Origin of the sequence: Homoserinibacter sp. YIM 151385 (assembly GCF_027912415.1) — a bacterium.
In the GTDB taxonomy this organism is placed as follows: domain Bacteria; phylum Actinomycetota; class Actinomycetes; order Actinomycetales; family Microbacteriaceae; genus Schumannella.
This window is the reverse complement of sequence record NZ_CP115175.1, coordinates 1,518,899-1,574,850: the sequence shown is the minus strand read 5'-3', so window position 1 is coordinate 1,574,850 and position 55,952 is coordinate 1,518,899. Positions and strand designations below refer to the sequence as shown.

General features: G+C 73.4%; 52 protein-coding genes (2 of these 52 running past the window's edge). 34 read left to right on the top strand and 18 right to left on the bottom strand.

Annotated features, from left to right (window positions below):
• Both OF852_RS07665 and OF852_RS07660 read left to right on the top strand, forming a co-directional pair.
• A protein-coding gene (locus OF852_RS07665; protein ID WP_271121136.1) for a cytidine deaminase crosses the window boundary here: on the top strand, window positions 1–302 show its 3' portion. Its footprint begins 52 nt before the window's first position; only the last 302 of its 354 coding nucleotides appear in the window; the start codon falls outside the window, past its left edge; its stop codon occupies window positions 300–302.
• Window positions 299–1,594, top strand: coding sequence for a thymidine phosphorylase (locus tag OF852_RS07660; protein WP_271118586.1), 1,296 nt, complete (start codon window positions 299–301; stop codon window positions 1,592–1,594). The genes OF852_RS07665 and OF852_RS07660 overlap by 4 nt, the downstream gene beginning before the upstream one ends.
• Here the strand turns inward: OF852_RS07660 and OF852_RS07655 are convergent.
• The gene (locus tag OF852_RS07655; RefSeq protein WP_271118585.1) at window positions 1,525–2,325 is read right to left on the bottom strand and encodes an SDR family oxidoreductase; all 801 of its coding nucleotides are present in this window, start codon (window positions 2,323–2,325) and stop codon (window positions 1,525–1,527) included. The genes OF852_RS07660 and OF852_RS07655 overlap by 70 nt on opposite strands.
• Window positions 2,326–2,414: 89 nt before the next feature.
• On the opposite strand from OF852_RS07655, the gene OF852_RS07650 reads away from it, so the two are divergent.
• The 4 genes from OF852_RS07650 to OF852_RS07635 all read left to right on the top strand — a co-directional run bounded on the left by OF852_RS07650 (window position 2,415) and on the right by OF852_RS07635 (window position 4,737).
• Window positions 2,415–2,798, top strand: coding sequence for a MerR family transcriptional regulator (locus tag OF852_RS07650; RefSeq protein WP_271118584.1), 384 nt, complete (start codon window positions 2,415–2,417; stop codon window positions 2,796–2,798).
• 96 nt (window positions 2,799–2,894) lie between these two features.
• Complete coding sequence (locus OF852_RS07645; RefSeq protein WP_271118583.1) at window positions 2,895–4,022, top strand: adenosine deaminase; 1,128 nt, start codon at window positions 2,895–2,897, stop codon at window positions 4,020–4,022.
• Entirely contained in the window at window positions 4,019–4,468 is a 450-nt protein-coding gene (locus OF852_RS07640; RefSeq protein WP_271118582.1) for a PTS sugar transporter subunit IIA, read from the top strand. The genes OF852_RS07645 and OF852_RS07640 overlap by 4 nt, the downstream gene beginning before the upstream one ends.
• Complete coding sequence (locus OF852_RS07635) at window positions 4,465–4,737, top strand: PTS sugar transporter subunit IIB (RefSeq protein WP_271118581.1); 273 nt, start codon at window positions 4,465–4,467, stop codon at window positions 4,735–4,737. The genes OF852_RS07640 and OF852_RS07635 overlap by 4 nt, the downstream gene beginning before the upstream one ends.
• Window positions 4,738–5,181: 444 nt before the next feature.
• On the opposite strand, the gene OF852_RS07630 is transcribed toward OF852_RS07635, so the two are convergent.
• Window positions 5,182–6,861 (bottom strand): phospho-sugar mutase, encoded by a 1,680-nt coding sequence (locus OF852_RS07630; RefSeq protein WP_271118580.1) that lies wholly within the window; start codon window positions 6,859–6,861, stop codon window positions 5,182–5,184.
• A complete protein-coding gene (locus OF852_RS07625) occupies window positions 6,858–7,691 on the bottom strand; it encodes a purine-nucleoside phosphorylase (protein ID WP_271118579.1) in 834 nt (277 codons plus the stop codon). Before OF852_RS07625 ends, OF852_RS07630 begins: the two co-directional genes overlap by 4 nt.
• A 60-nt stretch (window positions 7,692–7,751) precedes the next feature.
• Between OF852_RS07625 and OF852_RS07620 the strand changes: the two genes are divergently transcribed.
• The 3 genes from OF852_RS07620 (at window position 7,752) to OF852_RS07610 (ending at window position 10,980) form a co-directional block, all read left to right on the top strand.
• A complete protein-coding gene (locus OF852_RS07620; RefSeq protein ID WP_271118578.1) occupies window positions 7,752–9,188 on the top strand; it encodes an NAD(P)H-quinone dehydrogenase in 1,437 nt (478 codons plus the stop codon).
• Window positions 9,189–9,202: 14 nt separating this feature from the next.
• Window positions 9,203–9,847 carry a DedA family protein gene (locus tag OF852_RS07615; protein WP_271118577.1) on the top strand — a complete coding sequence of 215 codons (645 nt, stop codon included), beginning with the start codon at window positions 9,203–9,205 and terminating at the stop codon, window positions 9,845–9,847.
• Between the two features lie 182 nt (window positions 9,848–10,029).
• Window positions 10,030–10,980 carry a hypothetical protein gene (locus tag OF852_RS07610; protein WP_271118576.1) on the top strand — a complete coding sequence of 317 codons (951 nt, stop codon included), beginning with the start codon at window positions 10,030–10,032 and terminating at the stop codon, window positions 10,978–10,980.
• Between the two features lie 104 nt (window positions 10,981–11,084).
• On the opposite strand, the gene OF852_RS07605 is transcribed toward OF852_RS07610, so the two are convergent.
• A complete protein-coding gene (locus OF852_RS07605) occupies window positions 11,085–12,851 on the bottom strand; it encodes an acetyl/propionyl/methylcrotonyl-CoA carboxylase subunit alpha (RefSeq protein WP_271118575.1) in 1,767 nt (588 codons plus the stop codon).
• 121 nt (window positions 12,852–12,972) lie between these two features.
• The gene (locus OF852_RS07600; RefSeq protein WP_271118574.1) at window positions 12,973–13,617 is read right to left on the bottom strand and encodes a Maf family protein; all 645 of its coding nucleotides are present in this window, start codon (window positions 13,615–13,617) and stop codon (window positions 12,973–12,975) included.
• Window positions 13,618–13,640: 23 nt separating this feature from the next.
• Between OF852_RS07600 and OF852_RS07595 the strand changes: the two genes are divergently transcribed.
• From OF852_RS07595 to OF852_RS07580, 4 genes are read left to right on the top strand one after another with little or no spacing between them, the layout of a single operon-like run.
• Window positions 13,641–14,864: a class I SAM-dependent RNA methyltransferase gene (locus tag OF852_RS07595; RefSeq protein WP_271118573.1), complete on the top strand. Its 1,224-nt coding sequence runs from the start codon at window positions 13,641–13,643 to the stop codon at window positions 14,862–14,864.
• A gap of 59 nt (window positions 14,865–14,923) precedes the next feature.
• The gene (locus OF852_RS07590) at window positions 14,924–15,646 is read left to right on the top strand and encodes a response regulator transcription factor (protein WP_271118572.1); all 723 of its coding nucleotides are present in this window, start codon (window positions 14,924–14,926) and stop codon (window positions 15,644–15,646) included.
• A complete protein-coding gene (locus tag OF852_RS07585) occupies window positions 15,636–16,880 on the top strand; it encodes a sensor histidine kinase (RefSeq protein ID WP_271118571.1) in 1,245 nt (414 codons plus the stop codon). Before OF852_RS07590 ends, OF852_RS07585 begins: the two co-directional genes overlap by 11 nt.
• Window positions 16,877–17,911, top strand: a complete 1,035-nt coding sequence (locus OF852_RS07580) for a hypothetical protein (RefSeq protein WP_271118570.1) — start codon at window positions 16,877–16,879, stop codon at window positions 17,909–17,911. The genes OF852_RS07585 and OF852_RS07580 overlap by 4 nt, the downstream gene beginning before the upstream one ends.
• A 602-nt stretch (window positions 17,912–18,513) precedes the next feature.
• Here the strand turns inward: OF852_RS07580 and OF852_RS07575 are convergent.
• Both OF852_RS07575 and OF852_RS07570 read right to left on the bottom strand, forming a co-directional pair.
• Window positions 18,514–18,741, bottom strand: a complete 228-nt coding sequence (locus OF852_RS07575; RefSeq protein ID WP_271118569.1) for an acyl-CoA carboxylase epsilon subunit — start codon at window positions 18,739–18,741, stop codon at window positions 18,514–18,516.
• Window positions 18,738–20,309, bottom strand: coding sequence for an acyl-CoA carboxylase subunit beta (locus tag OF852_RS07570; RefSeq protein WP_271121135.1), 1,572 nt, complete (start codon window positions 20,307–20,309; stop codon window positions 18,738–18,740). Before OF852_RS07570 ends, OF852_RS07575 begins: the two co-directional genes overlap by 4 nt.
• A 151-nt stretch (window positions 20,310–20,460) precedes the next feature.
• Between OF852_RS07570 and OF852_RS07565 the strand changes: the two genes are divergently transcribed.
• Window positions 20,461–21,372 carry a hypothetical protein gene (locus OF852_RS07565; RefSeq protein WP_271118568.1) on the top strand — a complete coding sequence of 304 codons (912 nt, stop codon included), beginning with the start codon at window positions 20,461–20,463 and terminating at the stop codon, window positions 21,370–21,372.
• A gap of 29 nt (window positions 21,373–21,401) precedes the next feature.
• On the opposite strand, the gene OF852_RS07560 is transcribed toward OF852_RS07565, so the two are convergent.
• Window positions 21,402–22,127: a polyprenol monophosphomannose synthase gene (locus OF852_RS07560; protein WP_271118567.1), complete on the bottom strand. Its 726-nt coding sequence runs from the start codon at window positions 22,125–22,127 to the stop codon at window positions 21,402–21,404.
• Between the two features lie 74 nt (window positions 22,128–22,201).
• Between OF852_RS07560 and OF852_RS07555 the strand changes: the two genes are divergently transcribed.
• From OF852_RS07555 to OF852_RS07545, 3 genes are read left to right on the top strand one after another with little or no spacing between them, the layout of a single operon-like run.
• Complete coding sequence (locus OF852_RS07555; protein WP_271118566.1) at window positions 22,202–22,996, top strand: biotin--[acetyl-CoA-carboxylase] ligase; 795 nt, start codon at window positions 22,202–22,204, stop codon at window positions 22,994–22,996.
• Between the two features lie 4 nt (window positions 22,997–23,000).
• Window positions 23,001–23,543, top strand: coding sequence for a PH domain-containing protein (locus tag OF852_RS07550; protein WP_271118565.1), 543 nt, complete (start codon window positions 23,001–23,003; stop codon window positions 23,541–23,543).
• A gap of 31 nt (window positions 23,544–23,574) precedes the next feature.
• Window positions 23,575–24,876: a UDP-glucose dehydrogenase family protein gene (locus OF852_RS07545; protein WP_271118564.1), complete on the top strand. Its 1,302-nt coding sequence runs from the start codon at window positions 23,575–23,577 to the stop codon at window positions 24,874–24,876.
• Here OF852_RS07545 and OF852_RS07540 read toward each other — a convergent pair.
• Window positions 24,775–25,377 (bottom strand): GtrA family protein, encoded by a 603-nt coding sequence (locus OF852_RS07540; protein WP_271118563.1) that lies wholly within the window; start codon window positions 25,375–25,377, stop codon window positions 24,775–24,777. The genes OF852_RS07545 and OF852_RS07540 overlap by 102 nt on opposite strands.
• Window positions 25,378–25,495: 118 nt before the next feature.
• On the opposite strand from OF852_RS07540, the gene OF852_RS07535 reads away from it, so the two are divergent.
• Genes OF852_RS07535 through OF852_RS07525 form a run of 3 tightly spaced genes read left to right on the top strand, consistent with a single transcriptional unit; the run spans window position 25,496 to window position 28,472 of the window.
• The gene (locus tag OF852_RS07535) at window positions 25,496–26,584 is read left to right on the top strand and encodes a 5-(carboxyamino)imidazole ribonucleotide synthase (RefSeq protein ID WP_271121134.1); all 1,089 of its coding nucleotides are present in this window, start codon (window positions 25,496–25,498) and stop codon (window positions 26,582–26,584) included.
• Between the two features lie 8 nt (window positions 26,585–26,592).
• Window positions 26,593–27,126, top strand: a complete 534-nt coding sequence (gene purE / locus OF852_RS07530; protein WP_271118562.1) for a 5-(carboxyamino)imidazole ribonucleotide mutase — start codon at window positions 26,593–26,595, stop codon at window positions 27,124–27,126.
• Window positions 27,123–28,472, top strand: a complete 1,350-nt coding sequence (locus tag OF852_RS07525) for an LCP family protein (protein WP_271118561.1) — start codon at window positions 27,123–27,125, stop codon at window positions 28,470–28,472. The genes purE and OF852_RS07525 overlap by 4 nt, the downstream gene beginning before the upstream one ends.
• 165 nt (window positions 28,473–28,637) lie before the next feature.
• On the opposite strand, the gene OF852_RS07520 is transcribed toward OF852_RS07525, so the two are convergent.
• Together OF852_RS07520 and OF852_RS07515 are read right to left on the bottom strand one after the other, a co-directional pair.
• The gene (locus OF852_RS07520; protein ID WP_271118560.1) at window positions 28,638–29,612 is read right to left on the bottom strand and encodes a hypothetical protein; all 975 of its coding nucleotides are present in this window, start codon (window positions 29,610–29,612) and stop codon (window positions 28,638–28,640) included.
• A complete protein-coding gene (locus tag OF852_RS07515; RefSeq protein ID WP_271118559.1) occupies window positions 29,609–29,794 on the bottom strand; it encodes a hypothetical protein in 186 nt (61 codons plus the stop codon). The genes OF852_RS07520 and OF852_RS07515 overlap by 4 nt, the downstream gene beginning before the upstream one ends.
• 109 nt (window positions 29,795–29,903) lie before the next feature.
• On the opposite strand from OF852_RS07515, the gene OF852_RS07510 reads away from it, so the two are divergent.
• From OF852_RS07510 to OF852_RS07495, 4 genes are all read left to right on the top strand, one after another.
• Window positions 29,904–30,596: a response regulator transcription factor gene (locus tag OF852_RS07510; protein ID WP_271118558.1), complete on the top strand. Its 693-nt coding sequence runs from the start codon at window positions 29,904–29,906 to the stop codon at window positions 30,594–30,596.
• Window positions 30,593–32,428, top strand: a complete 1,836-nt coding sequence (locus tag OF852_RS07505; protein ID WP_271118557.1) for a sensor histidine kinase — start codon at window positions 30,593–30,595, stop codon at window positions 32,426–32,428. Before OF852_RS07510 ends, OF852_RS07505 begins: the two co-directional genes overlap by 4 nt.
• 257 nt (window positions 32,429–32,685) lie before the next feature.
• A complete protein-coding gene (locus OF852_RS07500; protein WP_271118556.1) occupies window positions 32,686–34,611 on the top strand; it encodes an ABC transporter ATP-binding protein in 1,926 nt (641 codons plus the stop codon).
• Entirely contained in the window at window positions 34,608–36,416 is a 1,809-nt protein-coding gene (locus OF852_RS07495) for an ABC transporter ATP-binding protein (RefSeq protein ID WP_271118555.1), read from the top strand. The genes OF852_RS07500 and OF852_RS07495 overlap by 4 nt, the downstream gene beginning before the upstream one ends.
• Window positions 36,417–36,497: 81 nt before the next feature.
• Here the strand turns inward: OF852_RS07495 and OF852_RS07490 are convergent, their stop codons facing one another.
• The 3 genes from OF852_RS07490 to OF852_RS07480 form a co-directional block, all read right to left on the bottom strand.
• The gene (locus OF852_RS07490; protein WP_271118554.1) at window positions 36,498–36,953 is read right to left on the bottom strand and encodes a hypothetical protein; all 456 of its coding nucleotides are present in this window, start codon (window positions 36,951–36,953) and stop codon (window positions 36,498–36,500) included.
• Between the two features lie 99 nt (window positions 36,954–37,052).
• Window positions 37,053–37,364 (bottom strand): MGMT family protein, encoded by a 312-nt coding sequence (locus tag OF852_RS07485; RefSeq protein WP_271118553.1) that lies wholly within the window; start codon window positions 37,362–37,364, stop codon window positions 37,053–37,055.
• 18 nt (window positions 37,365–37,382) lie between these two features.
• Window positions 37,383–37,835, bottom strand: a complete 453-nt coding sequence (locus OF852_RS07480) for a GNAT family N-acetyltransferase (protein ID WP_271118552.1) — start codon at window positions 37,833–37,835, stop codon at window positions 37,383–37,385.
• 199 nt (window positions 37,836–38,034) lie between these two features.
• On the opposite strand from OF852_RS07480, the gene OF852_RS07475 reads away from it, so the two are divergent.
• On the top strand, window positions 38,035–39,198 hold the full coding sequence (locus OF852_RS07475) for an NADP-dependent isocitrate dehydrogenase (protein ID WP_271121133.1): 1,164 nt from the start codon (window positions 38,035–38,037) through the stop codon (window positions 39,196–39,198).
• Between the two features lie 65 nt (window positions 39,199–39,263).
• On the opposite strand, the gene OF852_RS07470 is transcribed toward OF852_RS07475, so the two are convergent.
• Window positions 39,264–39,743 carry a hypothetical protein gene (locus OF852_RS07470; protein ID WP_271118551.1) on the bottom strand — a complete coding sequence of 160 codons (480 nt, stop codon included), beginning with the start codon at window positions 39,741–39,743 and terminating at the stop codon, window positions 39,264–39,266.
• 330 nt (window positions 39,744–40,073) lie between these two features.
• Here OF852_RS07470 and OF852_RS07465 point away from each other — a divergent pair, with 330 nt between their 5' ends.
• Window positions 40,074–40,757, top strand: a complete 684-nt coding sequence (locus tag OF852_RS07465; protein ID WP_271118550.1) for an NYN domain-containing protein — start codon at window positions 40,074–40,076, stop codon at window positions 40,755–40,757.
• Between the two features lie 132 nt (window positions 40,758–40,889).
• Here the strand turns inward: OF852_RS07465 and OF852_RS07460 are convergent, their stop codons facing one another.
• The 3 genes from OF852_RS07460 to OF852_RS07450 are packed head-to-tail and all read right to left on the bottom strand — an operon-like array spanning window position 40,890 to window position 43,824.
• Window positions 40,890–42,446, bottom strand: coding sequence for an FAD-dependent oxidoreductase (locus OF852_RS07460; protein WP_271118549.1), 1,557 nt, complete (start codon window positions 42,444–42,446; stop codon window positions 40,890–40,892).
• Window positions 42,443–43,333 carry an FAD:protein FMN transferase gene (locus tag OF852_RS07455; RefSeq protein ID WP_271118548.1) on the bottom strand — a complete coding sequence of 297 codons (891 nt, stop codon included), beginning with the start codon at window positions 43,331–43,333 and terminating at the stop codon, window positions 42,443–42,445. The genes OF852_RS07460 and OF852_RS07455 overlap by 4 nt, the downstream gene beginning before the upstream one ends.
• Window positions 43,334–43,335: 2 nt before the next feature.
• Complete coding sequence (locus OF852_RS07450) at window positions 43,336–43,824, bottom strand: FMN-binding protein (RefSeq protein ID WP_271118547.1); 489 nt, start codon at window positions 43,822–43,824, stop codon at window positions 43,336–43,338.
• Window positions 43,825–44,055: 231 nt separating this feature from the next.
• Here OF852_RS07450 and OF852_RS07445 point away from each other — a divergent pair, with 231 nt between their 5' ends.
• The 8 genes from OF852_RS07445 to OF852_RS07410 form a co-directional block, all read left to right on the top strand.
• Window positions 44,056–47,670, top strand: coding sequence for a S8 family serine peptidase (locus OF852_RS07445; RefSeq protein WP_271118546.1), 3,615 nt, complete (start codon window positions 44,056–44,058; stop codon window positions 47,668–47,670).
• A gap of 101 nt (window positions 47,671–47,771) precedes the next feature.
• Entirely contained in the window at window positions 47,772–49,394 is a 1,623-nt protein-coding gene (locus tag OF852_RS07440) for a beta-N-acetylhexosaminidase (protein ID WP_271118545.1), read from the top strand.
• Between the two features lie 150 nt (window positions 49,395–49,544).
• Complete coding sequence (locus tag OF852_RS07435; protein ID WP_271118544.1) at window positions 49,545–50,723, top strand: ROK family transcriptional regulator; 1,179 nt, start codon at window positions 49,545–49,547, stop codon at window positions 50,721–50,723.
• A gap of 71 nt (window positions 50,724–50,794) precedes the next feature.
• A complete protein-coding gene (locus OF852_RS07430) occupies window positions 50,795–52,063 on the top strand; it encodes an extracellular solute-binding protein (protein ID WP_271118543.1) in 1,269 nt (422 codons plus the stop codon).
• 169 nt (window positions 52,064–52,232) lie between these two features.
• The gene (locus OF852_RS07425; RefSeq protein ID WP_271118542.1) at window positions 52,233–53,213 is read left to right on the top strand and encodes a carbohydrate ABC transporter permease; all 981 of its coding nucleotides are present in this window, start codon (window positions 52,233–52,235) and stop codon (window positions 53,211–53,213) included.
• Complete coding sequence (locus OF852_RS07420; RefSeq protein ID WP_271118541.1) at window positions 53,210–54,133, top strand: carbohydrate ABC transporter permease; 924 nt, start codon at window positions 53,210–53,212, stop codon at window positions 54,131–54,133. The genes OF852_RS07425 and OF852_RS07420 overlap by 4 nt, the downstream gene beginning before the upstream one ends.
• Window positions 54,134–54,165: 32 nt before the next feature.
• A complete protein-coding gene (locus OF852_RS07415; RefSeq protein WP_271118540.1) occupies window positions 54,166–55,680 on the top strand; it encodes a glycoside hydrolase family 3 protein in 1,515 nt (504 codons plus the stop codon).
• On the top strand, window positions 55,677–55,952 hold the 5' end (the start) of the coding sequence (locus OF852_RS07410) for an ROK family protein (RefSeq protein ID WP_271118539.1). Its footprint extends 627 nt past the window's final position; 276 of the gene's 903 nt are visible here — the first part of the coding sequence; the start codon lies at window positions 55,677–55,679; the stop codon falls past the right edge of the window. Before OF852_RS07415 ends, OF852_RS07410 begins: the two co-directional genes overlap by 4 nt.

Below are 55,952 nucleotides of genomic sequence, written 5' to 3'. Positions count from 1 at the left end.
TCGTCGACGACGGGCGCGTCGTCTCGGGCTGCAACGTCGAGAACGCGAGCTACGGCGTCGGCCTCTGCGCCGAGTGCTCGCTCGTCTCGGCGCTGCAGATGTCGGGCGGCGGGAAGCTCGTCGCCTTCAGCTGCGTCGACGGGAAGGGCCAGACGCTCATGCCCTGCGGCCGCTGCCGCCAGCTGCTCTTCGAGCACTCGGCGCCCGGGATGCTGCTCGACACCGTGAGCGGCATCCGCACCATCGACGAGGTGCTGCCCGACGCGTTCGGCCCGCGCACCCTGGAGGAGTTCCGAGCATGAGCCCCGAGGCCTTCGACGTCGTCGATCTCATCCGCACGAAGCGCGACGGCGGGGTCCTCGCGACGCCCGAGATCGACTGGCTCGTGGACGCCTACACGCGCGGCTACGTCGCCGACGAGCAGATGTCGGCCATGACGATGGCGATCTTCCTCAACGGGATGGAGCGCCGGGAGATCCGCGACCTCACCCTCGCGATGATCGCCTCAGGCGAGCGGCTCGACTTCTCGGGCCTCTCGAAGCGCACGACCGACAAGCACTCGACGGGCGGGGTCGGCGACAAGATCACCCTCCCGCTCGCGCCGCTCGTCGCCTCCTTCGGGGTCGCCGTGCCGCAGCTCTCGGGTCGCGGGCTCGGGCACACGGGCGGCACGCTCGACAAGCTCGAGTCGATCCCCGGCTGGCGCGCGACGCTCTCGAACGAGGAGTTCATGGCGCAGCTCGAGGACTCGGGCGCCGTCATCTGCGCCGCGGGCTCCGGCCTCGCGCCCGCCGACGGCAAGCTCTACGCACTGCGCGACATCACGGGCACCGTCGAGGCGATCCCGCTCATCGCCTCCTCGATCATGTCGAAGAAGATCGCGGAGGGCACGGCCGCGCTCGTGCTCGACGTGAAGTTCGGCTCGGGCGCCTTCATGCAGGATCCGGCCCGCTCGCGCGAGCTCGCGGAGACGATGGTCGCGCTCGGCCGGGATGCCGGGGTCGCGACGCGCGCGCTGCTGACGAACATGAACGTGCCGCTCGGCCTCGCGATCGGCAACGCGAACGAGGTCCGGGAGTCGGTCGAGGTGCTCGCCGGCGGCGGCCCCGCCGACGTCCGCGAGCTGACCGTCGCGCTCGCGCGCGAGATGCTCGAGCTCGCCGGCGTCGCGGACGCGGACGTCGAGGGCGCGCTCGACGACGGCCGCGCCATGGACGCCTGGAACACGATGATCCGCGCGCAGGGCGGCGACCCCGAGGCGGCGCTGCCGACGCCGCGCGAGACGCACGCCGTGCTCGCGGAGCGGGACGGCATCCTCGTCGCGCAGGCGGCGCTGCCCTTCGGCATCGCCGCCTGGCGGCTCGGCGCCGGCCGCGCCCGCAAGGAGGACCCGGTCGTGCACTCGGCCGGCATCGACCTCCACAAGAAGCCCGGGGATGCGGTGCGGGCCGGCGAGCCCCTCTTCACCCTGGGCGCGGAGGACGCCGCCCGCTTCGACCGCGCGCTCGAGGCGCTCGAGGGCGCCTACCGCATCGGCGACGAGGGCGAGCCGGTCGAGACGGGCGGCCCGCTCATCGCCGGTCGCATCGGCTGATCCGGCTCGGAGCCCTCGCCACGCAGCCCCGCCAGTGCCGCCATGGCGAAGGCCGTCGCATCCCCCGGGAGCGCGGCCTTGATCTGCCGCGACCACTCGTCGACGAGCACCTCCGGCGCGCCGGCCTCGACGCCGTCGAGCACGGCGGTCGCGACCTCGGCGGGGGCGAGGAGCGGCCCCTCGTAGCCGGCCATCATGTCGGTGTCGGCGGCGCCGAGGTGCACCGAGGTGACGCTCGTGCCCTGCTCCGCGAGCTCGAGGCGGATGCCGTTCGACATCGCCCACTGGGCGGCCTTCCCGACGTGATAGCCGGTCGCGCCGGGCACCGCGAACCAGCTGAGCGCCGAGGCGAGGTTCGCGATCGCGCCGCCGCCGTTCGCGGCGAGCACCGGGGCGAGCGCGCGGACCATCGCCAGGGTGCCCCAGAGATGGGTGTCGACCTCGCGGCGGATGTCGGCGAGCTCGCCCGAGACGAGGTTCGTCGGCAGCGAGATGCCGGCGTTGTTGACGAGCAGCGTCAGGTCGGGCGCGGCGGCGGCCGCGGCCGCGACCTGCTCGGGGTCGGTGATGTCGAGCCGCAGCGGCTCGACGCCGGGGAGGTCGACGGACTCGGGGCGGCGCGCGGCCGCGTAGACCTTCGCGGCGCCGCGCTCGAGCAGCTGCTCGGCGATGGCGCGGCCGATGCCGCGGTTGGCGCCGGTGACGAGCGCGACGGATCCGGTGATCTGCATGAGGTTCTCCTGTCTTCGGGTGGACTCCGGCTACGCTAGGACCTCACACTGACGTCAGGTGCAAGTCCTGCGCGGGAGGAGACGACGGGATGCGGATCGGCGAGCTCGCGGAGCGGGCGGGCGTCAGCGTCCGCGCCCTCCGCTACTACGAGGAGCAGGGCCTCCTCGCCCCCGAGCGCACCCCCGCCGGCCAGCGCCGCTACGTCGAGGGCGACATCGAGCGGGTGCGCTTCGTGCAGCTCCTCTACGCGGCCGGCCTCACCAGCCGCGGCGCCCACGCCCTCATGCCCTGCTTCGACACCGGCGGCACCGACGACGAGCAGCGCAGCATGCTCGTCCGCGAGCTCGGCCGGATCCGCGCGCAGATCGCCGAGCTCCGCGAGGTCGAGACCCGGCTCGAGCACCTCGTCGAGGTCGCCCACGTCGGGCCCGCCGTCGGCGCGGCCGCGGCGGCACCGGGCACCGCCGCGTGACCGGGGGCTCGAGCGGGCGCCGCGCACCTGTTCGCCCTCCGCGCATCCCGCGACATCTCACCGCGCGCCCAGACCGCACGCAGTAGATTCGATTCCATGACGACCCCCGCCGATGACGTCGCGACGGTCGTCGACGGCATCCCGCTCGCCGGGCTGCCGAAGATCTCGCTCCACGACCACCTCGACGGCGGACTCCGGCCCTCGACCATCGTCGAGCTGGCCGAACGGCAGGGCGTCGAGCTCCCCGCCGCCGACCCCGCCGCGCTCACCGAGTGGTTCGCCCAGCAGACCGCCGCCGGGAAGTCGCTCGTCGAGTACCTCGAGACCTTCCGCGTCACCCTCAGCGTCATGCAGACCCGCGACGGCCTCGTCCGCACCGCACACGATTTCGCCCTGGACCTCGCCGCCGACGGCATCATCTACGGCGAGGTGCGCTGGGCGCCCGAACAGCACCAGCAGGGCGGCCTCAGCCTCGACGAGGCCGTCGAGGCCGTGCAGGAAGGGCTCGACGCGGGAGCCGCGGCCGCCCGCGCTGCCGGGCACGACCTCCGCACCGGCCAGCTCCTCATCGCCATGCGCCAGGCCGACCGCGGGCTCGAGATCGCCGAGCTCGCCATCCGCCACCGCCACGACGGCGTCGTCGGCTACGACATCGCCGGCCCCGAGGCCGGCTACCCCGCCGGCCGCCTCGCCGACGCCTTCGCCGCCCTCGACCGCGCCTTCCTGCCGCGCACGGTGCACGCGGGGGAGGCCGACGGCATCGAGAGCATCCGCGGCGCCCTCCTCGACGGCCGCGCCAACCGGCTCGGCCACGGCGTCCGCCTCGCCGAGGACATCCGCATCGTCGACGCCGACGAGCGGACCACCACCGTCGAGCTCGGCGAGATCGCCCAGTGGGTCAAGGACCGCGAGATCGTCCTCGAGACCAGCCCCACCTCGAACCTCCAGACCGGCGCCTTCGCCCAGTGGGGCGACGACATCCGGCAGCACCCCGTCGACCTCCTCCACCAGCTCGGCTACCGCGTCACCGTCAACACCGACAACCGCCTCATGAGCCGCACCACCCTCACCCGCGAGCTCGGCCTCCTCGCCGACGCCTTCGGCTACGGGCTCGACGACCTCCACGCCCTCCAGGTGAACGCCGCCATCGGCGCCTTCCTCCCCCTTGAAGACCGCGAGGAGCTCATCGCCCGTCTCGACGACGGCTGGGGGGTCGCCCGATGACGCTGCCCGGCCTCGCCGACGACGGCATCCTCCTCGGCGCGCGCGCCCGCGACTGGCGGGAGGCCGTCCGCCTCGCCGGCGCCGGCCTCGAGCGCAGCGGCCTCGCCCGGCGCCAGTACGCCGACGAGATGGTCCGCATGATCGAGGAGCACGGCCCCTACGTCGTCATCTCGCCCGGCCTCGCCCTCGCGCACGCCCGACCCGGCCCCAGCGTCCTCGGCGACGGCCTCTCCGTCGTCGTCCTCGACGAGCCCGTCGCCTTCGGCCACCCCTACAACGACCCGGTGCGGGTCGTCCTCGGCCTCGCCGTCGCCACCCCCGAACGGCACCTGCAGCTCGTCGCCGACATCGCCAACGTCTTCAACGACAGCACCGCCACCCAGCACCTCGCCGAGGCGGCCGACGCGGATGCGGTGCGCGCCATCCTGGGGGCGCCCGCCGCATGAAGATCGTCGCCATCTGCGGGGCCGGCATCGGCACCAGCGGGATCCTCAAGGTCAACGCCGAGCGGGTGCTCGGCCGGCTGGGGATCGAGGCGACCGTCGTCGCCACCGACCTCGACTCCCTCCACGCGGAGGCGGACGACGCGCAGGTGATCCTGACGAGCCCCGAGTTCGTCGAGGCGATCGGGACGACCTACGCGGACGTCATCGTGGTCGAGAACTTCTTCGACACCGACGAGCTCAGCCGCAAGCTCGACGCGGCGCTCGGCTAGGTCTGCCGGGGTATCCCGGCACCGCTTCGCGACGGGCACCCTCGCTCGGCGACGCATCCCGCGGCGCTCCTTCGTCGCGTCGCCCGCCAGGCCCGGCCAGCGTCGCCGAGCGAGGGTGCCCGTCGCTGCGCTCGGGATCCCCTCCGGCCTCCCGAGGAAAGGGGATGCCCAGGGTTGCTCGCGGGTGCGGGGTGCTCGGGGGATCACTCCGCCGTGCGCGCACCGCGGAGTGCCCTGGGTATCCCGAGCCGGGGGCGTGCGGGGTGTGCGCGTGCGGCATGCGGGCTGAGCGCTCGCGACACGGGATGACGTGAGCGCGGCGGCGGCGGGGTCTCCCCGGGCCGCTGGCCGGGCCTGGCGGGCGCCGCGACGGAGGAGCAGCGCGGGATGCGGACCGGGGAGACCCCGCCGCCACCGCGCGCCCCCGCAGACGGACGCGAGCGCTCAGCCCGCGAGGAGCGCGCGGACCCCCGTCTCGAGGGCGGCGACCGTCGACTGGGCGGCGGCGAGGCGCTCCGCGCCCGTGCCCTCCGAGGCCATGGCGTCGAGGTAGACCTTCACCTTCGGCTCCGTCCCGCTCGGGCGCACGATGATGCGCGAGCCGCCCTCGAGTCGGAACCGGAGGAGGTCGCTCGGCGGGAACTGCTGGAACCCGTCCCGGAAGTCCTCGATCGCCTCGACGCGGACGCCGCCGACCTCGGCGGGCGGCGCCTGGCGGATCCGCGCCATGGTGCGCGGGATCTCCTCGAGGTCGGTGACCCGCACCGACACCTGGCCGGAGGCGTAGCCGCCGAAGCGCTCGGCGAACTCCAGGAGCGCATCCGCGATGGTGCGGCCGTCGGCGTGGAGCTCGGCGGCGAGGTCGAGGACGGCGACGGCGGCCGAGATCCCGTCCTTGTCGCGCACCTTCTCGGGGTCGACGAGGTATCCCAGCGCCTCTTCGTAGCCGTAGCGGAGGCCGCCGGCGCGGGAGATCCACTTGAAGCCGGTGAGGGTCTCCACGTAGTCGAGGCCGTGCGCCCGGGCGACGCTCTCGAGGGCGGGGGAGGAGACGAGCGAGCAGGCGAGGGTGCCGTCGATGCCGGCGGCGTCGGCGGCGCGGGCGGCGCGCCAGCCGAGGAGCCAGCCGAGCTGGTTGCCGCTGAGCCGCTGCCAGCCGTCCTCCGCGTCCGCCGCATCCGTGGGGATGCCGACGGCGAGGCGGTCGGCGTCGGGGTCGTTGGCGAGCGCCAGGTCGGCGCCGAGCTCGCGGGCGAGCGCGAAGACCCGGTCCATCGCGCCGGGCTCCTCGGGGTTGGGGAAGTCGACGGTGGGGAAGGCGCCGTCGGGGTCGCGCTGCGACGCCACCGGGGTGACGTGCTCGAAGCCGGCGGCGCGGAAGGCGGCGCTCGCGGTCTCCCATCCGACGCCGTGCATGGCCGTGTAGGCGACGGTCAGCGGGGCGGTGTGCGTCGCGAGCGCGGCGGTCTCGCGGATGTAGCCCTCGACGACGGCCTCGGGCGCGGTCTCGATGTCGTCGGAGCGCGGCAGCTCGCGGATGTCGCCGGCGGCGACGGCGGCGATGTGCGCCGCGATCTCGCCGTCGACGGGCGGGACGATCTGGGAGCCGTGGTCGAGGCCGCCGAGGTACACCTTGTAGCCGTTGTCGCGCGGCGGGTTGTGGCTGGCGGTGACCATGACGCCGGCGCTCGCGTCGAGGGCGCGGACGGCGTAGGCGAGCACGGGGGTGGGGAGGAGGCGGGGGAGGAGGATGGCGCGGATGCCGGCGCCGGCCATGATCCGGGCGGTGTCGTGTGCGAAGACGTCGGAGTTGCGGCGACCGTCCCAGCCGATGACGATGCTGGGGCTCGTGCCCTGCTCGGCCCGCTCGAGGAGGTGGGCGGCGAGGCCGCCGGCGGCCTGGGTGACGAGCACCCGGTTCATGCGGGTGGGGCCGGCGCCGAGCTCCCCGCGGAGGCCGGCGGTGCCGAAGGCGAGGCGCTCGGCGAAGCGGGCCTCGAGTGCCGCGGCCGCCTCCGCATCCCCCCGGTCCGCCCCGGCGAGGAGCTGCTCGAGCTCGGCACGGGTCTCGGGGTCGGGGTCCTGCGCCAGCCAGCTGCGGGCGGTGTCCGCGGTGCCGCTCACAGGGCCGCCACGACGCGCGCGAGGAGGTCGCTGATGACGGGTTCGGCGTCCTTGCCCGCCTGCAGCACCTCCTGGTGGCTGAGCGGCTCGGGCGAGATCCCGGCCGCGAGGTTGGTGATGAGCGAGAAGCCGAGGACCTCCATGCCGGCCTGGCGGGCGGCGATCGCCTCGAGCGCGGTCGACATCCCGACGATGTGGCCGCCCATGGCCTTCGCCATCTGCACCTCGGCGGGCGTCTCGTAGTGGGGTCCGCGGAACTGCACGTAGACGCCCTCGTCGAGCTCGGCGCTGACGCCGCGGGCGAGCTCGCGGAGCCGGGCCGAGTAGAGGTCGGTGAGGTCGATGAAGGTGGCGCCCTCGAGCGGGGAGGCGGCCGTGAGGTTGAGGTGGTCGCTGATGAGCACGGGGGTGCCGGGGGTCCAGTGGTCCTTGATCCCGCCGGCGCCGTTGGTGAGGACCATGATCTCGGCGCCCGCGGCGGCGGCGGTGCGCACCGAGTGGACGACGCGGCGCACGCCGTGGTCCTCGTAGAAGTGGGTTCGCGCGCCGATGACGAGCGCGTGGCGGCCGTCGGCGAGGCGGATGCTGCGGAGCGAGCCGACGTGCCCGACGACCGCGGGGGCGCTGAAGCCGGGGATCTCGGTCGCGGGGATGTCAGCGACGGTCTCGCCGAGGAGGTCGGCGGCTTTCGCCCAGCCGCTGCCGAGCGTGAGGGCCACGTCGTGCGTCTCGATGCCGCTCAGCTCGCGGAGCCGGGAGGCCGCGAGGGCCGCGATCTCGAACGGATCCGCCGCACGGTCGTCGAGGGGGTTCTGCTGCGTCGTCGCCATCCCTGAAGCCTATGCCGCCGCGGTCCGCGAAACCCTGCCGGACCTGGAAGAATCGTGGTCATGACCTTCACCTTCGAGCGCAGCCAGCGGATCGCGGTCCTGGGCGGCGGTCCGGGCGGCTACGAGGCGGCGCTCGCGGGCGCCCAGCTCGGCGCGGAGGTGACGCTCGTGGAGCGCATCGGCGTCGGCGGCTCGGCCGTCCTCACCGACGTCGTCCCCTCGAAGACCCTCATCGCGACGGCGGAGGCCTCGAACGCGATCGGCGAGGCCGGCGATCTGGGCGTCCAATTCTTCACGCGCACCGAGTCGGGCCGGGCCTCGCGCCCGAGCGTCACCGTGAACCTGGAGGCGGTGAACCGCCGCCTCCTCATGCTCGCCCGCCAGCAGTCGGAGGACATGAAGTCGCAGCTCATCAAGGCGGGCGTGCGGATCGTGCAGGGCGACGGCCGACTGGACGGCCCGAACCGGCTGGTCGTCTCGACCGGCAAGGGGAAGGCGCGCACCGACTTCGACGAGATCGACGCGGACACGCTGGTCGTGTCGGTGGGGGCCAGCCCCCGCATCCTGCCGTCCGCGAAGCCGGACGGCGAGCGCATCCTCACCTGGACCCAGCTCTACATGCTCGACGAGGTGCCCGAGCACATCATCGTCGTCGGCTCGGGCGTGACCGGTGCCGAGTTCGCCTCCGCCTACCGCGCGCTGGGCGCCGAGGTCACGCTCGTCTCGAGCCGAGACCAGGTCCTCCCCGGCGAGGACGCGGATGCGGCCCGCGTCATCGAGAACGTCTTCAAGCGCAACGGCCTCCAGGTGCTGTCGAAGAGCCGTGCCGAGAAGGTGGAGCGCGACGGCGACGAGGTCGTGGTGACGCTCTCCGACGGTCGCGAGGTCCGCGGCTCCCACTGCCTCATGGCGGTCGGCTCCATCCCGAACACCGCCGGCATCGGGCTCGAGGAGGCGGGGGTCCAGCTCGCCGAGTCGGGCCACATCCGCGTCAACCGCGTGGCGCGCACCTCGGTCCCGTCGATCTACGCGGCGGGCGACTGCAGCGACCTGCTGCCCCTCGCCTCCGTCGCCTCCATGCAGGGGCGCACCGCCGTGTACCACGCGATGGGGGATGCGGTGTCGCCGACCGAGCTCCGCAACGTGACCTCGAACATCTTCACGCAGCCCGAGATCGCGACGGTCGGCTGGTCGCAGAAGCAGATCGAGGAGGGCATCGCGCAGGGCGACATCTACAAGCTGCCGCTCGCCTCGAACCCGCGCGCGAAGATGATGGGCATCAAGGACGGCTTCGTGAAGCTGTTCGCCCGCACCGGCTCCGGCACGGTGATCGGCGGCGTCGTCGTCGCGCCGAAGGCCTCGGAGCTCGTGCTGCCGATCGCGCTCGCGGTCGAGCACCGCCTGACGGTGGACCAGCTCGCCCGCGCCTTCAGCGTGTACCCCTCGCTGTCGGGCAGCATCACGGATGCCGCTCGGGCGATGCACATCGTGGGCTGAGAGGATCGTCTCCCGTGGGAGAAGACCTGATCCGGGAGCTCGACGGCCTCGTCGGCATCGCGGCGCGCGTGATCGACGCGCTGGGGGAGCTCGGGGTCGCCGTCCTCACCTTCGTCGAGACGGTGTTCCCGCCGATCCCCAGCGAGGTCGTGCTCCCGCTCGCGGGATTCCTCGCCGCGCTCGGCGCGATGGATCTCGCGCTCGTCCTCGTCGCCGCGACCGCGGGCGCCTATCTCGGCGCGCTCGTCCTCTACGGCCTCGGGCGCGGGCTCGGGCACGAGCGCTCGGTGCGGCTGCTCTCGAAGCTGCCGCTCGTCGACCGGGAGGACTTCGAGAAGAGCTCCGCGTGGTTCCGGCGCCACGGGCGCAAGTCGGTGTTCTTCGGGCGCCTGGTGCCCGGCATCCGCTCGCTCGTGTCGCTGCCGGCGGGGGCGGAGCGCATGCCGCTGTGGTCGTTCAGCCTCTTCACGATCCTCGGCTCGGGGCTCTGGAACGGCCTCCTCGTCGGGCTCGGCTTCGCGCTGGGCCCGCACTACGAGCTCATCGATCGGTACTCGGGGTATCTCGACTACGTCGTCTACGCGGCGATCCTCGGCGTCCTCGCCTGGCTGATCGTCCGCCGCGTCCGCCGCCGCCGCGCCGCCGCCCCCGCCGAGTAACCCTGGCCTCCCCGTGGGGTGAGTTTTTCCGCGTTCGCCGTGCGGATCCTCGCGGCGAGTGCGGAGAAACTCACATCTGGCGGGGGCGGGGGCCGTCCTCCACAGGCGGCGGACGGCGGCGGCTGTCCCCAGGGACCCGCTCGCGTGGTCGTCGGTCCGGCCCCGTCGGACAGCATGGCCCGATGGACGGACTCCCGCTCGACCACATCCTCCTCACCCGCGAGGATCTCGCCCGTCGCGACCGCGCCGCGATGTCGAGGGATGCCGCAGCCGGCAGGATCGTGCGGGTCGCGGTCGGCGCCTACCTCGACGCCGACACCTGGTCCTCGCTCGATTCCGACGGACGCTTCCGATGTCGGATCGCGGCCGAGGTGGCGCGTCGCCCCGACGACCAGCCGGTCACCCACCTCTCGGCTGCGGCGATGTGGCGGCTGCCCATCATCGGCCCCTGGCCGGATCGGGTCGAGACGACGATCCCGAACGACAGCTCGGCGCGATCTCGGACGGGGCTCATCCGGCACCGCGGCTCCCCGGTGCGACACGGCCAGCGGATCGACGGCATCCGGGCGAGCGGGCTCGCTCGGACCATCGTGGATGTCGCCGCGACGCGTCCGCTCGACGTGTCGCTCGCGATGGCGGACGCCGCGCTCGCGGGGCGAACGGCGACCGGACGCTCGGTCGATCTCGCCGACCTCGAGCGGGCACGCGATGAGGCCGGGCATGTCCGCGGGGCGAGCCGGATCGACAGGATGCTCGAACTGGCCGACGGGCGCGCCGAGTCACCCGGGGAGTCGCTGAGCCGGTGCCGCATCCGCTCCCTCGGCTTCCCGGCCCCCGTGCTCCAGCAGGAGTTCCACGACGCGCAGGGGCTGATCGGGGCGGTCGACTTCTGGTGGCCCGAGGTGGGCCTCGTCGGCGAGTTCGACGGCGTCGCGAAGTACGTCCGCCACGAGCTCACCGGCGGTCGGAGCGTCGCCGAGGTCGTGCTCGCGGAGAAGCGTCGAGAATCCCGGCTGCGCGCGCTGGTCGACGACATCGTCCGCTGGGAGTGGGCGGACGCGAGGTCCCCGCGAGCGCTCGACGGCATCCTCCGCTCGGGCGGCCTCCGCCCGACTCGGGCCCGCGCGAGGTGAGTTTCTCCGCGTTCGCCGCGCGGATCCTCGCGGCGAACGCGGAGAAACCACCTCGTGAGGCGGGCGCAGCGGGCGGGCGCAGCGGCGCGCGGGCGGGCGCGCGCTCAGCCGACGATCGTGAGGAGCTGCGTGCCCGAGGAGACGGTCGCGCCGAGCTCCGCCGTGATCGCGCCGACCGTGCCGTCCTTGTGGGCGGCGATCGGCTGCTCCATCTTCATCGCCTCCAGGACGAGCACGAGGTCGCCCTTGACGACCTGATCGCCCTCCGCGACCGCGACCTTGACGATCGTCGCCTGCATGGGCGCCTTGACGGCATCCCCCGAGGCGCCGACCGCGCCCGAGCCGCCGCCGGAGCGCCGCTTCGGGGCGGGCGCCGCGGAGACGCTGCCGCCCGAGGAGGGCAGGAGCTGCGTCGGCAGGGAGACGGCGACGCGCTTGCCGTCGACCTCCACCACGACCTCGTGCCGGCGCTCGGCGGGCGCCGGGTCGTCGAGCTGGCCGCCCCAGGGCTCGAGGTCGTTGTCGAACTCGGTCTCGATCCAGCGGGTGTAGACGCCGAAGACGCCGTCCGGCGCCGTGAAGGCCGGGTCGCGCACGATCTTCCGGTGGAATGGGAGGACGGTCGGGAGGCCGGCGACCTCGAACTCGTCGAGGGCGCGGCGGGCGCGCTCGAGTGCGTCCTCGCGGTCGGAGCCGGTGACGATGAGCTTCGCGAGCAGCGAGTCGAAGGCGCCCGAGATGACATCGCCCGTGGTGACGCCCGAGTCGACGCGAACGCCGGGCCCGCCGGGGAAGCGGAGCACCTGCACGGGGCCCGGCATGGGCAGGAAGCCGCGGCCCGGGTCCTCGCCGTTGATGCGGAACTCGATCGAGTGCCCGTGGACCTCGGGGTCGCCGTAGCCGAGCTCCTCGCCCTCCGCGAGGCGGAACTGCTCGCGGACCAGGTCGATGCCGGTGACCTCCTCGGAGACCGGGTGCTCGACCTGGAGGCGGGTGTTCACCTCGAGGAAGGAGACCGTGCCGTCCTTGCCGATGAGGAACTCGCAGGTGCCGGCGCCGAGGTAGCCGACCTCCTTGAGGATCGCCTTCGAGGAGGTGGAGAGGAGCTCGCGCTGCTCGTCGGTGATGTATGGCGCGGGCGCCTCCTCGACGAGCTTCTGGTGGCGGCGCTGCAGCGAGCAGTCGCGGGTCGAGATGACGACGACGTTGCCGTGCGCGTCCGCGAGGCACTGGGTCTCGACGTGTCGCGGCTCGTCGAGGTACTTCTCGACGAAGCACTCGCCGCGGCCGAAGGCGGCGACGGCCTCGCGGGTGGCGGACTCGAAGAGCTCCGGCACCTCCTCGCGGGTGCGGGCGACCTTGAGACCGCGGCCGCCGCCGCCGAAGGCCGCCTTGATGGCGACGGGCAGGCCGACCTCGTCGGCGAAGGCGAGGACCTCGGAGGCGTCCGCGACCGGGTTGAGCGTGCCGGGTGCGAGCGGGGCGCCGACCTTCTCGGCCACGTGGCGGGCGGACACCTTGTCGCCGAGGCGCTCGATGGCCTCCGGCGACGGCCCGATCCAGGTGATCCCGGCGCCGATGACGGCGCGCGCGAACTCGGCGTTCTCGGCCAGGAAGCCGTAGCCGGGGTGGATCGCGTCGGCGCCGGAGCGGCGGGCGATCGAGAGGAGCTTGTCGATGACGAGGTACGTCTGGGCGCTCGTCGTGCCGTCGAGGGCATAGGCCTCGTCCGCGAGCTTGACGTGACGGGCGTCGCGATCCTGGTCGGAGTAGACCGCGACGGAGCCGAGGCCCGCATCCCGTGCAGCCCGGATGACCCGGACGGCGATCTCTCCACGATTCGCGACGAGGACCTTCGTGATGCGCGCCATAGTCATCCAGCCTAGGCGCACCGGGAGACCCCCCGGTTGTCGCACTCCGACAAAACGGGGGGATGCGGCTCGGCGGAAACCGACAGAGGCGGTCGCGCAGGCGGTCGGCCGGCCGCGCGGCTCAGCGCCCCGACCAGAACTCCGGCCAGGCGACGCCGAGCTCGCCCGCGAGCTGCCGCAGCAGCGGCAGGCTCAGCCCGACGACCGTCGAGGGTGCGCCCTCGATGCGGCTGATGAAGGGGCCGCCGAGGCTGTCGATCGTGAAGGCGCCCGCGACGAGGAGGGGCTCGCCGGTCGCGATGTACGCCTCGATCTCGGCCTCCGCGAGGTCCTCGGCGAAGCTCACGGTCGCCGCATCCGCTCGGCCTGCGGCGCCGACGACCTCGCCGTCCCGCACCCGGATCAGCCAGTGGCCGGAATGCAGGACGCCCGTGCGCCCGCGCTGCCGCATCCACCGCTCGCGCGCGACCGCGGGAAGGTGCGGCTTGCCGTGGATCGCGCCGTCGAGCTCGAAGGCGGAGTCGCCGCCGAGCACCAGGCCGTCGAGCGGGCGGCCGTCGAGGCGCGCGCCGAGCACGGCCTCCGCCTTCGCGCGGGCGAGCAGCTGCACCATCTCGGCCGCGGCGAGCGGCGCGCCGCGCTCGGCCTCCGCCTCCCGCACCGCCGCCGCCTCGTCGACGCCGGGGGAGACGAGCGCGGGCTCGATCCCGGCGGAGCGGAGGAGCGCGAGCCGGGCGGGGGAGGTCGAGGCGAGGATGAGGCGCACGGCGCGATCCTATGCTCGGTGTCATGGGTGAGATGCAGGGCCGCGAGGTCGAGCTCGAGATCGGCAACATGGCGCACGGCGGGGTCGCGGTCGCGCGGCACGAGGGGCGCGTGATCTTCGTGCCCGACGTGATCCCCGGCGAGCGGGTGCTCGCCCGGATCGTCGACGACCGCAAGAAGTCGTTCTGGCGCGCGGAGGCGCTCCGGGTCGTCGAGGCGAGCCCGCACCGCCGCGAGCACGTCTGGGCGGAGGCCGCCGTCGAGCGCGAGCCCGGCCGCCGTGCGGGCGGCGCCGACTACGGGCACATCGAGATCGGCCACCAGCGCGAGCTCAAGGCGGCGGTCCTCCGCGACGCCCTCCAGCGCTTCGGGGGCCTCGAGCGCGACATCGAGGTGGAGGCGCTCGCCGGCCCCGCGGACGGCACGGGATGGCGGACCCGCGTCCGCCTCCAGGTCTCCGACAACGGCACGGTCGGCCCGTATGCGGCCCGCAGCCACCGCGTCATCCACGTCCGCGACCTCCCGCTCGCGGTCGAGGCGCTCCGCGAGGTCGCCCCGCTCGACGAGGCGTTCCCCGGCGAGCAGACCGTCGACGTGCTCGCGCCGAGCCAGGGGGGCGCGCGTCTCGTGATCGGCCGGCAGAGCCCGAGCCTCGTCGTCGAGACGGTCGGCGAGCGCGAGTTCCGCGTCGACGACACCGGCTTCTGGCAGGTGCACCGCGAGGCGCCGGCCGCCCTCACCGCCGCCGTGCAGGAGGCGATCGACCCGGAGCGCTTCGACCCGAAGGCCGCGAACCTCGACCTCTACGGCGGCGTCGGCCTGCTCGCCGCCGCGGTCGGCGACCGCTTCGGCCCAGGGGTCCGCATCACGAGCGTCGAGAGCTCGGAGCGCGCCACCGAGCACGCCGCCGAGAACCTCGCCGACTGGCTCGGCGCGCAGGCGATCACCTCGAAGGTCGAGCACCACGTGCGCGGCCTGCGGGAGGCCTCCCCGACGGAGCGCGCCCGCCTCGCCGCCGCGACCGTCGTCCTCGACCCGCCGCGCTCGGGCGCCGGGCGCGAGGTGCTCGAGGGTCTCGCCGCCGTGTCGCCCGCCCAGCTCGTCTACGTCGCCTGCGACCCGGTCGCCCTGGGACGCGACGTCGGCATCCTCCGCGAGCTCGGCTACGAGCCGGGCGCCGTCCGCGCGCTCGACCTCTTCCCCTCGACACATCACGTCGAGGCCGTGGCGACCTTCACCCGGGCCTGAGCCCGGCGCTAGGATCGCAGCACCGGCGGGATCGCCGGGACGACCACGAGGGGGCCGGGATGGCGGACACCATCGCAGACAGGGCGGCCGTCGAGAGCGAGACGGGCTTCCAGACGCCTGCGCGCCCGATCCGGGTCGGCATCGTCGACGACCACGAGTCGGTCCGGCTCGGCCTCAAGGCCGCGTTCGCGGACGAGGGCGCGGATGTCATGATGGCCGCCTCCGACGTCGGCTCGCTCATCGAGGGGCTCGCCGGCCGCGAGGTCGACGTCGTCGTCCTCGACCTGTCGCTCGGCGACGGCTCCAGCGTCACCGACAACGTGAAGCGGGTGCAGGCGCTCGGCGCCGCCGTCCTCATCCACTCGATCGCCGACCGCGTCGCGCTCGTCCGCGAGGCGCTCGCCGCCGGGGCCGCCGGCGTCATCCCGAAGGCCTCCGCGACGAGCACCGTGCTCGCCGCCGCCGCGACGGTCGCGCGAGGCGAGGTGCTCAACAACCTCGAGTGGGCGACCGCGATCGACGCCGACCGCGACTTCGCGAAAGCGCAGCTCGGCCGTCGCGAGCGCGAGATCCTCCACCTGTACGCCTCCGGCCTCCCGCTCAAGCTCGCCGCCGAGCAGCTCGGGATCGGCTACTCGACCGCCCGCGAGTACCTCGACCGGATCCGGGTGAAGTACGTGGAGGTCGGCCGCCCCGCCCCGACGAAGGTGGACCTGCTGCGCCGTGCGGTCGAGGACGGCATCCTGCCGGGCCTCGACCCCGACGCGCCCGATGGCCGGTAGCGACCGGGCGACCCTCGAGCTCCCGCGGGAGCGGGTGGTCCCGAACCCGCTGAGCCTCACCCGCGTCGACTCCGCGATCGCGCGCTCCGCCGCCGGCTTCGGCGTCGCGTTCTTCGCCCAGTCGGTGCCGCTCATGGTCGAGCAGCTGCCGAACCTGCACCCGGCCTGGTCCATCGTCCTCGTCGCGGCGCTCGTCGCGAGCCTCGTGTTCGCGATCGCGGCGAGCGTCGTCGGCCGGCTCGTGCGGATCGCGCAGGGCGCCTTCGCGATCGTCTACGTCGCCGCGCTCATCTCCTGGCCGTTCGCGGTCCTCGACCTCGGCTCGGCGCCGGCCACCAGCTTCTGGCTCTACTTCCTCCTCACCATCGCGACCGCGACCGCGACGATCGCCTTCGACGTCCGCATCGCCACCCTGTACGTCATCGCCGTGCCCGCCATCTACGCCGTGATCCGCATCACCCCCGAGGGCGGCGGCGTCTCGCCGACGCAGGCGACCCTCGACTCCGTCTACTCGATCATCCTCGGCGGGGTCATCACCATCATCGTCACCATGCTCCGCACGGCGGCCTCCGCCGTCGACCGCGCGCAGCAGACCGCGCTCACCCGCTACTCGCACGCGGTGCGCCAGCACGCCATCGAGGCGGAGCGCGTCCAGGTCGACGCCATCGTCCACGACAGCGTCCTCACCACGCTCCTCTCGGCGGCCCGCGCCCTCACGCCCGACGCGAAGCAGCTCGCCGCGACCATGGCGGGGAACGCGATCGGCCACCTCCGCGACGCCTCCGGCTCCGCTCCCGACTCGGATGCCGTGGTCGGCGTCGGCGTCGTCGCGAGCCGCATCGGGGATGCGGCCTCCACGATGTCGCAGCCGTTCGAGGTCCGCACGAGCGGGGTCGGGCAGGGGTCCGTGCCGATCGCCGTCGCCGAGGCGGTCTACTCGGCGGCCGTGCAGGCCATGGTGAACAGCCTCCAGCATGCGGGGTCCGGGGTCCGCCGCTGGGCGGCGGTGCGCGGCGAGGACGGCGGGATCGTCGTCGAGATCGGCGACGAGGGCCGCGGCTTCGACCCCGAGGAGGTGCCGACGGAGCGCCTCGGCGTCCGCGTCTCCATCCTCGAGCGCGTCGCGAGCGCGGGCGGCGAGGCCACCCTCGACTCGGCGCCCGGCGAGGGCACCCGCGTGACGCTCGCCTGGCCGGCGCCCGCCGCCGCGGCCCCGGGGGAGGGGGCGTCATGAGGATCGGCGTCCCGCGGTACATCGTCGTCGGCCTCGCGGCCCTGTTCTCGAGCTACCACATCGTGCTTGCCGTGTACTCGCTGCAGTTCGGCTACGCCGACCGGCCCGGGCCGGTCATCGCCGCGATCGTCCTCTACGCGGCGGCGACCGTCGTCGCGCTCCTCCCCGTCGGCGGCAGCCGGATGCCCGTCTGGATGGCCGGCTTCGCCGTCGCCGCCACGCTCGCGCTCCCGCTCCTCGTCTCCTCCGTGCTCGACCCGCAGCGCTTCGGCGGCAACGGCTACGCCACCTGGTACGTCGCCGCGGTCGGCACCCTCCTCACGATCGTCGCCACGCGCGGCCGCGCCGGCTTCGCCTGGACCGGGATCGCGTTCCTCGGCGTCCAGACGATCCTCTGGGGCGGACCCGCCGCGCTGGGCCCGCTCGGCGTCATCGGCTCGGCATCCTGGGTCGGCGTCTCGCACATCATCACGAACGCGCTCTCGAAGGCGCTCCGCGACTCGCGCCGCTTCGCCGTCGCCGAGCGGGAGGCCACCGAATGGCAGGCCGCGCAGGAGGCGCACCTCAACGAGCGGCAGTTCCGCCTCGGCCAGACGAGCATCATGGCGCTGCCGATGCTGCAGCGCATCCGCCAGTCCGCCGGCGAGCTCACCGCGGCGGAGCGCGCCGAATGCCTCCACCTCGAGGGGGCGATCCGCGACGAGATCCGCGGCCGCAAGCTCCTCGATGACGGGGTGCGGCGCCAGGTGATGCTCGCGCGGCGGCGCGGCACCATCGTCACCCTCCTCGACGAGGGCGGCATCGACGACCTGGAGGAGGTCGAGCTGGCGCGCGTGCTCGAGCAGCTCGCCGAGGCGCTGCGCACCAGCCGGGCCGACAAGCTCATCGCGCGGACCGTGCCGGAGGGCTCCGATGTCGCGGTCACCGTGGTCGGGCTGCGCAGCGGCGACGAGCGCGCGGCGATGCTCGGGCAGGAGGAGGGGGAGGACGAGGTCGAGCTGTGGCTCGAGATCCCTCGTCAGGTCCTCTAGTTCTGCCGGGGTGGGTTCGCCCGCTGCGCGACGCCCGTCCCCGCGGCGCCGCATCCCGCGGTGCTCCTGCGTCGCGCCGCCCGCCAGGCCCGAGCCAGCGCCGCCGCGGGGACGGGCGTCGCTTCGCTCGCCCAGACGACGTGGGTGCGGGACGCTGTCCGGCATCGGTCGAGGGGATGCCGGGGAGGGGTCTGGTGCAGCGACAGGGGCGCGTGGGTTAACGACCGAAGGGCCGGACGTCCCGTCCGGCCCTTCGTACGTTTCGAGTCAGGGCGACAACCCGAATATCGCCCTGACTCGCCCCCACATCATCGGCTTGCTTACCCTAGTCAGCCGATGAGCAGTGCCGAGGTGTTGCACCTCGGCGATGCATCAAGAATGCCCGGTCTGCCCCAATCGGAACAGTCATCATTTCGGGGGACTCCTGGGGGACATTTCGCAACACAAACGGGCAGCGAGGCCCGAAAACAAGCCGATTCGGATCCGCGAGCGCGGGATGACGGGGTACATTCTGCCCGTTTCCGCGACATCCGCCGGGGTGCGGGGTCGAGATCGACGGAATCCGTCGTGCGGGCGACGGGATCCGCAGGATCCCGCCGTGATCACCCGCGCAGGTGGCCCCAGGCTCCCGGCGCCGGACGCCGTCGCGGCGCACGCCGGCTCAGCTCCCACTGGCTCGGGCCGCGGACGGGCTCCCGGCGCGACTCGCTCGCGATCCCGTCGAGCGCGACCGCGAGCACCGCCGTGAGGGCCGCGAGCTCCTCGGTCGTCGGCGCCCCGGCGACGATGCGGATGTCGGGCGCCGCGGCGCCCTCGCCCTCCGCGCTCACAGCGGGATGTTCCCGTGCTTCTTGGGGGGCAGCTCGGCCCGCTTCGTGCGGAGCGCGCGCAGCGCCTTGATGATCGCGACGCGCGTCGCCGCCGGCTCGATGACCCCGTCGAGCTCGCCGCGCTCCGCCGCGAGGAACGGCGAGGCGACGTTGTAGGTGTACTCGTTGGCGAGGCGGGTCCGGACGGCCGCGACGTCCTCGCCGGCCTCCTCCGCCTTCCTGATCTCGCCGCGGTAGAGGATGTTGACGGCGCCCTGGCCGCCCATCACGGCGATCTCGGCGGTCGGCCAGGCGAAGTTGAGGTCGGCGCCGAGCTGCTTCGAGCCCATGACGATGTAGGCGCCGCCGTAGGCCTTGCGGGTGATGACGGTCACGAGCGGCACCGTCGCCTCGGCGTAGGCGTAGAGCAGCTTCGCGCCGCGGCGGATGACGCCCGTCCACTCCTGGTCGGTGCCGGGCAGGTAGCCGGGCACGTCGACGAGGGTGATGATCGGGATGTTGAAGGCGTCGCAGAAGCGGACGAAGCGCGCCGCCTTCTCGCCGGCCTCGATGTTGAGGGTGCCGGCCATCTGGTTCGGCTGGTTCGCGATGATGCCGACGCTGCGGCCCTCGACGCGGGCGAAGCCGACGACGATGTTCGGCGCGAAGAGCGGCTGCACCTCGAGGAAGTCGCCGTTGTCGACCACGTGCTCGATGATCTCGTGCACGTCGTAGGGCTGGTTGGGCGAGTCCGGGATGATCGTGTTGAGGCGCCGGTCGGCGTCCGTCGTCTCGAGCTCGACCTCGCTCTCGTACACGACCGGGTCGGCCATGTTGTTGTCCGGCAGGAAGCTGACGAGCCCGCGAGCGTAGTCGAGCGCGTCGTCCTCGTCGTCCGCCATGTAGTGCGAGACGCCCGTGCGCGTGCTGTGGGTGAGCGCCCCGCCGAGCTCCTCCATGCCGACGTCCTCGCCGGTGACGGTCTTGATGACATCCGGGCCTGTGACGAACATCTGGCTCGTCTTGTCGACCATGATCACGAAGTCGGTGAGCGCGGGCGAGTAGACGGCGCCGCCCGCCGCCGGCCCCATGATGATCGAGATCTGGGGGATGACGCCCGAGGCGGCCGTGTTGAGCTTGAAGATCTCGCCGTACTTGCCGAGGGCGACGACGCCCTCCTGGATGCGCGCCCCGCCCGAGTCGAGCATGCCGATGATGGGCACGCCCGTGCGGAGGGCCAGCTGCATGACCTTGATGATCTTCTCGCCCGCGACCTCGCCGAGCGAGCCGCCGAAGATCGTGAAGTCCTGCGCGTAGACGGCCACCTGGCGGCCGTGGATGGTGCCGGTGCCGGTGACGACCGCATCCCCGTACGGCCGGTTGCGGTCCATGCCGAAGGCGTGCGTGCGGTGGCGGACGAACTCGTCGAGCTCGACGAAGCTGCCCTGGTCGAGGAGCTGCTCGATGCGCTCGCGGGCCGTCTTCTTGCCCTTCGCGTGCTGCTTCTGGATCGCGGCCTCGCCCGAGGCGGTCACGGCCTCGTGGTAGCGGTGCTTGAGGTCGGCGATCCGCCCCGCGGTCGTCATCATGTCGGGCGTGGCTGCGTCGTCGGTCACCCGCCCAGACTACCGATCCCCCTCCGGCGCGCGTCTGTCGCCTCCCCACGAGGAACGCGCCGGGATCTTGCAGTGTTCGACGACGCGGCACCGGCTGTTCACCGGGGCGGGGGATGCTGGCCGGATGCACGGCGAGTCGGCGCACGCGGTCTGGGCGGAGTCCCCGCTCCAGCTCCTGGGGGCGGCCGAGTGGGCGGCGGCGACGGGGACGCGGCCAGACGTCGCCTACCGCGTGACCGGACCGGAGATGGCGGCGACCGTGTCCCGGCTCGAGCGGGAGGGCGCGCCGTTCGCGAGCTGCGTGCCGTACCTCGGGATCCCGTGGTCGCTGCTCGCAGGAGCCCGGACCTGGGCGGTCGGGGATGCGCTCTCGGGCCAGTTCCGGCTGGCCTCGGCGGTGCTGCGGCCCCGCGAACTGGTGCTGCTCGACGACGGCGCGCAGGCGCTGCACCTCGCCGCGGCGATCACGGGCGCGGCGCCCTACGCGCGCCCGGGCGTGCCGGAGTCGCGGCTCGCGCGCGACCTCGGCGCGCTCGCGGGCGCCCGGCTCGAGCGGCTCATGGCCCGCGGTCGGCTGCACGCGTTCACGATGTACGCCGACCGGGCGCCGGTCGCGGAGCTCGCGCGCCGCGGCGCGGGCGTGACGGGCCACCGCTTCGCGTGGCTGCGCTCGGTGCGCGATGCGCCCATCCTCGAGCTCCCCGGCGCGCGCGTGCTGCTCGGCAGCGCGCTCAGCGTCGACGGGCGGCTCGCGCAGGAGGCGTATCTCGGCTGGATCGGCCTGCTCGCCTCGGAGGGGGAGCTCGCGTACCTCCCGCACCGCCGCGAGCCGCGCGCCCTGCGGGAGGCCGTCGCCGGCATCCCCGGCGTCATCCGGCTCGCCTCGGAGCTGCCGGTCGAGCTCGCGCTCGCGGGCGCGCGCGAGCCGCTCGAGGTGCACGCGCTGCCGACGAGCGCGCTCTCGAGCCTCGCGCTCGTGCTCGAGGGCTCGGGCTCGCGCCTGCGGCCGACGCCGCTCGAGGCGCTGCGCGCCTGACCGGCCCGCGCGCGGGGCGCGGGGGCGGGTCAGCGCGGGCGGCGGAGGCGGCGGCGCAGCGCCCAGACGGTCACGCGCAGCATCGCCTCGGCGATGATCGCGCCGCTCATCTTGGAGCGGCCGGCGACGCGCTCCGTGAAGGCGATCGGCACCTCGGCGATGCGGAGGCCCGCGTCGTGGGCGCGGAGCGTCATGTCGATCTGGAAGCAGTAGCCGCGCGAGTGCACGCCGTCGAGATCGAGGCCGGCGAGGCGCTCCGCGCGGTAGGCGCGGAAGCCGGCCGTCGCATCCCGCACCGGGATCCCGAGCGCGATGCGCGCGTAGGCGTTGCCGCCGCGGCTGAGCGCACGGCGCAGCCACGGCCAGTCGACGACCCGCCCGCCGGGGACCCAGCGCGAGCCGATCGCGAGATCGGCGCCGGCGTCGAGCGCGTCGAGGAGGGCGGGGAGGCGGTCGGCGGGATGCGAGCCGTCGGCGTCCATCTCGATGACGACCGTCGCGCCATGCTCGATCGCGAGCCGGAAGCCCTCCAGGTAGGCGCGCCCGAGCCCGTCGCGGCGACGTCGGTGGAGGACGCGGATGCGGGGCTCGGCGGCGGCGAGCCGGTCGGCGATCGCGCCCGTGCCGTCGGGGCTGTCGTCGTCGACGACGAGGAGGTCGACGCGGGGGTCCGCCGCGAGGACGAGCGCGGCGGTGCGCTCGAGGTTGTCGGCCTCGTCGAAGGTCGGCATCACGACGAGCGGGCGGGCGGACATCGTCACGACTCTAGGCGATCCCGGGTGCCGCGCCGTGCCCGGGCGGCGACCGCCGGCGCACCTATGCTCGACGCATGAGCGCGAGCGACGGCACCGGGGCGGGCGCCGGCGCGGTCCGCTGGCTGGCGCGCTCGCCCTCCACGAACTCGGCGCTCGCCGCCCTCGCCACGGCCGATCCCGGCCTCCCGCACCTCACGGCGGTCGCGACGCTCGAGCAGACCGCGGGCCGCGGCCGCCTCGACCGCGTCTGGACCGCGCCCGCGGGCGCCTCCCTCGCGGCCTCCGTCCTCATCCGGCTCGAGGCCGGGCGCCTCGCCCCGGAGCAGGCGGGCTGGCTGCCCATCGCGGCGGGCGTCGCGATGACCGCGGCGGTGCGCGCCGCCCTCCCGGCCGCGCGACGCGACGCCGTGCAGCTGAAGTGGCCGAACGACGTGCTCGTGGGGGAGCGGAAGATCTGCGGGATCCTCGCCGAGCTCCTCGTCGACCGCTCGGGCGCCGTCGTCGGCTCGGGGGTCAACACCGCCATGACGGCGGCGCAGCTCCCCGTCGAGACGGCGACCTCGCTCGCGATCGAGGGCGGACGGGTGGACGCGGCGGCGCTCCTCGACGACTACCTCGGCCGCCTGGACGAGCTCGTGCGGGCGCTCGCCGCCCATGACGGCGACGCCGAGCGCTCCGGCCTCCGCGCCTCGGCGAGAGCCGCCTGCGGCACCCTCGGACGCCGGGTGCGTGTCGAGCTGCCCGGGCGGGAGCCCGCGACGGGCCTCGCGACCGACCTGGACGCCGCCGGCCGCCTCCACGTCGTCCTCGACGACGGCACCCCGCTGGATGTCGCGGCGGGCGATGTCGTGCACCTGCGGCACCGGTGATCGCATGAGTCTCGACGATCCGGCGCCGCCCCGACCGCGCGAGGTCGTCGTCGCGAGGCTGCACCCGCACGGCCGCGCGCTGTTCTGGCCGAGCGTGCTGCTCGTGGCCGTCCTCGGCGGGGCGGGCTGGGCGCTCGGCGCGCTCGCGGAGGACTGGCAGCGCATCGCGGTGCTCGGGGCGGCTGCGCTGCTCGTCGTCCTCGGCGTCCTCGGCCCGCTCCTGCGCTGGCTCTCGACATCGGCGACGATCACGAGCCGCCGCGTCGTGCTACGCCACGGCATCCTGGTCCGCACCCGGCAGGAGCTGCTCCACAGCCGCGGCTACGACGTGACGGTGCGCCGACGCGGCCTGCAGGGCCTGTTCGGGAGCGGCGACGTGCTCGTGAACTCGGGTCTCGAGCAGCCGATCCGCCTCCGAGACGTGCCGAGCGCGATCCTCGTGCAGGCCTCCCTCTCGGAGCTGATGGAGGCCGCCTCGACGACCGTCTCCGGCCGCCGCCAGCAGGAGCAGGCGCGCCGTGCGACGGGCGATCTCGGGCCCCGGTGACGCGCCGTCACGAGCGTGTAACGTTCTCCGGGTGAAGATCTCGGTCATCGGATGCGGCTATCTCGGCGCGGTCCACGCGGCCTGCATGGCCGAACTCGGGCACGACGTCATCGGCATCGATGTGGACCCCGGCAAGGTCGCCACCCTCGCCGCCGGCTCGGCCCCCTTCTTCGAGCCGGGGCTCCCCGAGCTGCTCGCCTCCGGCCGCGATTCCGGACGCCTCCGCTTCAGCACGGACATGGCGGAGGCCGCCGGCGCCGAGGTGCACTTCGTCGCCGTCGGGACCCCGCAGCAGGCGGGCAGCGAGGCCGCCGACCTCCGCTTCGTCGACGCCGCGATCGACGCCCTCCTCCCGCACCTGGGCGCGGGCGCCCTCGTGGTCGGCAAGTCGACCGTCCCCGTCGGCACGGCCGCCCGCCTCGCGGAGAAGGTCGCCGCGACGGGCGCGACGCTCGCCTGGAACCCCGAGTTCCTGCGCGAGGGCTTCGCCGTCCAGGACACCCTCCACCCCGACCGCCTCGTGTACGGCGTCGCCGACGGCGACGAGCGCGCGGCCGCCCAGCTCGACGCGATCTACGCGAGCGCCCTCGCCGACGAGACCCCGCGGCTCGTCGCCGACTTCGCGACCGCCGAGCTCGTCAAGGTGAGCGCGAACGCCTTCCTCGCGACGAAGATCTCCTTCATCAACGCGATGGCGGAGGTCGCGGAGGCCACCGGTGCCGACGTCACCGTCCTCGCGGACGCGATCGGGCACGACGCGCGCATCGGCCGCCGCTTCCTCAACTCCGGCATCGGCTTCGGCGGCGGCTGCCTCCCGAAGGACATCCGCGCCTTCATGGCCCGCGCCGAGGAGCTCGGCGTCGGGCACTCGGTCGGCTTCCTCAAGGAGGTCGACGCGATCAACCTGCGCCGCCGCGATCGCGTCGTCGAGCTCGCCGTCGAGGCGCTCGGCGGGGATGCCGCGGGGCGCCGCGTCGCCGTGCTCGGCCTCGCCTTCAAGCCCGACTCGGACGACGTCCGCGACTCGCCCGCCCTCGATGTCGCGGCCCGCCTCCGTGCGCTCGGCGTCGAGGTGCGCGCCTTCGACCCGGAGGCGATCGAGACGGCGCGCCGCATCCACCCCGAGCTCGGCTACGCGGCGAGCGCCGAGGAGGCGCTCGAGGGTGCCGAGGCGGTGCTCGTCCTCACGGAGTGGAAGGCCTTCCGCGCCCTCGACCCCGAGACGGTCGGCTCAGCGGTCGCGCAGCGAGCCGTCGTCGACGGCCGCAACTGCCTCGACCCCGCCGTCTGGCGCGAGGCCGGCTGGACGTACCGCGCTCCCGGCCGCCCCTGAGCCCTCGGACCCTGAGCCCCCGGCGTCGGCCGCCCGGGCCGCCGCGGCATCCCGCTCCGCCTCGGTGAGGCGCTCGCCGCGCCGCGGCGCGAACACCCAGCTGCGGTAGAGCGCGAAGCGGAACGCCGTGCCGAGGCCGAGGCCGACGACGTTCGCGGCCACGTTGTCGGCGAGCACCGACTCGAAGCCGAGCAGATAGCGCGACACCCAGAGGCAGAGCAGGCCGATGCCCATGCCGCCGACGCTCACGATCCCGAACTCGACCCCCTCCCGCACGACCCGGCGGCCGCGGTGCTCGCGGAAGGTCCAGAAGCGGTTGCCGACCCAGTTCGCGCCGATCGCCACCGAGGTCGAGACGGCCTTCGCGATGACCGGCCCCTCGTGGAGCCGGTCCGGGTGCAGGACGGTCGCGATGAGCAGGTTGAAGATGCCGAGATCGATGAGGAAGCCGACCCCGCCGACCACGCCGAAGCGGGCGAACTGCGTGAGCAGGGCGCGCATCCAGGGGCCCTCTCGTCGGGGATAGGCTCGAGCGTGCGGCAGTCTAGCCGCCCGCCCTGCGACAGATTCGGAGCCCCTCGTGATCATCGGCGTCATCGGCGGCGGGCAGCTCGCCCGCATGATGATCCCCCCGGCCGTCGGCCTGGGGCTCGAGCTCCGCGTCCTCGCGGAGGAGCCGGGGATGTCGGCCGCGCTCGCGGCGACGCAGGTCGGCGACTACCGGGATGCGGCGACGGTCCTCGACTTCGCCCGCGGCGTCGACGTGGTCACCTTCGATCACGAGCACGTGCCGCAGGCGGTGCTGCGCGAGCTCGTCGAGGCGGGCGTGCGCGTGCACCCGGGCCCCGGTGCGCTCGCCGTCGCCCAGGACAAGATCACGATGCGCGAGCGGCTCGCCGAGCTCGGCGCGCCCGTCCCCGCCTGGGCGAGGGTCCGGGACGCCGCCGAGCTCGCCGACTTCCTCGAGGCGCACGGCGGCGCGGCCGTCGTGAAGACCCCGCGCGGCGGCTACGACGGCAAGGGCGTGCGCGTGGTCCGCGCCGCCGATCAGGCCGACGACTGGTTCCTCGCGGTCGCCGAGCACGGCGCGGATGCCGCCCTCCTCGTCGAGGAGCTCGTCGACTTCCGCCGCGAGCTCGCGCAGTCCGTCGCCCGCCGCCCCTCCGGCGAGCTGCGCGCCTGGCCGCTCGTCGAGACGGTGCAGCGCGACGGGGTCTGCGCCGAGGTGACCGCCCCGGCCCCCGACTCGGAGGCGCTCGCCGGCCCCGCCGCGGAGCTCGCCGCATCCATCGCCAACGGGCTGGAGGTGACCGGCGTCCTCGCGGTGGAGCTGTTCGAGACGCGCGACGGCCGGCTCCTCGTCAACGAGCTCGCGATGCGCCCCCACAACACCGGCCACTGGACGATCGACGGCGCCGTGACGAGCCAGTTCGAGCAGCACCTGCGGGCCGTCGCCGATCTGCCGCTCGGCGACCCGGCGCCGACCGCGCCCTGGAGCGTCATGGTCAACGTGCTCGGCGGGCCCGCCGACGGCCCCATGCCGATCCGCTACCCCGAGGCGCTCGCCGCGCGGCCGGAGACGAGGTTCCACTTCTACGGCAAGGCCTCCCGCCCCGGGCGCAAGGTCGGCCACGTGACGACGACGGGCGGCGAGCCGGGCGAGACGCTCGCGCGGGCGCGTGCCGCAGCGGGGTTCTTCGAGGGTTGAGCCCTAGCATGGCATCCGTGCCAGCGACCCCCGCCCCCGAGAACGCCGCCCCGGTGCCGCCCGTCGCCATCGTCATGGGCTCCGACTCCGACTGGCCCACCATGCAGGCGGCGGCCGAGATCCTCGCCGAGCTCGGCGTCGAGGCCGAGGTCGAGGTCGTCTCCGCGCATCGCACCCCCAAGCGCATGCTCGCCTTCGCCGAGGAGGCCGCCGGCCGCGGCACCCGCGTCATCATCGCGGGCGCGGGCGGCGCCGCCCACCTCCCCGGCATGATCGCGTCCCTCACGACGCTCCCCGTCGTCGGCGTCCCGGTGCCGCTCTCGCGGCTCGACGGCCTCGACTCCCTCCTCTCGATCGTGCAGATGCCGGCCGGCATCCCCGTCGCGACCGTCTCCATCGGCGGGGCCAAGAACGCGGGGATCCTCGCGGCCCGCATCCTCGCCACCTCGGACCGGGCGCTGCAGGCCCGGCTCGAGGACTACGCCGCCGGGCTCGAGGAGCTCGTGGCGCAGAAGAACGCGGACCTGCAGCGCGGCCGGTGAGCGCGGCCCTCCCCGTCCGCTACCCGGACACCGGCTCCCCCTCCGTGATGACGCGGCGGGGCTGGTGGCTCGTCCTCCTCGGGATCCTCATCCCCGGCTCCGCGCAGGTGCTCGCCGGCAGCCGCCGTCTCGGCCGCTTCGGGCTCGGCGCGACCCTGCTGCTCTGGGTCCTCGCGGTGCTCGGCGTCCTCGGCTTCGTGCTGTTCCGCACGCAGGCCCTCACCGTGCTCACCAACTCGATCGCGCTCTGGGCGATCGTCGCCCTCATCGCCTTCTACGGCATCCTGTGGATCGTCCTCGGGCTCGACACGCTCCGCCTCGTGCGGCTCGTGAAGACGCGGCCGAGCGCGCGCGGGGCCATCGCGATGCTGTCCGTCGTCGCCCTCGCCGCGACGACCGGCGGCGCCGCATTCGGGGTGGTGAACATCGTCTCCGGCATCGGCCTCCTCGACCAGGTGTTCTCGGGCGGGAACGTCGCCGAGCCGATCGACGGGCGCTACAACATCCTCCTCCTCGGCGGCGACGCCGGGGCCGACCGCCAGGGCCTGCGGCCCGACAGCATCTCGGTCGTGAGCATCGAGGCGGCGACCGGCGCGGTCTCCATCTTCGGCATCCCGCGCAACCTCCAGCGCGCGCCCTTCTCCGAGGGCTCGCCGCTGTATCAGGACTTCCCGAACGGCTACGACTGCGGCGACGAGTGCCTCGTCAGCTACCTGTGGACCTACGGGCACGAGCACCCCGACCTCTACCCCGAGGCGCTGGATGCCGGCAGCGACCCCGGCATCGAGGCCATGCGGGATGCGGCCGAGGGGATCACGGGGCTCGCGATCCAGTACTACGTGCTCATCGACATGCAGGGCTTCACCGACCTCATCGACGCGCTCGGCGGCGTCGAGATCGACGTGAAGCAGGATCTGCCGATCGGGCCCAACACCGACCAGTACGGCAACCCGAAGGAACCGGACGGCTACCTGCGGGCCGGCAAGCGCACCCTGAACGGCGCGGAGGCGCTCTGGTACGCGCGCTCGCGCTACGGCACGACCGACTACGACCGCATGAAGCGGCAGCGCGAGGTGCAGGAGGCGATCCTGTCGCAGGCCGACCCCGCGAACGTGATCGCGCGGTTCCAGGCGGTCGCGCAGGCGAGCGGCGAGGTCGTCTCGACCGACATCCCGCAGGGGATGCTCGGGCACTTCGCCGACCTGGCCGAGAAGAGCCGCGAGCACGACATCACGGACGTCGAGTTCGTGCCGCCGGAGTGGGACCCGGTGTACCCGGACTACGCGGCGATCCACGCCGAGGTCGCGCGCGCCAACCGGCCCGCGACGCCGAGCCCGGCACCGTAGCGCCCCCGCTGGTCGAGGAGCGGAGCGTCCCGATCCTCGGAGATCCGGCGCGATCGGCACCGGATCGAGGGCGTCCGGCTGAGTTCTTCGAGAATCGGCACGGCTGCGAGGGACGAAGAGGACCCCAGGGCGATCTGCCGACGAGCGGGAAGCGGGGGAGGGCGCCTAGCGGCGGCGGGTGAGCACGCGCTCGCGGAGGGCGAGCGCGTCGGCGACGGCGCGCGTCACCGGCCAGGCGGTGAGCTCCTCGAGCAGCGTCCAGGCGGGGCTCGGGTCGAGGTCGATCGCGACGAAGTCGCCCTCGGGCGTGCGGCGGAGGTCGATCGAGGCGGTCGAGAGGTCGAGGCGGAGCATGAGCGCCGACACCGCGTCGAAGACGGGGTCGGGCAGCTCGGTGCGGCGGACCCCGTGGTCGGCGAAGGCGAGGTCGAGCGGCAGGTCGGCGGGCCGGCCCTCGAGCTCGACCGCGAACATCGCGGAGCCGACGACGACGACCCGCACATCGACGCCCTGCACGACGGGCTGGAGCACGAGCTCCCCCTCCGCCTCGCGGAGCCGCTCCGAGAGGCGCTCCTCGCCGCCGACGGGCGAGCTGCCCCACCAGTCGTCGGCCCGGCGGATCAGCGCGCTCGAGACGACCTCGTCGCCGCGGTGCTCGCGGAGGAAGTCGAGGGCGGCCTCCGGGTCGCGCGTCACGAGGGTGCGCGGCAGCGAGAGCCCGGCCTCGACCGCGGCCGACCAGAACAGCGGCCGGCGGCGGGCACGGCGGTCGCGCACCGGGTCGTTCATCCAGGAGAGCTCGAGCGCCGAGAGCACGCCCTCGAGCGCCTCCGTGTCGGCGATCCTGCTGCCGAGCTCGGCGGGGCCCGAGCCGAGACCCGCGAGCGCGCCCGTGTAGACGGCCGGCGGGAGGCGGCGCCACCAGCCGACGCGGGCGCGGTCGAGCTCGATCGAGCGGGCGTCGCAGCGCAGCGATGCGCGGCGGGCGACGCCGTGCCCGCCCGGCGCGGCGTCGAACGCGAGCTCGACCTCGAAGCGTCGATCGGCATCCACGACCGCCACCTCGTGGCCGGTGCCCTCGAGGCGGTGGACGACGGCGGCGACCTGCGGGTCGCCGGGCTCCGAGACGATGAGGATCATGCGCGGAAGCTCCAGGTGAGGGAGGCGCGGTGCAGTGCGGCGGGCACGGGTGCGGCGCCGGTCATCGGGCCCGACGCCGCGTCCTCGGGTGCTCTGCCCGGATGGGCCGTGATCGCGGGGGATGCGGTGGGGGCCTCCGCACTCGCGGCCGCGGCGGCGGAGGAGGCGATGACTGGGGTCACGTCGGCTCTCCGTTCCGGGACGCCGTCAGGGTTCGGCGCGTGCTCATATCGTGGCCTCCGGTTCCAGCCGCCCGCATCGGGGGAAACCCTGAGCCGCTAGATTCGGTGCATGGAGCAGCCCGTGAGGGACGACGCCCCGCGGCCGATCGACCGGCCCCTGCGGGTCGCGGTCGCCGACGACGCGATGCTGCTGCGGGAGGGGATCGGCAAGGTCCTCGCGGACGGCGGCGCGGAGGTCGTCGCCTCGGTCGGCTCGGGCGAGGAGCTCGTGGAGGCGGTCCTCGCGGACGGCGTCGACGTCGCGGTGCTCGACATCCGGATGCCGCCCGCCTTCCGCGACGAGGGGATCGTCGCGCTGGAGTCGCTCCGGGCGCAGGGCTCGACGATCGGCGTCCTGCTCCTGTCCATGTACGCGACGCCGGAGTACGCGATGCGCGCGCTCGCGGCGGGCGCCGGCACGGGCTACCTCCTCAAGGAGCGCGTCGCGGAGCCGCGCCGTCTCGTCTCCGCCGTCGAGACGGTCGCCGCGGGCGGCACGGTGGTGGATCCGGAGGTCGTCGGGCAGATGATCCAGCGCCCCCGCGTCGACAGCCCCATCGACTCGCTCACGACGCGCGAGCTCGCGGTCCTCGAGTGCATGGCGCAGGGCAACTCGAACGCGGGCATCTCGCGCACCCTGTTCCTCGGCGTGAAGACGGTCGAGACCCACGTGCGGAGCATCATGCAGAAGCTGGGGCTGGCCGAGTCGCCCGACAACCACCGCCGCGTCCTCGCGGTGCTCGCCTACCTCGGCTCGCGATGAGCGGGCCGGCCCCCACACCGCGACGGCGCGCGCTCGTCGTCGTCCTCATCCTCCTCGGGCCCGCGATCACCCTCGTCATGCAGGTCCTCGGCTACGAGGCCACCGCCGAGCCGTCCCGGCCCGAGATCGCGTGGACGACCCTGCACGCCGCAGTCGCCTTCGTGTTCGCGGGCTCCGCGATCGTCGCGTACCGGGTCGGGGAGCCGCGCCTCCCGGTCGTGCTCATGGCGATCATGGGCTACCTGTGGATCCCGCAGACCTTCTTCTCGGTGATCGCGGGACTCGGCGGGGTGTGGCCGCTCCTGCGCAGCATCGACCTCGTCTGGGCGCTCGCGCTGGGGCTGCTCGCGAACGCGTACCCGCGCGGCGTGTTCCGCGGGCGCACCTCGGCGATCCTCCTGGTGCTCGGCATCGGCGTCTCCGTCATCCGCTTCCTCGCCGTGATCCTGCTCGACCAGCCGGACCAGCCGGACTGCGAGTGCGCGCCGAACATCTACGCGATCGCCGAGGACCCGGAGCTCTTCGCGGGAATCGACCTCGGCTACCGGGTGATCGGCGCCGGCATCATCATGTTCGTCGCGGGCCGGCTGTTCTGGCACTGGTTCCGCTCGAGCGCCCCCGCGCGGACGGTCGCCTTCGTCATGCCGATCGGCCTCATCGCCTGGACGGCCGCCCTCGTCGTCGAGGCGGTCAGCTACGCCATGACCCGCCCCGACGCCGGCCATCTCGTCGTGACGAGCGCGACCGTCGGGCCGGTCGCGATCGTCTCCCTCTTCGCGGTCGCCTCGGTGCCGATCTGCTACGTCGCCGGCAGCCTCCACATCCGGGCGATGCGGGGCCGCGTCGCCGACCTCATGGGGATCACGCGCGAGGGCGTGGATCGGAGCGTGTGGCGGAGCTCGCTCGCGACGACGCTGCAGGACCCCGGCGTCGAGGTCTACTGGTGGGACGAGGAGGACGGCGTCTACCGCGACGAGGGGGACGGGGTCGTCGACCTGCCGCTCGCGGCGGGGGAGCCGAGCCGAACCCTGCTCCCGATCGACGCCGCCGACGGCACGCCGGTCGCGGTCATCCGCCACGACCGGGCGCTCAGCGAGAACGACCGCCTCCTCGACGGCGTCTCGGCGGCGCTCCGCCTCGCGGTCGACAACGGGAAGCTGCGCAGCGAGCTGGAGCGCAACCTCGAGGACGTCCGCGAGTCGCGTCAGCGCATCGTCGAGGCGGCGAACGAGGCGCGCAAGCGGCTCGAGCGCGACCTCCACGACGGCTCGCAGCAGCAGCTCGTCGCCCTCTCGATGGAGCTCCGCACGATCTGCACGGCGGCGCGCCAGCAGGGCGCGTCGGCGCTCGCCGAGGAGCTCGAGGAGGCGATCACGCGCCTCGCGACGGCGCTGCGCGAGCTCCGCCAGCTGGCGCACGGCATCCACCCGACGGTCCTCGCGGAGGGCGGGCTGGAGCTCGCGATGCGCGAGCTCGCGGGCCGCAGCCCGATCCCGGTCGACGTCGAGGCCGAGGGGGAGCTCGGCCGCGGCCTCCCCGAGCTCATCGAGTCGACGGCCTACTTCGTCGCGAGCGAGGGGCTTGTGAACGCCGCGAAGCACTCGCGTGCGCGCCAGGTGTGGCTGCGCGTCGAGGGCGACGGCGAGCGGGTGCGCATGACGATCCGCGACAACGGGATCGGCGGGGCCAGCGAGCTCGCCGGCACCGGCATCCTCGGGCTCGTGGACCGGGTGGATGCCGTGGGCGGCTCACTCCGGATCCGCAGCCCGCGCGGCGAGGGGACGACGATCGAGGTCGAGCTGCCGCTTGCGTCGCCGGTGGCCGCGGTCTAGGTTGGAAGGCTGTCTCGCGTCACGCGAGGCGAATCTGCAGGCTGAGACGGGGAGGCACCCATGACCGAGATCACGACCGCGGACACCGCCGGGATCATCGTCCGCGCCGTCCGCACCCGCCGACCGCAGGCGTCTCCGGGGAGCTGACGGCACCGGCCCCGCCTCACTCGGCGGTCTGCAGCAGGGCGGACCGCAGCACTCCACCACCACGCACATCCGGGGCGCCCACGCGCGCCCCACGGACTCCCGGAAGAGTCATGCCCTCACGCGCTCCTGCGTCCCCGTCCCCCGTCCCCGCCCGCTCCGCGAGCACGTTCCGCGTGCTGATGCGGCTGTGGCCCTTCGTGAAGCCCGCCGCCCCGCGCATCGGCCTCGGCATGGGCGCGGCCCTCCTCGCGGGCGTCGTCGCGCTCGTGATCCCCGTGATCCTCCAGCAGCTCGTCGACGGGCCGCTCTCGACCGGCGACGGCGCGCAGATCTGGCCGGCCGTCGGCATCGTGCTCGTGCTCGGCGTGCTGGAGGCGATCATGATCGCGCTCCGCCGCTGGTTCGTCCTGACGCCCGGCACCCACGTCGAGGCGACCATGCGCAACACCCTCTACGCGAAGCTGCAGGACCTCCCGGTCGCCTTCCACGACCGCTGGCAGTCCGGGCAGCTCCTCTCGCGCGCCGTCAGCGATCTCGGCCTCATCCGCCGATGGCTGTCCTTCGGCATCGTGCTGCTCATCGTCAACATCGTGACGATCGTGATCGGCTTCGTCGTCCTCTTCTTCTGGAGCTGGATCCTCGGCCTCGTGTTCCTCGTGGCGAGCATCCCGCTCTGGGTCTACGGCTTCGTGTTCGAGCGGCGGTACCACGTCGTCGCGCGGCGCAGCCAGGATCAGCAGGGCGATCTCGCGACGGCGGTCGAGGAGAGCGTCCACGGCATCCGCGTGCTCAAGGCCTTCGGCCGCGGCGCGTACTCGCTCGAGCGCTTCAGCCGCCAGGCGGAGGAGCTCCGCGGCACCGAGATCGAGAAGGCGAAGGCGGTCGCGGGCATCTGGCTCTGGCTGCTGCTCGTGCCGGATGTGGCCTTCGCGCTCTGCCTCCTCGGCGGCGTGTGGCTCGCCTCCACTGGGGCGATGACGCCGGGCGAGCTCTTCGCGTTCTTCGCGACCGCGACCGTGCTGCGCTTCCCGATCGAGTCGATCGGGTTCCTGCTGTCGATGACGCTCGACACCCGCACCGCGGTCGAGCGGCTCTTCGAGGTGCTCGACGAGGACAACCCGATCACGGAGCCCGCATCGCCCCGCACGATCGAGGAGCCCCGCGGCCGACTCGTCTTCGAGGGCGCGCGATTCCGCTACCAGGACTCGCCCGCGCAGTTCCCGGACCTGCTCGGCGGCATCGACCTCGAGCTCGCGCCGGGCGAGACGATGGCGCTCGTCGGGCTCACGGGGTCGGGCAAGACGACGCTCACGGCGCTCGCGACCCGCCTCTACGACGTGACGGGCGGGCGCGTCCTGCTCGACGGGGTCGACATCCGCGACCTCACCCGGCAGGAGCTGCGCACGCGCATCGCGATGGCCTTCGAGGATGCGACCCTCTTCTCCGCCTCGGTGCGCGAGAACGTGCTGCTCGGACGCCCGGAGCTGGACGCGCCGGAGCGCGCCGAGGAGGCGCAGCGGGTGCTCGACGAGGCGCTCGACGTCGCCCAGGCGGGCTTCACGCGGGAGCTCCCGGACGGCCTCGACACGACCGTCGGCGAAGAGGGGCTGAGCCTCTCGGGCGGCCAGCGGCAGCGCCTCGCGCTCGCCCGCGCGGTCGCCGCGAAGCCGAGCGTGCTCGTGCTCGACGACCCCCTCTCGGCGCTCGACGTGGACACCGAGGCGAAGGTCGAGGCGGGCCTGCGCCGCATCCTCGGCGACACGACGGCGCTCATCGTCGCGCATCGGCCCTCGACGGTGACGCTCGCGGACCGCGTCGCGCTCCTCGAGAACGGGCGCATCACGGCGGTCGGGGAGCACTCCGAGCTGCTCGCCTCCAACGAGCACTACCGCTACGTGATCTCCTCGCTCGACGAGGAGGAGGCCGCGCGGCGGGCGTCGCCGCGATCCGGCGACATCGACCGCGACCCCGAGACGGGAGCCCTGCACGTGATCGAGCCGCACGACGACGACATGGACGAGGAGGCGGGACGATGAGCGTCACGGGCGTCGAGGGCGAGGAGCGGGAGACCTACACGCGCGAGGAGAGCCGGGCGATCCGGCGGCGCTCGATGCGCCTGCTCGGCTCCCTGCTGGCTCCGCTCAAGGGGCGCCTCGTCCTCACGGCCGTCGTCGTCGTCGTGTCGACGGCGCTGCAGGTCGCCGGCCCCGCGCTCATCGCCTACGGCATCGACTCGGCCCTCCCGCGGCTCATCGACTCGCAGGACTGGATGCCGGTCGTGCTCGTCGTGGCGATCTACATCCTCGTCGGCATCGCGGGCGCGATCCTCATCGCGCAGTACACGGTGCTGTCGGCGCGGATCAGCCAGGCGATCCTCTTCGACCTGCGCAAGCGGGTGTTCCTCCACGCGCAGCGGCTGAGCCTCGAGTTCCACGAGAAGTACACCTCGGGACGCATCATCGCGCGCCAGACGAGCGACCTGGACTCGATCCGCGAGCTCCTCGACTCGGGCATCAACGGGCTCATCCGCGGCATCCTCTACTCGGGCTTCGTCGCGATCGCGCTCGTCGCGCTCGACCCCGTCTCGGGGCTCGTGCTCGCGGGGGCGCTCGTGCCGCTGCTGCTGCTCACGCGCTGGTTCCAGGTGCGCTCGCAGACGCTGTTCCGTGCGACGCGGACCACCTCGGCACGCCTCATCGTCCACTTCGTGGAGTCGATGACCGGCATCCGCGCGGTCCAGGCCTTCCGCAAGGAGAAGCGCAACGAGCGGCACTTCGGCGGCCTCGTCGAGGACTACCGGGATGCGAACGCGCGCGTCATCCAGCTCTTCGGCGTCTTCGATCCGGGGCTCATCCTCATCGGCAACGTGACCGTCGCGGTCGTGCTGCTCGTGGGCGGCTTCCGGGTGCTCGACGGGGCGATCGAGATCGGCGCGCTGCTCGCGATCGTGCTCTACACCCGCCGCTTCTTCGACCCCATGGAGGAGATGGCGATGTTCTACAACTCCTACCAGTCGGCGGCGGCGGCGCTCGAGAAGATCTCGGGCGTCCTCGAGGAGCGGCCGAGCGTGCCGGACCCCCGGCGGCCGGTCGACCTGTGGGAGGCGAAGGGCGCGGTCCGCTTCGAGGACGTGACCTTCGCGTACCGGTCGGATCGGGTGATCCTGCCCGAGTTCTCGCTCGACATCCCCGCGGGCCAGACGATCGCGCTCGTCGGCTCGACGGGCGCCGGCAAGTCGACGCTCGCGAAGCTCATCTCGCGCTTCTACGACCCGAGCGAGGGCCGGGTGACGCTCGACGGCGTCGACCTCCGCGACCTCCACCCGAAGGATCTGCGCCGCGCGATCGTCATGGTCACGCAGGAGGCGTACCTGTTCTCCGGCTCGGTCGCCGACAACATCGCGCTCGGGAAGCCGGGGGCGTCCTTCGACGAGATCGTGACGGCGGCCCGCGCGGTCGGCGCGCACGAGTTCATCATGTCGCTGCCCGACGGCTACGACACGGATGTGAACAAGCGCGGCGGGCGCGTCTCGGCGGGCCAGCGGCAGCTGCTCTCCTTCGCGCGCGCGTTCCTCGCGGATCCTGCGGTGCTCATCCTCGACGAGGCGACGGCCTCGCTCGACATCCCCTCCGAGCGGCTCGTGCAGGAGGGCCTCACGACCCTCCTCGCCGACCGGACGGCGGTCATCATCGCGCACCGGCTCTCGACGGTCGCGATCGCGGACCGCGTGCTCGTCATGGAGCACGGGCGGATCGTCGAGGACGGGAGCCCCGAGGATCTCATCTCCGGCACCGGGCGCTTCGCGCAGCTCCACGCCGCCTGGCGGGACTCGCTGGTCTGACGACGACGGACCGGCTCAGCCGCTGATCCTCGTCGCCGGACGACGAGGATCAGCGGCTGAGCCGATCGGCACACGCCGACGTCAGTCGAGCGCCTCGGAGTGCGCCGCGCCCTCCGTCCAGGCGTAGGTGGTGCCGCCGATGCGGAAGCTCGTCCAGTCGCCGCAGCGCAGGCCCTCCGCGGGCGAGAGCTCGGGCCACCAGGCGCCGCCCACGGAGGGGCGCCCCTCGATGGCGGTCGGCTCGCAGCCCTCGGCCACGGTCTCCTCGGCGGCGTCGTAGCGCATCGCCTTCGCGTCGTCGGCGTAGCGGATGCGGATGCCGGTCGCGTCCTCCGGGACGAAGGCGGGCGGCGAGGTCTCGAACTGATCGGACCAGTACGGGGTGTCGCGATACTCCGCGTAGTGCTGCTCCCGAGCGCCGTCGCCGACGATCGCGCCGAGTCCCGCGAAGGAGGCGCAGCCGGTCAGCGCGAGCAGCGCGAGACCGGCGAGCGGGGCGGCGAGGAGGTAGCCGGTCGACTTGGTGTCCATGCTCACGAGTCAAGCCGCGCGGCCGTCCGGTGTCGTCGGCCTGCGGGCTCGAGCGCGTCATCCTGCAGGCTGATCCGGCATCGGCCCCCGGGCGCGCTTCCGGTCTCAGCCGTGCCAGCGCGCGGCGTCCAGCCGGACGCGGATGCCGCCGGCGGCGGTCCGGCGCAGCGGCGTCCCCTCCGCCTCGTAGTGCTCGGCGGCGCGCGCCTCGTGCCCGACCGGCGGCTCGCCGGAGGCGCGCACGACCCGCCACCACGGGACCTCGGCGCCGGCGTGCGCCATGACCTGCCCGACGCCGCGGGCGGCACGCGAGCCGATCGCGGCCGCGACATCCCCGTAGCTCATGACGTGCCCGGGCGGGATGGCCTCGACGACCGCGAGCACCCGCTCGACGAACTCCGCGGAGGGTCCGGGCACCGGCTCAGCGCCCGGCGATCAGAGCTCGAGCGAGCCGAGCTTGTCGCCGTAGGGCGTCTCCCCGACGACCGAGAAGCCGACGGCCTTGAAGAACTCCTCGGGGCCGGCCTCGCCGGACTCCCACACGACGGTGAGGGTGTGGAAGCCGCGCGAGCGCGCCTCCTCGGCGAGCGCGTGCACCGCGAACTTCCCCACGCCGCGGCCCTGCGCCTCGGCGGCGACGTTGACGCGCCAGAGCGCGCTGCGCAGGTAGTCCTCGTCGGCCTCCGCGTCGAAGTTGCCCATGATGTAGCCGACGACCTCGTCGCCGTCGAGGACGACGCGCGGCCACGAGTTCGAGGGGTCGAGCCCGTCCTCCAGGTGCGTGTAGGTGGTGGGGGCGACGAACGCCTCCTGGCCCGGCTTGAGCGTGAGCCCGTTCGCCGCGGCGATCGTCCTCGCCGTCAGCTCCTGCAGCGTGAGTCCCGACATAGGGGACAGGCTAGCCGCTCGCCGCGGGCGAGGGGAGGGCGTCTCGATCGGCCCGCGGCGGCAGTTCTCTCGATGTCGAGATAACGCCCGCAGAAGGTAGGCTGGGCCGCGGCCGTGGACGCGGTCGCACAGAGAAGGGTTGCTTGTGGTCGAGAAGATCAAGGTCGAAGGCACGGTCGTCGAGCTCGACGGCGACGAGATGACGAGGATCATCTGGCAGTTCATCAAGGACCGCCTCATCCACCCGTACCTCGACCTCGAGCTCGAGTACTACGACCTCGGCATCGAGCACCGCGACGCGACCGACGACCAGGTCACCGTGGATGCCGCCCACGCCATCCAGAAGCACGGCGTCGGCGTGAAGTGCGCGACCATCACCCCCGACGAGGCCCGCGTCGAGGAGTTCGGCCTCAAGAAGATGTGGCGCTCGCCCAACGGCACCATCCGCAACATCCTCGGCGGCGTCATCTTCCGCGAGCCGATCATCATCTCGAACATCCCCCGCCTCGTGCCCGGCTGGAACAAGCCGATCATCGTCGGGCGCCACGCCTTCGGCGACCAGTACCGCGCGACCGACTTCGTCTTCGACGGCCCCGGCACGCTCACCGTCTCCTTCCAGCCGCAGGACGGCTCGGAGGCGCAGTCCTTCGAGGTCTTCCAGGCGCCTGGCGGCGGCGTCGCGATGGCGATGTACAACCTCGACGAGTCGATCCGCGACTTCGCCCGGGCCTCGCTCAACTACGGGCTCGCGCGGAACTACCCGGTGTACCTCTCGACGAAGAACACGATCCTCAAGGCCTACGACGGCCGCTTCAAGGACCTGTTCCAGGAGGTCTTCGACGCGGAGTTCAAGGAGAAGTTCGACGCGGCCGGCCTCACCTACGAGCACCGCCTCATCGACGACATGGTCGCCTCCGCGCTCAAGTGGGAGGGCGGCTACGTCTGGGCCACGAAGAACTACGACGGCGACGTCCAGTCGGACACCGTCGCGCAGGGCTTCGGCTCGCTCGGCCTCATGACCTCCGTGCTCACGACGCCCGACGGGAAGATCGTCGAGGCGGAGGCCGCGCACGGCACCGTCACCCGCCACTACCGCCAGCACCAGCAGGGCAAGCCGACCTCCACGAACCCGATCGCGTCGATCTACGCGTGGACCCGCGGCCTCCAGCACCGCGGCAAGCTCGACGGCAACGAGGCGCTCATCGAGTTCGCCTCCACCCTCGAGGACGTCGTCGTCACGACGGTCGAGTCCGGCAAGATGACGAAGGACCTCGCGCTCCTCGTCGGCCCCGAGCAGGAGTGGCAGACGACCGAGGACTTCCTCGCGACGCTCGACGAGAACCTCCAGGCGCGACTCGGCTGAGTCCCGCCAGACGACGAGGGCCCCGGAGCGATCGCTCCGGGGCCCTCGTCGTGGTGCGGCCGGGGTCAGCTGCAGAGCTCGCCGATCGCCGCGAAGGCGTCGGTGTACTCCTTCATCGTCGCCGAGAACTTCTTCTGGTCGAACGAGGCCGGGTCCTCGCCGATCGTCCGGACCTGCTCGGTGAGCCCGTCGAGCGCCTCGCTCGCGGTCACCGTCGCGGCCTTGACCTCCTCGTTGCCGGAGGCGGCGGATGCCTCGTCGAGCGAGGCGCCGAACTCCTCGAGGCTCGCGATCGCGGCCTCCGGGTCGGTGGTGGCCTCCTGGATCGACTCGTTGAGCGTGTCGCCGCTCGCCTGCAGCGCGGACTGCAGGTCGGCGCAGGCCTCCTCGACGCTCTGGCCGCCGGTCGTCTCCTCCTCGGCGGGGGCGCTGGCGGCGGTGTCGGGCTCCTCGGCCTCGGGGGCCGGCGCCGAGCAGCCGGCGAGGAGCAGGAGGGCGAGGCCGGTCCCGGCGAGGGCGGCGGTGGTGCGGGTGCGGAGGTTCATGGGATCCCTTGGTGTCGAGAAACGTGAGGTGTCCTCTTACGCTAGTCGCGTCGCGCTCGCTTGTCGCGGGGGACCACTCCCCATCCCGATGAGGGCCCCGTCATGTACATCTCGCGGATCCCCGCGTTCCCCGTCGATGCACTCCTCGCGGCGGGTCGTCGAGCCCGCCCCGACCGGCGCATATCGGGCGCTCTGCGGCTTCGCGACGGCGAACTGACGGTCGTCGCACTCGACCCGACGGCGTGACGGCTTCCGGCATCCGGAACCACGCCGCGATCGAGGGTGTGGACAGTCGAGATCGCGGCTCGAGCCTCCTGCGAGGATCGCCGCATGATCGCCAAGCCGACCGCCATCATCTACATCGACGGCTTCAACCTGTACTACGGCCGACTCCGCGACTCGTCGTCGAAGTGGCTCGACATCCAGGCGCTCTTCGACGATCTCCTCCCGCGATACGACGTCATCAAGGTGAGATACTTCACCGCCCGGGTGAAGGCGGCCGCGAGCCCCGCCGATCCGCAGGCGCCCGAGCGGCAGAAGGCGTACCTCAATGCGCTCGCGGGCCTTCCGCGAGTCGAGGTCACGGAGGGCAGCTTCACGATCCACAAGTCCTACGCGAGAAGGCGATATCCGAGCAGGTGGGCCCGGGTCATACCGGTGCCGAGGCGACTGCGCGAGCGCCACCTGGTCAAGATCTGGAAGGTCGAGGAGAAGGGATCCGACGTCAATCTCGGTGCATACCTCGTCTTGGACGCGGCTCGCGGTGCGGCAGATCTCCAGGTTCTGGTGACGAACGACTCCGACCTCGCGGAGCCGGCGAGGATCGTCGGCTCGCAGTTCGGGCAACAGATCGCTCTGTGCTTCCCGCGGAAGACGCGAAGTCGTGCGCTCGTCGCGGTGCCGCATGCCTTCGTGCTCAGCGTCTCAGACGCGGCGATCGCGAGGAACCAGCTTCCGAATCCCGTCGAGGTGGGCGGCAAGAGCTATTACCGGCCTGCAGCATGGGGCACATGAAAAGGCCCCGGTAGTCACCGGGGCCTCGGCCTACCGGCGATACGGCGGGCGATGTGAGGCAAGCGTACCTGATGGCGATCGCCGCACGCATCCGGCACACGGTCACCGAGCTGTCCGACCGGACCTCGCGGGTCAGGACCCGATGAACGCGTCCGTCGCGACGCGCCGCACCCCCGCGCGGCGGAGCGCCGGCCGCAGCTCGCGGATGAGCGCGGGCGGTCCCGACACGGCGGCGTGCCGGCCGGCGGCATCCGGGACCGCCTCGAGCAGGCGCTCCGCGTCGAGCCGCCCGCCCAGCCACGACCAGTGCTCCGGCATCCGCACGAGCGTGTCGGGAGCGGCGAGCAGCACCCGGATCCGCCCGCCCGCGGCGGCCGTCGCCGCGCCGAGCTGGGGCGCGTAGGCGATCTCGTCGGTCGAGGACACGGCGAGGACGAGCACCGCATCCCGCCCCTCGGCCGCCGCCTGCGCGAGCTGCGGCACGAAGGGGGTGACCCCGATCCCGCCCGCGACGAGCAGCAGCGGGATGCCGGGGTCGCGCGGCAGCAGGAAGTCGCCCGAGACGCCGGTCGCGGTCAGGCGCGAGCCCGGCTCCAGCTCGAGGAGGGCGCGCTTGAAGCTCGACGAGCGCTCGGGCGGGACCCGCAGGCCGAGCCGGAGCGTGCCGTCCTCCTCGGGCGCGGAGGCGACGCTGAAGGTCCGACGGGTGCCGCGGCTGTCGGGCCGGCGGTGCGGCACCGTGAGCTCGAGGTACTGGCCGGCGCGCACCGGGACGGCGCGCTCGGGGCGCAGCTCGATCTCCCAGCTCGTCGGGGTCAGGCGGCGGGTGCCGAGCAGCTCGAGGCGGATCGCGCGGCGGGGCGCGAGGAGGGCCGAGAGCAGGTTGCCGGTCACGAGCGCGAGCTCGGGCGTCATGTAGAGGCCGAGCGTGAGGGGCCCGAGCGCGGGACCGGGCAGCGCGAGCGGCAGCGCCGTGAGGAGGCCGACGAGACCCGCGACGAGCAGGCGCTGCCAGGCGCGTGGCGGGAGGGTGAGCGGCTCGGTGAGCATGAAGCCTGCGAGGAAGACGAGCGGCGTCGAGAGCAGCGTCGAGGTCAGGGCGCTCGCAAGGTCGGTGCCCGAGAGCATGAGTCGCACGGTCAGCGCGACCGCGCCGACCGCGATCGCGAGGCCGACGACGCCGCCCCGCCGGGTGCGGATCGCGATCGCGATGGTGCCGAGCGCGACGAGCGGCAGGAGCGGCGGCGCCGCGATCCACCAGGTGCTGAAGCCGAGGCCGAGGACGCCGACGACGAGCACGCCCGCCGCCGCGGGGTTGAGGAGGTGGCGCCCCGACCGCACGACGAGGTACTTCGAGGCGCTCGCCAGGCTCGCCGCGAGCGCGACCGCGAGGAGGCCGGCGGGCTCCAGGGAGGGCGGCATGATCGCCGCGACGAGCCCCGCCGTGATGAGGCTCGACTCGGGGTGCGCCGGCAGCTCCCGGAGCCGCGCGATGAGGGCGTTGACCCCGACCGCGACGAGGAGCGCGACCGCGATCGAGGCGAGCAGCGCGAGCGGGCTGAAGAACAGCTCCCCGACCGCGGCGAGCACGACGCCGCCCGCGAGCAGCAGCGCGAGGAGCAGCCACACGAGCCGGTACATCGTGACGCGCCCGAGGACGCCGTCGATCCAGCCGACGATCCGGCTCATGCGAACACCTCTCCCTGGAAGCCGGGGGAGTGCTCGACCCGGCCGTCCGACATCATCCTCGTCCACTCGAAGGACGGCGCGCCCGGCGCGGCCGCCAGCTCGGCCGGGTCCGCCACGAACAGCGCCGTCGCGAGGCCGTCGGCCCACATCGCCTCCACGGTCGTCACCCAGGTCGCGGCGACCTCCCGTGCCGGCAGCCCCGTGAGGGCGTCGAGGATGTGGTGCGCGTCGCCCCAGGCGCGCCGGTTCGCGGCGCTCGCCGCGAGCGCGCCGCCCTCGAGCACCGCGACGCCGATCGCCCGGCTCCGGTCGCCCGGGTGCTCGAGCGCGATCCGCTCCGGCCGCCCGGGCACCGCGCCCCGCCCGCGGTGCCGGAGGTCGCCGCTCGCGTCGACGAGCGAGTCGGGGTGGCCGAGCTCCGCGAGGAGCGCGCCCACGAGGTCGACGAGCAGGCCCTTGCCGGCCGCGCCGACATCCAGCAGCGCCGGCCTCGCGAGATCGAGGTGCTCGCCGTCCCAGGCGAGCACGTCTCCCCACGCCGCGGCGGGGAGCGGCGGGCCGCTCGGGGCGAGCCGGTACGCCGCGTCGTAGCCGAGCCGCTCCAGCGAGCGGCCGACGAGCGGCGAGACGCGGCCGAGCGTCGCCCCGTGCAGGATGCGGTACAGCTCGAGCAGGCCGGCCGCCTCCGCGGGCAGCCGGTGCCGCCCGGGCTCGCGCGACATCCGGGTGACGAGCGAGTCCTCGCGGAAGCGCGACCAGTCGAGGTCGAAGCGCGCGATGCGCTCCGCGACGGCGGCGCGCGCGGATGCCGGGACCGGCTCCGGCGTCTCGACCGTCCACGCGGTGCCGATCGCCTCGAAGGCCCAGCGGGCGGGCGGGGCGCTCATCGTCAGGCCGCGGCGTCGGCCTTGATCTGCTCGACCGCCTCGTCGAAGCCGCCGCTCGTGAGCGAGGAGCCGGCGACGCGCGTCACGTCGAGCTCGTCGATCGGCTTGCCGACGACCTCGTCGGCGATGCCGCTCGCGAACTGGTTCTGGAACTGCACGGCGTTGCCGCCGGTCGCCTCCGGCGTGACCGTGACGGCCGTGACGACGCCGCTCTCGAGGGTCAGCTCGACGCCGATCGACTCGGTGCCGCCGGGCGACTGGTAGGAGCCCTCCGCGCTGTAGGTGCCGTCCGCGTAGTCGCCGGAGCCGGTGCCGGAGCCGGTGCCCGCGTCCGAGCCGGTGTCGCCGCGGTCGGATCCCGTCTCGGCGTCGTCGGCGGGGGCGCTGCAGCCGGCGAGGGCCGCGGCGATCCCGAGGCCCGCGGCGGCCACCGCGAGGGGGCGCGCGCGGCGCAGTCGGGGGAGGAGGTCGTGCTCGGAGGAGATGGTCATCTCGGGACTCCAACGGGTCGGGGGCGGCGGACCGGGCGACGATGCCTCCTCCCAGCATCCCGGTCGCGCTGTGCGCAGCCTGTGAGAGCGCTCCACGATGCGGGCGGGCGGGTGACGGAAAAAGTCACGAGACGGTAACTTCCACCCCCTTTCGGGGGCCGATTCTGGTCTATGTTGATCTCGGCGGACCCGACGCCGATCCGAGTCACCTTTCACGAGAAGGACGCATCTGTGAGATCAACCGGGGCCCGCAGGGGCCGAATCCGCATCACCGCCGCACTGCCGGCGGGCCTCGCGACGAGCGCCGCGCTGGCACTCGTCGCGGGCGGCCTCGCCGCCGCGGCCCCCGCGGCGGCCGTGCCCGCCTCCCCGCTCGCGCCGCTGACGAACGCGACGAGCTTCGAGGACGGCCGCTACATCGTCAGCCTCGCGGACGCGCCGCTCGCCGCCTACGACGGCGGCATCGAGGGCTACCGGGCGACGACGCCCGACGCCGGCGAGCAGCTCGACACGCGGCAGGCGCCCGTGCAGAAGTACCAGACCTACCTCCAGGAGCAGCAGGAGGAGGTCGCGGGCGAGGTCGGTGCGGACGTCGCCTACTCGTACACCGTGACGAACAACGGCTTCGCCGCCGAGCTCACCGCCGCGCAGGCCGCGAAGCTCTCCGCCGACAAGCGCGTCACCGCGCTCGAGCTCGACGAGCTCAAGCAGGTCACGGCGGTGCCCTCGCACGAGTTCCTCGGCCTCGCGGGCACCGACGGCGTCTGGGCGACCCTCGGCGGGACGAAGAAGTCGGGCAAGGGCGTCGTGGTCGGGATCATCGACACCGGCATCGCGCCCGAGAACCCGTCCTTCGCGGGCGCGCCGCTCAAGACGAAGGCGGGCAAGGAGCCCTACCTCGCGGGTGACGTCATCACCTACCGGAAGGGCGACGGGGGCACCTTCACCGGGCTCTGCCAGCCCGGCGAGGCCGGCCAGCAGTTCACGGGCGACGAGTGCTCGACGAAGATCGTCGGCGCCCGCTACTACGTCGACGGCTTCGGCACCGACGGCCTCGGCGGCATCGACGTCGGCGAGTACATCTCGCCGCGCGACGGCGACGGCCACGGCTCGCACACCGCCTCGACCGCGGCCGGCGACTACGGCGTCGAGGCCTCGACGCTCGGCGTCGACTTCGGCAGGATCTCGGGCGTCGCGCCCGCGGCGAGGATCGCCGCCTACAAGGCGTGCTGGTCGGGGCCGGACCCCCTCGTCACGACCGACGACGGCTGCGCGACCTCCGACCTCCTCGCGGCGATCGACCAGTCGGTCGCGGACGGCGTCGACGTGATCAACTACTCGATCGGCGGCGGCTCCGCCGCGACGACCGTGTCGGCGACCGACATCTCCTTCCTCAACGCGGCGAAGGCGGGCGTCTTCGTCGCCGCCTCCGCCGGCAACGACGGCCCGGACCCGTCGACGCTCGACAACGCCTCGCCGTGGATCACCACGGTCGCGGCCTCCACGATCCCGAGCTACGAGGCGACCGCCGAGTTCGAGGGCGGCGAAGCCTACGCCGGCGCGTCGATCAGCGTGCAGGAGGAGCTCACCGCACCCGTCGTCTTCGCGGGCGACGTCGGGCTCGCCGGCCAGGAGTCGGCGAACCTCTGCCTGCTCGACTCGCTCGACCCCGCGAAGGTCGAGGGGAAGATCGTGGTCTGCGAGCGCGGCGAGAACGCGCGCGTCGAGAAGTCGCAGGCGGTCGAGGAGGCCGGCGGCGTCGGCGCGATCATCGTCAACGTCGTGACCGGCTCGATCGACCTCGACGGCCACACCATCCCGACCGTCCACCTCGACGCGGATGTGCACGACGAGGTCGTCGCCGCCGCGCAGCAGGAGGGCGCGACGGTGACGCTCAAGCCCGGCAACGAGACCGGCATCACGCCCCCGACGCCGCAGATCGCCGGCTTCAGCTCGCGCGGCCCGGTCGAGGCCGACGGCAGCGACGTGCTCAAGCCGGACGTCTCGGCGCCCGGCGTCGCGATCCTCGCCGCCACCGCCAACGCCGAGGGGGCGGACCCGACCTGGGCCTTCCTCTCCGGCACCTCGATGGCCTCCCCGCAGGTCGCCGGTCTCGGCGCACTCTACCTCGGCAAGAAGCCGAACGCGACGCCCGCCGAGGTGAAGTCGGCCCTCATGACGACGGCCTACGACACGGTGGATGCCGCGGGCGACCCCGTGAAGGACGTCTTCGCGCAGGGCGCCGGCCACGTCGACCCGACGCGCTCCTTCGCGCCGGGCCTGCTCTACCTCAACGGCGAGCAGGACTGGGACGCCTACATCAACGGCCTCGGCTACGACTGGGCGCCCGGCGTGGAGGGCATCGACGCCTCGCAGCTGAACCTCGCCTCCATCTCGGTCGGCTCGCTCACCGCACCCGAGACGGTGACCCGCGAGGTGACCGTCCAGCAGGGCGGCACCTACACGGCCTCCGTCGAGGGGCTCGCGGGGATCGACGTCGAGGTGAGCCCGGCGACGTTCACCGCCAAGAAGGGCGACAAGGTCTCCTTCGAGGTCACCTTCACCCGCACGGACGCGCCGCTCGACGAGTTCGGCTCCGGGTACCTCACCTGGACGAGCAAGAAGAACAGCGTCCGCAGCCCGCTCGCGGTGCGCCCCGTCACGATCGTCGCCCCCGACGAGGTCTCCGGGACCGGCACCACCGGCTCCGTCGACATCGAGGTGACGCCCGGCGGCGACGGCGACATCCCGCTCCAGGCGACCGGCCTCTCGAAGGGCGAGCTCGCGGCGGACGTCACGGGCGACGCCCCCGACAACTCGGGGGAGGGCGCGGCCGGCGAGGAGTTCGAGTACGAGGCGAGCGTCGCCGAGGGCGCGAGCCTCGCGCGCTTCGACCTCGACTCGATCGACGACACCGCCGACCTCGACCTCGTCGTCTACCAGCTGGATGCCGCGGGCGAGCCCGTCGCCGGCTGGCAGTCGGCGAGCGGCTCGGCCGACGAGCGCGTCGATCTCGTGGAGCCCGAGGCGGGCGACTACCTCGTCATCGTCTCCGTCTTCGCGGGCGAGACGGCCTGGGATCTCACGACGACCTCCGTCGTGCCGGGCGGTGCCGAGATCGCGCTCGAGCCGGGCACCCTCGCGGGCGTCCAGGGCGAGCCGATCGCCTACCGCGCCTCGTGGGACGGCCTCGACGAGCACGCCTCCTACCTCGGCCTCATCTCCTACGGGGACACCGGCGCGGTCACCGCGCTGAGCGTCGCCACGGGCGAGGCCGCGGAGCCGGAGGCGCCCGTGAACACGACCCCGCCGAGCATCACCGGCGAGGCCGCGGTCGGCGCGACGCTCACGGCCGACCCCGGAGCCTGGGAGGGCGAGGGCCTCGAGTACGCCTACCAGTGGAAGCTCTCCGGAGCGGACATCGAGGGCGCGACCGGCGAGACCTACCGGGTGGCGAAGACCGACCAGGGCGGCGCCATCTCGGTCGCCGTCACCGCGACGGGTGCCGCCGGCACCTCGACGACGGTCGAGTCGGAGCCCGTCACGGTGCCCTGGGCGTCGACCACGAAGCTCTCGCTCTCGCGCAACGCGGCCTTCTCGTGGCAGAAGGTCACGGCGACGGTCGCCGTCTCCAGCCCCGCCGAGACGAAGCCGACGGGCGAGGTGAGCTTCACGATCGACGGCAAGAAGGTCGCGCTGACGGCGACCCTCGACGGCGAGGGGAAGGCGAAGGTGACGCTGCCGAAGCTCTCCTCCGGCATCCACGTCATCAAGGCGGGCTACGCGGGCGACACGGACACCACCGGCTCGAGCAGCCAGAGCAAGATCCTCTGGATCGTGTTCTGATCGAGTGACATCGGGTGCGGGGCCGCTGCCGGAGGGCACGGCCCCGCACTCGTCTCCGAGGCGCGTCCGGCGCCGCACCGATGCGATGCGAGAGGTCGACGATGATCATCCCCCAGCCCGTCGAGCTGACCCGAGGCGAGGGCGCCTTCCTCCTCGATGCGGCTGCCGCGATCGACGCCGCCCCCGAGCTCGCGCGCGTCGCGCGCCGGCTCCAGGGCGAGCTCCGTGCCGGCACCGGGCTTCCGCTGCGCGAGGCGGCGGGCGGCGCGATCCGCCTCGAGCTGGACCCGGCGCTGCCCGACGAGGGCTACCGGCTCCGGGTCGGGGCCGAGGGCATCCGCATCCTCGCCGCCGATGCCGCGGGGGCCTCGCACGCGAGCCAGACCCTGCGGCAGCTGCTGCCGCCCGCGAGCTTCCGGCGGGCGCCCGTCGGCGAGCCGGTGCCGATCGAGGTGCCCGCCGTCGAGATCGTCGACGCGCCGCGCTTCCGCTGGCGCGGCATGATGCTCGACGTCGTGCGCCACTTCCTCCCCACGCGGGAGGTGCTGCGGATGCTCGATCTGCTGGCCCTCCACCGGCTCAACGTCCTCCACCTCCACCTCACCGACGACCAGGGCTGGCGGATGGAGATCCGGAAGTACCCGCGCCTCACCGAGGTCGGCGGCTGGCGGCACGAGAGCCAGGTCGGCGCGGGGGAGGAGGCGGGCTTCGACGGCCGTCCCCACGGGGGCTTCTACACGCAGGACGACCTGCGGGAGATCGTGGCCTACGCCGCCGAGCGCGGCATCACGGTCGTCCCCGAGATCGAGACGCCCGGGCACGTGCAGGCCGCGATCGCCGCCTACCCGGAGCTCGGCGTCGGCGAGGTGCCCGCCTCGGACCCGCAGGTGTGGCCGCGCTGGGGCATCAACCCCACCGTGCTCAACCTGGAGGAGTCGACGCTCGACTTCTTCCGGGACGTGTTCGACGAGGTCCTCGAGATCTTCCCGTCCGAGTACATCGGCGTCGGCGGCGACGAGTGCCCGCGCGAGCAGTGGCGCGAGGACCCCCGGACGCAGGAGCGGATGCGGGAGCTCGGCATCGAGGAGGAGGCCGGCCTCCAGGCCTGGTTCATCCGGCAGCTCGACGACCACCTCTCGGCGCGCGGTCGGCGCCTCTACGGCTGGGACGAGATCCTCGAGGGCGAGCTCGCGCCGGGCGCGACCGTCGCCTCCTGGCGGGGGATGCAGGGCGCGCTGACGGCGGCGCGCCGCGGTCACGACGTGGTCGCCTGCCCCGATCACCTCGTCTACCTCGACTACCGGCAGTCGGAGGGGGAGGACGAGCCGATCCCGGTGTCGATCCCGCTCACGCTCGACGACGTCTACGGCTTCGAGCCGGTGCCGTTGGAGCTCTCGGAGGAGGAGGCCGCGCACGTCATCGGCGGGCAGGCGAACGTGTGGTCGGAGCACATGGACTCTCCGCGGACGGTCGACTTCTTCGTCTTCCCGCGGCTGCTCGCCGTCGCCGAGGCGCTGTGGTCGCCGGTCGCGCGGCGCGATCTCGCCGACTTCCGGGCGCGGCTCCCGCGGCACCTCGAGATCCTCGACGCCCTCGGGGTCGAGTACCGCCACGAGGACGGCCCGCGACCCTGGCAGCGCCGCCCCGGCATCCCGGGCCGCCCCTCGACGCGCGAGGCCCGCGAGGCGGCGATCGCCGCCCTCGTCGCCGACATCGCCGACTGACCCCGCACGCGGGGTGGGTTTCTCCGCATTCGCCGCGCGGATCCGCGCGGCGAATGCGGAGAAACCCACCCCGAGGTGGGGTGAGCCGGAGGGGGTGGTGCGCTCAGGAGGGGCTTGCCAGGTGTTTGTTTGTATGGTTTCCTAACAAACATGTCGACGGCAGACACGCGCACCCCCGGCGGCGTCCCCGCGGGGCCCGGTCTCGTGCCGGGCCGTGCGCTCCGGACGCGCACCAAGGTCCTGCCCGAGCACGCCCGCGGCCACAACCGCTCCCTCGTCCTCCAGACGCTCTACCGCGAGGGACCGCGCAGTCGCGCCGACCTCGCCCGCGAGACCGGCCTCACGCGCGTCACCGTCTCCGACCTCGTCGCCGAGCTGATGGGCGAGGGACTCATCGTCGACATCGGCCCCCGCGGCGGCACCCGCCCCGGCAAGCCGGCGACGCTCCTCGACATCCACCGCGAGGCGTACCAGATCATCGGCATCGACCTCAGCGAGCACCACGCCTTCCGGGGCGCCCTCCTCGACCTCGACGGCGAGATCCTGAAGCGCGCCGAGCGCCCCCTCGACGGCGCCACGGGGGAGGCGGCGCTCGAGAAGGTCCTCGAGATCACCGAGGAGCTGATCGCGCTCGCCACCGCGCCCGTCCTCGGGATCGGCATCGGCAGCCCCGGCATCGTCGACCTCGCCGGCATCGTCCAGAGCGCGCCCAACCTCGGGTGGACCGGTCTCGAGGTGCAGCGGCGCGTGGCCGAGCGGGCCGGCATCCCCGTCGTCGTCGCGAACGACGCCAACGTCGCCGCACTCGCCGAGCACGGCTTCGGCGGCGCCCTCGGCGACATGATGCTCGTCAAGATCGGGCACGGCGTCGGCGCCGGGATGCTGCTCGGCGGCACCCCGCTGTTCGGCAGCCGCTTCGCCTCCGGCGAGATCGGCCACGTCGTCGTCGGCACCGACGGCGGCGCCGAGTGCGTCTGCGGCAAGCACGGCTGCCTCGAGACCTGGCTCGCCGCCCCGCGCCTCGCCGCCGCGCTCGAGGACGCGGCCGACGACGCCGCGCGCGACGACATCCTCCGCCAGGCGGGCCGCCGCCTCGGCATCGCCCTCGCGCCCATCGTCGGCGCCCTGGACCTCGCTGAGATCGTCCTCAGCGGTCCCGAAGCACTTCTCGACGGCAGCCTCGCCGAGGCCACCCTCGAGACGCTCCGCGAGCGCACCATGGCCGAGTTCCACGGCCATGTCGCCTTGCGGATGACCGAGCTCGGCACGGACATCGTCATGCGCGGCGCCGCCGTCATGGTCCTGTCGGGACGGCTCGGGGTCTCCTGAGATCCCTGCACCACAGAGAGCGCGTCGGCACACCCGGCCGGCGTCATCGCCCTAGGAAAGGAAGCAATGCGATGAAGAAGATCGGCATCGTCGCCATCACCGCGACCGCAGCGCTCGCGCTGGCCGGCTGCAGCGCCGACGGAGGCGGGGGAGGCGGCGGGGAGACCGGCGACATCCGCGTCTGGATCAACGGCACGGACACCCCGGCGGACGCGCGCGACTACCTCAAGGAGACCTTCGAGGAGGAGAACCCGGGCTCGACCCTCACCATCGAGGAGCAGGCCTGGACGGGCCTCGTCGACAAGCTCAACACGGCCCTCCCGTCCTCCGACAGCCCCGACGTCATCGAGATCGGCAACACCCAGGCCCCCGCCTTCACCTCGGTGGGCGCCTTCCTCGACCTCAGCGACAAGTACGAGGAGCTGGGCGGCGACGACCTCCTCCCGGGCTTCGTCGAGTCGGGCACCTTCGAGGACGCCTTCTACGCGGCCCCGTACTACTCGGGCTCGCGCATCGTCTTCTACCGCACCGACATGTTCGAGAAGTCGGGCGTCGAGGTGCCGACCACGCTCGAGGAGTACGTCGCGGCCGGCAAGCAGCTCGCCGCCGACAACGACGGCGTCTCCGGCATCTACATGCCCGGCAAGGACCAGTACAACGTCCTTCCGTACATCTGGGAGAACGGCGGCGAGATCGCGGTGCAGGCCGACGACGGCACCTGGGACGCGCAGTTCTCGAGCCCCGAGTCGGTCAAGGGCCTCGAGATGTTCAAGGACGTCTCCGACAACGCCTCCCTCGCGCCGAAGGACGGCGACGGCACGAACCCGCAGGTCCCCTTCTGCGCGGACGAGGTCGCGATCCTCTCGGCCGCGAACTGGGTCCAGGGCTCGATCCTCGCCCCCGAGGACGCGGAGGCCCCGGGCTGCCCCGACATGGAGGCGAACCTCGGCGTCATGGCCCTCCCCGGGCTCGACGGCGGCGCCGCGCAGGTGTTCGCGGGCGGCTCCAACATCGCCATCTCGGCGAAGTCGAAGAACCAGGACCTCGCGTACAAGGCGCTCCAGATCATGCTGAGCGACGAGTACCAGACGATCCTCGGCGAGAACGGCCTCGTGCCGGCGAAGACCTCGCTCGCCTCGACCCTCGGCGACTCGCCGGCGGCGCAGGCCAGCGCGGAGGCCGCCGCGACCGCGAAGCTCACGCCGGCCTCCCCGAAGTGGGCGGACGTCGAGGCCTCGCAGGTCATGCTCGACTTCTTCGCGTCGATCGCGCAGGGCGGCGACGTCCAGTCGCTCGCCGAGAAGGCGGACAGCGACATCGAGGCCATCCTCAACGGCTGATCATCGAGGCGGCCGGACGCGAGTCCGGCCGTCGGGTCGGCCCGGAACGCACTCCGGGCCGACCCGCACTCCGGGGCGGGCGGCGGTTCCGCGCCGCCCGATCCCGGCCGAGTGTCATCGCCCTAGGAAGGCAGAGGACACCTCCAGAGTAGTAGGGAGCACTCTCCTCATGACCGTCGCCCAGCAGGCCGCCCCCGCCGCGGGCCTCGACCGGGTCGGCGAGGCCCAGGCCCCCGCCCCGGGTCCCGCCCGGACGCCGCGCCGCCGCATCCAGCTCGGCCCCGCGCTCCTCCTCCTCCCCTCCGTCGCGCTGCTCGCCGTGATCATCGGCTGGCCGCTCATCCAGCTCTTCGTGATGTCCTTCCAGGAGTACGGCCGAGCCCAGGTCTTCGGCGCGCCGCCGGAGTTCGTCGGCTTCCAGAACTACGCCGACATCCTGAGCGACCAGAACTTCTGGGCGGTGCTCGGGCGCAGCGTCGTGTTCTGCATCGTCAACGTCGTCCTCACGATCGTCCTCGGCACCTCCATCGCGCTCCTCATGCAGCGGCTCGGCCGCGGCCTGCGCATCCTCGTCTCGGTCGGGCTCCTGTTCGCCTGGGCGATGCCCGCGCTCAGCGCGACGATCGTCTGGGGGTGGCTCTTCGACACCCAGTACGGCGTCATCAACTACGTGCTGAGCCAGCTGCCCGGTGTCGACCTCATCGGCCACTCCTGGCTCGCGAACCCGGTGAGCTTCATGGCGGTCGCGACCGTCATCGTCACCTGGGGCGCGATCCCCTTCGTCGCCTTCACGATCTTCGCGGGGCTCACGCAGGTTCCGGACGAGGTCCTGGAGGCCGCCCAGCTCGACGGGACGACCGGCTTCCAGCGCTTCCGCATGATCACGGCGCCCTACATCCGCTCGGTGTTCCTCGTCGTCATCATCCTGTCGGTCATCTGGGACATGCGCGTCTTCACCCAGATCTACGCGCTGCAGAAGATCGGCGGCCGCGCGAACGAGACCTCCACGGTGGGCGTCTACATCTACTCCGAGGCGCTCGGCGGCGGCAACTACGGCACGGCCGGCGCGATCGCCGTGATCCTCGTGCTCCTGCTCATGGGCGTCGCCTACGCCTACATCCGCAACAGCCTGAAGGAGGAGGAGAAGTGAGCGTCACCGCCACCCTCATCCCCGAGACCGCCGACGGCCGCCGCGTCCGCGCGCCCCGCGCGCCCAAGCGCTCCGTCTCGCCGCGGAAGCGGGTCGTGAACGCACTGCTCGCCGCCGCCGCGATCGTAGTGTTCGTGATGTCGATCATCCCCGTGTACTGGATGATCAACACCTCGTTCCTGCCGAACAACCTCGTCCGCGGGCCGGTGCCCCGGTTCTTCCCCGTCGAGCCGACGCTGCGCAACTACGAGACGGTCATGTTCGGGGATGCGCGCTCCAGCTTCTTCACCGCGCTCGGCAACTCGCTCGGCGTCACCGCGATCACGATCGTCGTGGCGCTCGTCTTCGCCTTCCTCGCCTCGATCGCGCTCGCGCGCTTCCGCTTCCGGGGGCGATTCACCTTCATCATCGCGGTGCTCATCGTGCAGATGATCCCCGCCGAGGCGATGATCGTCTCCACCTTCCGACTGCTCGAGGGCTGGCAGCTGCTCAACTCGATCATCGGCCTCAGCATCGTGTACATCGCCGGGGTCCTCCCCTTCACGATCTGGACGCTCCGCGGCTTCGTCAACGGCGTCCCGATCGAGCTCGAGGAGGCGGCGATGATCGACGGGTGCTCGCGGACGGGCGCCTTCTGGCGCATCACGTTCCCGCTGCTCGCACCCGGACTCGTCGCGACGGGCGTGTTCGCCTTCATCCACGCCTGGAACGAGTTCGTGTTCGCGCTCGTCGCGATGTCCAACGCCTCGGCGCACACCCTCCCGATCTGGCTGCAGAGCTTCCAGCAGGTCAACACGACGACGAACTGGGCAGCCATCATGGCGGCCTCCACGCTCATCGCGGTGCCGGTGGTCGGGTTCTTCCTCGTCGTGCAGGGGCGCATGGCGAACGGCATGGTGTCGGGGGCGGTCAAGGGATGAATGGCCGGCTTGGCAACGGCGCGCGACGGGGCGTGCCGACGGACAACGGCGCGCGACGGGGCGTGCCGACGGACAACGGCGCGCGCCCGGCGCTCGCGGTGCTCCTCCCGGGCTTCTCCGGCACCGAGCTGCCCGACTGGCTCGAGGCGCTGCTGCGCCGGGGACTCGGCGGGGTGTGCCTCTTCGGCGAGAACATCGTCGACGCCGCGCAGGTGCGCCGGCTCACCGACGCGATCCGCGCCGCGAACCCGCACGCGCTCATCGCGATCGACGAGGAGGGCGGGGATGTGACGCGACGCCATGCGGCGACGGGCTCGCCCTACCCGGGCAACGCGATCCTCGGCCGGATCGACGATCTCGAGCTCACCGCCGAGGTGGGCCGCTCGGTCGCGCGCGAGCTCGCGGCGCTCGGCGTGAACCTCAACCTCGCGCCCGACGCGGACGTGAACTCCGACCCCGACAACCCGGTCATCGGGGTGCGCAGCTTCGGCGACGAGCCGGAGCTCGTCGCCCGCCACACCGCCGCCTGGGTGGCCGCGCACGAGCGGGAGGGCGTCGCCGTCTCGGCGAAGCACTTCCCCGGGCACGGCGACACCGCGCTCGACTCGCACCTCGCGCTGCCCGTCGTCGACGTGACGCCCGAGGTGCTCCGCGCCCGCGACCTGCCGCCCTTCCGCTCGGCGATCGCGGCCGGCGCCCGCACCGTCATGAGCTCGCACATCCTCCTGCCGCAGCTCGACGCCGAGCGGCCGGCGACGTTCTCGGCTCGGATCCTCGGCGGGCTCCTCCGCGAGGAGCTCGGGTTCCAGGGCGTCATCGTCACCGACGCGCTCGACATGGCGGGCGCGTCGGGCGAGCGCGGCATCCCGCGCGCCGCCGTCGACGCGCTCGCGGCCGGCTGCGACCTGCTCTGCATCGGCACGCGCAACACCGGGCCGCAGCTCGAGGACATCGCGGACGGCATCGAGCGCGCGATCGCCGAGGGCCGCCTCGACGAGGCGCGGCTGGGGGATGCGGTGGCCCGGAACCGGCGCCTCGCCGAGTCGCTCGCGGGCACCGTGCCGCGCGAGCTCGACGCCGAGGCTCCCGAGCCGCGCTTCGACGAGGCGCGCATCGCCGCCGCCTTCGACGTCCGGCCGGGCGTCGACCCGGCCGCGCTGCCCGCGGACGCGGTCGTCGTCGCGATCGAGACCGCCGCCAACATCGCCGTCGGCTCGGCGCCCTGGGGGCTCGCCGCGACCGGCCACCCGGTCGTGGAGGTCCGCGAGGGCGACGCGCTCCCCGAGGGCTCGGGGCCGCTCCTCGTGACCGGCAAGGCCCATCACCGGCACCCCTGGGTCTGCGAGCTGATCGCCCTGGCGCGGCAGCGGCATCCCGGCACGCTCGTCGTCGACCTGGGCTGGCCGTCGCCGGACCGCGAGTTCGCGGACGTCGCGACCTTCGGGGCCTCGCGGGTCGCCGCCTCGGCGCTCGCGGGGATGCTCGGGCTCGGCGCCGGCGCCGGCGTCGGCGCCGGCGTCGCGGCGGATGCGGGGGCGCGGCCATGAGGGTCGGCATCGACATCGGCGGCACGAAGACGGACGCGGTCGCGATCGGCGAGGACGGCGCGCTCGCACACGAGGTCCGCCTGCCCACCGGCTTCGGCGCGGACGCCGTGCTCGAGACCGCCGTCGAGGCGGTCGACCGGCTCGCCGCCCTCGCCGGCGCTGGCGCCGCGCGCTTCGACTCCATCGGGATCGGCATCCCGGGTGCCGTCGACAGCGACTCGGGGCGCGTGCAGCACGCCGTGAACCTCGGCCTCGAGGGGCTCGAGCTCGGC

Bases quoted from the DNA above. Each gene is read 5' to 3' on its own strand.
- OF852_RS07450 (WP_271118547.1), bottom strand. From the start codon at position 43,824: ATGACCATCTCCTCCGAGCACGACCTCCTCCCCCGACTGCGCCGCGCG.
- OF852_RS07660 (WP_271118586.1), top strand. From the start codon at position 299: ATGAGCCCCGAGGCCTTCGACGTCGTCGATCTCATCCGCACGAAGCGC.
- OF852_RS07505 (WP_271118557.1), top strand. From the start codon at position 30,593: ATGAGCGGGCCGGCCCCCACACCGCGACGGCGCGCGCTCGTCGTCGTC.
- OF852_RS07590 (WP_271118572.1), top strand. From the start codon at position 14,924: ATGGCGGACACCATCGCAGACAGGGCGGCCGTCGAGAGCGAGACGGGC.
- OF852_RS07470 (WP_271118551.1), bottom strand. From the start codon at position 39,743: ATGAACCTCCGCACCCGCACCACCGCCGCCCTCGCCGGGACCGGCCTC.
- OF852_RS07465 (WP_271118550.1), top strand. From the start codon at position 40,074: ATGATCGCCAAGCCGACCGCCATCATCTACATCGACGGCTTCAACCTG.
- OF852_RS07435 (WP_271118544.1), top strand. From the start codon at position 49,545: ATGTCGACGGCAGACACGCGCACCCCCGGCGGCGTCCCCGCGGGGCCC.
- OF852_RS07620 (WP_271118578.1), top strand. From the start codon at position 7,752: ATGACCTTCACCTTCGAGCGCAGCCAGCGGATCGCGGTCCTGGGCGGC.
- OF852_RS07570 (WP_271121135.1), bottom strand. From the start codon at position 20,309: ATGATGACGACCGCGGGGCGGATCGCCGACCTCAAGCACCGCTACCAC.
- OF852_RS07495 (WP_271118555.1), top strand. From the start codon at position 34,608: ATGAGCGTCACGGGCGTCGAGGGCGAGGAGCGGGAGACCTACACGCGC.
- OF852_RS07560 (WP_271118567.1), bottom strand. From the start codon at position 22,127: ATGTCCGCCCGCCCGCTCGTCGTGATGCCGACCTTCGACGAGGCCGAC.
- OF852_RS07455 (WP_271118548.1), bottom strand. From the start codon at position 43,333: ATGAGCGCCCCGCCCGCCCGCTGGGCCTTCGAGGCGATCGGCACCGCG.
- OF852_RS07650 (WP_271118584.1), top strand. From the start codon at position 2,415: ATGCGGATCGGCGAGCTCGCGGAGCGGGCGGGCGTCAGCGTCCGCGCC.
- OF852_RS07425 (WP_271118542.1), top strand. From the start codon at position 52,233: ATGACCGTCGCCCAGCAGGCCGCCCCCGCCGCGGGCCTCGACCGGGTC.
- OF852_RS07480 (WP_271118552.1), bottom strand. From the start codon at position 37,835: ATGTCGGGACTCACGCTGCAGGAGCTGACGGCGAGGACGATCGCCGCG.
- OF852_RS07510 (WP_271118558.1), top strand. From the start codon at position 29,904: ATGGAGCAGCCCGTGAGGGACGACGCCCCGCGGCCGATCGACCGGCCC.
- OF852_RS07535 (WP_271121134.1), top strand. From the start codon at position 25,496: ATGATGATCCCCCCGGCCGTCGGCCTGGGGCTCGAGCTCCGCGTCCTC.
- OF852_RS07640 (WP_271118582.1), top strand. From the start codon at position 4,019: ATGACGCTGCCCGGCCTCGCCGACGACGGCATCCTCCTCGGCGCGCGC.
- OF852_RS07635 (WP_271118581.1), top strand. From the start codon at position 4,465: ATGAAGATCGTCGCCATCTGCGGGGCCGGCATCGGCACCAGCGGGATC.
- OF852_RS07625 (WP_271118579.1), bottom strand. From the start codon at position 7,691: ATGGCGACGACGCAGCAGAACCCCCTCGACGACCGTGCGGCGGATCCG.
- purE (WP_271118562.1), top strand. From the start codon at position 26,593: ATGGCATCCGTGCCAGCGACCCCCGCCCCCGAGAACGCCGCCCCGGTG.
- OF852_RS07430 (WP_271118543.1), top strand. From the start codon at position 50,795: ATGAAGAAGATCGGCATCGTCGCCATCACCGCGACCGCAGCGCTCGCG.
- OF852_RS07585 (WP_271118571.1), top strand. From the start codon at position 15,636: ATGGCCGGTAGCGACCGGGCGACCCTCGAGCTCCCGCGGGAGCGGGTG.
- OF852_RS07440 (WP_271118545.1), top strand. From the start codon at position 47,772: ATGATCATCCCCCAGCCCGTCGAGCTGACCCGAGGCGAGGGCGCCTTC.
- OF852_RS07565 (WP_271118568.1), top strand. From the start codon at position 20,461: ATGCACGGCGAGTCGGCGCACGCGGTCTGGGCGGAGTCCCCGCTCCAG.
- OF852_RS07500 (WP_271118556.1), top strand. From the start codon at position 32,686: ATGCCCTCACGCGCTCCTGCGTCCCCGTCCCCCGTCCCCGCCCGCTCC.
- OF852_RS07555 (WP_271118566.1), top strand. From the start codon at position 22,202: ATGAGCGCGAGCGACGGCACCGGGGCGGGCGCCGGCGCGGTCCGCTGG.
- OF852_RS07520 (WP_271118560.1), bottom strand. From the start codon at position 29,612: ATGATCCTCATCGTCTCGGAGCCCGGCGACCCGCAGGTCGCCGCCGTC.
- OF852_RS07580 (WP_271118570.1), top strand. From the start codon at position 16,877: ATGAGGATCGGCGTCCCGCGGTACATCGTCGTCGGCCTCGCGGCCCTG.
- OF852_RS07610 (WP_271118576.1), top strand. From the start codon at position 10,030: ATGGACGGACTCCCGCTCGACCACATCCTCCTCACCCGCGAGGATCTC.
- OF852_RS07645 (WP_271118583.1), top strand. From the start codon at position 2,895: ATGACGACCCCCGCCGATGACGTCGCGACGGTCGTCGACGGCATCCCG.
- OF852_RS07460 (WP_271118549.1), bottom strand. From the start codon at position 42,446: ATGAGCCGGATCGTCGGCTGGATCGACGGCGTCCTCGGGCGCGTCACG.
- OF852_RS07540 (WP_271118563.1), bottom strand. From the start codon at position 25,377: ATGCGCGCCCTGCTCACGCAGTTCGCCCGCTTCGGCGTGGTCGGCGGG.
- OF852_RS07550 (WP_271118565.1), top strand. From the start codon at position 23,001: ATGAGTCTCGACGATCCGGCGCCGCCCCGACCGCGCGAGGTCGTCGTC.
- OF852_RS07595 (WP_271118573.1), top strand. From the start codon at position 13,641: ATGGGTGAGATGCAGGGCCGCGAGGTCGAGCTCGAGATCGGCAACATG.
- OF852_RS07655 (WP_271118585.1), bottom strand. From the start codon at position 2,325: ATGCAGATCACCGGATCCGTCGCGCTCGTCACCGGCGCCAACCGCGGC.
- OF852_RS07605 (WP_271118575.1), bottom strand. From the start codon at position 12,851: ATGGCGCGCATCACGAAGGTCCTCGTCGCGAATCGTGGAGAGATCGCC.
- OF852_RS07475 (WP_271121133.1), top strand. From the start codon at position 38,035: ATGACGAGGATCATCTGGCAGTTCATCAAGGACCGCCTCATCCACCCG.